Here is a 48,841-nt window from a genome sequence, read left to right on the forward strand (position 1 = left end):
CTGAACCGGCCACTGGCCGGATCGAGCTGGTACGCCTTCTCCGTCACCGTGAGCGTGACCATCCGGATCGCCGGATCGGGCTAGAAGCGGGGCATGCCGCCGAATTGGCGGTCGCCGGCGTCGCCTAGGCCGGGGACGATGAACTTGCGGTCGTCGAGTTGTTCGTCGATGGCGGCGGTGACCAGGCGCAGGGGCAGGCCGGAGCGTTCCAGGCGGGCGATGCCGTCGGGGGCGGCGAGGACGCAGACGACGGTGATGTCGGTGCAGCCGCGTTCGGCGAGCAGCCGGCAGCAGTGTTCGAGCGAGCCGCCGGTGGCGAGCATCGGGTCGAGCACCAGCACCGGGCGCCCGGCCAGGTCGCGAGGCAGCGACTCCATGTAGGCGCGCGGTTCGAAGGTGTGCTCGTCGCGGGCGAGCCCGACGAAGCCCATGGACGATTCGGGGAGCAGCGCGAGTGCCGCGTCGGCCATCCCGAGCCCGGCCCGGAGTACGGGTACCAGCAGCGGCGGGTTCGCCAGCCGGATGCCCTCGGTCTGCGCGACCGGGGTCTGGATCGGGTACCGCACGATCGGGAATGAGCGCGCGGCCTCGTACACCAGGGTGGTGGTCAGTTCGTGTAGGGCGGCGCGGAACGACGCCGCGTCGGTACGGGCATCGCGCATCGCGGTGAGCCGCGTCTGGGCGACAGGATGATCAACGACGAGTACGTCCACGATCGCTCAACCTACCGAATGCGCCGACCGGTTGGGGACGACCGGGTCTACCGGCCCATTCGGCCTGCCTTCGGGCGGCGTGCCGGTAGACGTCGCAGATGGCGGCGGCGTACCGCTCGGGGGTGTGTTCGGCGGCGCGGTCGGCGGCGAGTTCGCCGAGTCGCCGGGCGGCGGCCGGGTCGGTCAGGAGCCGGAGCAGCGCGGCGGCAAAGCCGGTGGCGGTCGGGTCGGCGCAGTCCGCGGCACCGGCGAGCGGTCCGTGGCGGTGCAGGACCGGGTCGACGAGTACGGCGGGCACCCCGGCCAGCGCCGCTTCCTGCAGAACCAGTGCCTGGGTGTCGGTGCCGGAGGGGAAGGCGAGCACCTCGGCTGCCCCGTACGCGGCGGCCACGGTCGAGGGCGGTTGCTGCCCGATCACGCTGATCCGGGCGGCGACCTCGGCTCCGACGCTGCGGAGCAGTTCGGCCAACCAGCGGGCTTCGTAGATCGCCCCGACCAGCACCAGCCGGGCGTGGGGGCAGCCGCCCAGCAGCGCGGCGAAGGCGTTGACGAGCAGGTCGACGCCCTTTTCCCGGTTGACCCGGCCGACGAAGAGGATCACCTTGTCGGCGTCGGCGATGCCGTGTGCGGCCCGGAACGCGGCGACCTCGGCCGGGGTGGTGCGGCGGGCGGCGACACCGGTCGGCACCAGGAAGACCCGGTCGGCGGGGACGGGCAGGCTGATCCGGTCGAGCACCGCCCTGGTCGGCACCACTACCGCGTCGGCACCGCCGAGCAGGAGCAGGTTGGTGGCGTCGAGGGCGGCCCGCCGACGCAGGGCGGCCGGGTCCTGCCCAGCCTGCTCGGCGCCCCCGGAGTCCGGCTCCGCGCCGACCGCAGGCCGGGGTACGCCGAGCCGGTGGGCGTACAGGCGGACGGCACCGCGCAGCGCCCCGGTCGGCACCCGGTACGCGTCGACGTACGCGTGCAGGTCGGTGTGGTACGTCTGGACCAGCGGCAGCCCGAGTCGCCGGGCGGTGAGTACGCCGAGCAGCCCGACCGGGCCCGGGGTGTGTACGTGCACGACCTCGGGTGCGGTGGCGGCGATCTCGGCGATGGTGCCGGTGGCGGTGGCGCCGTGCAGCAGCCAGGGCGAGAGCCGCAGGTCGGCGACGCCACAGGGCAGTGCCCGCAGTCGCATCAGATCGGGTTCGCCGGCCTGGCCGGGGTGCCGGGGCACGACGGTGAGGCCGGGGTGTCCCCGGTCGGCCAGCGCGCGCACCAGGGTGCGGATCGAGCTGACCACCCCGTCTCGACGGGGCAGGTACGTATCGGTGAAGTGCACTGCTCGCACGCCGAGGACGGTGAGGCTTCGGTGCCAACGGCGGATGTCGTTGGTTGGACCGGGCGGTGAAGTCTGGCGGTCCGGTCCGACCGGTGAGCAAGATCACATAGACGCGCGGGTGCGTAGACTTGCCGCCATGACGGCGACAACGACGTCGGCGCGGTCCGACCTCTCCGAGCTGGGGCGGTCCGAGGCCACGCTGCGTACCTTTCTGCATGGCCTGCCCGGGGTGGACCAGGTCGGCGCGGAGCAGCGGGCGGCCATGCTCGGCACCCGTTCGATCAAGACCACGGCCAAGGCCTGGGCGATCGACCTGGCGATCCGCATGGTCGACCTGACCACGCTGGAGGGTGCCGACACCCCCGGCAAGGTACGCGCGCTGAGCGCCAAGGCGCAGCGACCGGATCCGGCCGATCCGTCCTGCCCGGCGGTCGCCGCCGTCTGCGTCTACCCGGCGATGGTTCCGGTCGCGGCGGAGGCCCTGGCCGGCTCGGGTGTGCACCTGGCGAGCGTGGCGACCGCCTTCCCGTCCGGGCAGGCGCCGATCGAGGTGAAGCTCGCCGACACCGCGGCGGCGGTCGCGGCCGGTGCCGACGAGATCGACATGGTGATCAACCGGGGTGCCTTCCTATCCGGCCGCTACCGCGAGGTCTACGACGAAATCGTGGCCGTGAAGGCGGCCTGCGGTGACGCGCACCTGAAGGTCATCCTGGAGACCGGCGAGCTGGCCACGTACGACAACGTGCGGCGGGCCTCCTGGCTGGCCATGCTGGCCGGCGGGGACTTCATCAAGACCTCCACCGGCAAGGTCCCGGTCGCCGCCACCCTGCCCGTGACCCTGGTGATGCTGGAGGCGGTGCGCGACTTCCGCGACACCACCGGCCGCCAGGTCGGGGTCAAGCCGGCCGGCGGGATCCGTACCACCAAGGACGCGATCAAGTACCTGGTCACGGTCAACGAGACGGCCGGCGAGGACTGGCTGTCCCCGGACTGGTTCCGGTTCGGCGCCTCGACGCTCCTCAACGACCTGCTGATGCAGCGGACCAAACTGACGACCGGCACCTACTCCGGTCCCGACTACTTCACCCTGGACTGATCATGGCTGTCTTCGAGTACGCGCCGGCGCCGGAGTCGCGGTCCGTGGTGGACCTGCGGCCGTCGTACGGCCTCTTCATCGACGGGAAGTTCGTCGACCCGACCGACGGCAGCAGCTTCAAGTCGGTCAACCCCGCCACCGAGGAGGTGCTGGCCGAGGTCGCCGAGGCCGGCCCCGGTGACGTGGACCGGGCGGTACGCGCGGCACGCAAGGCGTACAAGAAGGTCTGGGGTCCGATGGCGGGCCGGGACCGGGCCAAGTACCTGTACCGGATCGCCCGGATCATCCAGGAGCGGGGCCGGGAGCTGGCGGTGCTGGAGTCGCTGGACAACGGCAAGCCGATCCGCGAGTCCCGCGACACCGACATCCCGCTGGTCGCCGCGCATTTCTTCTACTACGCCGGTTGGGCCGACAAGCTGACCCACGCCGGTTTCGGGCCGGACCCGCGCCCGGTCGGCGTCGCCGGCCAGGTCATCCCGTGGAACTTCCCGCTGCTGATGCTGGCCTGGAAGATCGCCCCCGCGCTGGCGGCCGGCAACACGGTGGTGCTGAAGCCGGCCGAGACCACCCCGCTGACCGCGCTGCTCTTCGCCGAGATCTGCCAGCAGGCGGACCTGCCGCCGGGTGTGGTCAACATCGTCACCGGTGCCGGGGAGACCGGCCGCACGCTGGTCGAGCACCCGGGTGTGGACAAGGTCGCGTTCACCGGCTCGACCGAGGTCGGGCGGGCCATCGCCCGTTCGGTCGCCGGCACTCGCAAGAAGCTCACCCTGGAACTCGGCGGCAAGGCCGCCAACATCGTCTTCGACGACGCCCCGATCGACCAGGCGGTCGAGGGGATCGTCAACGGCATCTTCTTCAACCAGGGGCACGTCTGCTGCGCCGGGTCGCGGCTGCTGGTCCAGGAATCGGTCTACGAGCCGGTGCTGGAGTCGCTCAAGCGGCGGATGGCGCAACTGCGGGTCGGCGACCCGCTGGACAAGAACACCGACATCGGCGCGATCAACTCGGCCGCGCAGCTCGACCGGATCCGGGAACTCTCCGAGGTCGGCAGCGCCGAGGGCGCGGAACGCTGGTCGCCGCCGTGCGACCTGCCGGACCGGGGTTTCTGGTTCGCCCCGACCATCTTCACCGGGGTCACCCAGGCGCACCGGATCGCCCGCGAGGAGATCTTCGGGCCGGTGCTGTCGATACTCACCTTCCGCACGCCGGCCGAGGCCGTCGAGAAGGCCAACAACACGCCGTACGGGCTGTCGGCCGGGATCTGGACCGACAAGGGTTCCCGGATCCTGTGGATGGCCGACCGGCTGCGCGCCGGTGTGGTCTGGGCGAACACGTTCAACAAGTTCGACCCGACCTCGCCGTTCGGCGGGTTCAAGGAGTCGGGCTACGGTCGCGAGGGCGGCCGGCACGGGCTGGAGGCGTACCTCGATGTCTGACGTGGTGGAGCAGTCGCAGCGGCTGGCGGTACGCAAGACGTACAAGCTGTTCGTGGGCGGGAAGTTCCCGCGCAGTGAGTCGGGACGGTCGTATCTCGTGCAGGACTCGAACGTGGCGCTCGCCTCCCGCAAGGACGTACGCGACGCCGTGGTGGCGGCCCGCGCCGCCGTCAAGGGCTGGGCGGGGGCGACCGCGTACAACAGGGGTCAGATCCTCTACCGGGTGGCCGAGATGTTGGAGGGCCGGCGGGATCAGTTCGTCGGCCTCGGCCTGAGCGCCGTCGAGGTGGACGAGGCGATCGACCGCTGGGTCTGGTACGCCGGCTGGGCCGACAAGATCACCCAGGTGTACGGCAGCGCCAACCCGGTCGCCGGCCCGTACTTCAACCTCTCCAGCCCGGAACAGACCGGCGTGGTGGGAGTGGTCGCACCGGCCGACTCGGCGCTGCTCGGGCTGGTCAGCGTCGTCGCTCCGGCGATCGTGACCGGCAACACGGTGGTGGTGCTGGCGGCCGAGCAGGCACCGCTGGCGGCGATCACCCTGGCCGAGGTGCTGGCCACCTCCGACCTGCCCGGCGGCGTGGTCAACCTGCTCACCGGTCGGCCCGCCGAGACCGCGCCGTGGCTCGCCTCGCACGCCGACGTCAACGCGATCGACCTGACCGGCGTCGACGACCCCGAGTTGGCCCGCTCCCTGGAGGAGGCCGCGGCCGGCAACCTGAAGCGGGTGCTCCGTCCCCCGGCGCAGCCCACCGACTGGACCGCCGACCCCGGCGTGCGCCGGATGACCGCGTTCCTGGAGACGAAGACCGTCTGGCATCCCAAGGGCGTCTGACCCCCTACCCGGTCCTGCCTGGTCGGCTTCGGCTCACCAGCGCCGCCGGGCGCCACCGCATCTGCGGGCCGGAGGGTCAGGCCCGCGACCTGGGCTGTTACGACGGCGAGTAGTAGGCTGGACGCGTGACACGACTGGGTGACCTCGAACGTGCGGTGATGGACGTGCTCTGGGACCGGACCGCCGGTTCGACCAGCGGCGCGGGGGTCACCGTACGGGAGGTCGCCGACGCCCTGAGCGAGCGCGAGTTGGCGTACACGACCGTGATGACCGTGCTGGACCGGCTGGCCGGCAAGGGCATGGTCGAGCGGGAGCGGGAAGGCCGGGCGTGGAGCTACCGTCCGGCGGCCACCCGTGAGGCGCACATCGCCCGACTGATGCTGGACGCGCTCGACCTCGCCGGCAGCCGGGACGCCGCCCTGGTGCGGTTCGCCCGGTCGGTCACCGGCACCGAGGCCGAGGTGCTGCGGGCCGCGCTGACCGACGAGGCAGCGGACCGGCAGGGTTGAGGCCATGACGTACGCCGCTCATCTCGCCGGTACGGCCGTGGCGTGCTACCTCACCGCCACGGTGCTGCTCCGCAGCAACTGGACCTCGCGCAGTCCACGGGTGGCGATCATCTGCTGGCAGGCGATCGGGCTCGCCCTGGGGCTCTGCGCGATCGGGCTGCCGATGTCGATCGGACTGGCCGCGTACGACGAGGGGATCGGCGGCGCGCTGCTGCACCTGGTCCGCGACCTGTGGCACGGGACCCTGCCGGCCGGGCTGGGCGTGACCCAACTCGCACTCGTCGGGGTCGGTTTCGGTATCGCCACCGCCCTGCTCGGCTCGACCGTACGGGGCCTGGTCAGTGCCGTACGCGTGCAGACCCGGCACCGGCAGTTGCTCGACCTGGTCGGTCGGGACGATCCGGCCGCGCCGGGCGCGCTGGTGCTCGACCACCCGAGTGCGGCGGCGTACTGCCTGCCGGGGATGCGGCCGACGGTGGTGGTCAGCGCCGGCACCCTGGATCTGCTGGACCGCAGCGAGCTGGCGGCGGTGCTCACGCACGAGCGGGCGCACGCCGACGAGCGGCACGACCTGGTGCTGCTGCCGTTCAGCGCGCTCTGCCGGGCGCTGCCCCTGGTGGGCTGGCTGCGGCGGGCGTCGGAGACGGTGGCGCTGCTGGTGGAGATGCGGGCCGACGACAAGGCCCGGCGGCTGCACGCGGAGGGGCCGCTGGCCAACGCGCTGCTCCGGTTCGCCACCGCCGGGTCGCGGGTGGCCCCGGCCGGGGCTCTCGGCCTCGCCGACGCACACCTGGACGCGCGGGTGCAACGCCTGCTGGTCACCGGTCCCCGCCCGTGGGTACGCGGCCTGACCAGTCTCGCCGTCGCGACGACCCTGGTCGCCCTGCCGATCACCCTCTTCTTCGCCTGACTGCCGGCTCGCCTGACTGCCGGTCGACACCTCGCCTGACCGACCTCATGCCTGGGTCAGATCGACGGGTCGGGGTGGCCGATGACGATCTCGGCGAGTCGCTGCGGGCGTTCCAGGAAGGCGAAGTGACCGGTTTCCGGCAGCACGATCGGCTCCACGTTCAGCGCCCGTGCCGTACGGGCCCGCTCTACCGGTCGGGACCAGTCCTGTTCGCCGTAGACCAGGGTCACCGGCGCGGTCACCCCGGCGTAGAGGTCCCGGGCGGCGCCCCAGGAGCGCCAGTTCTGGTAGACGTTCCGTTCGACGTAGTGGAAACCGGGGCGTTTGAGGGTGGCGTCGAACTCGTCGAGCAGTGGTCCCGGAATCCTCTTTCCGTCCGCCAGGCCACCCTGGAAGATCCGGCTGGTGACGAACTTGTTCTCGGCGGCGCCGAGGACCGGTCCCACGCCCGGTAGCGCCACCCCGCCGAGGACCAGGTCCGCGAAGCGGTTGCCGCGCCGGATGCCGTCGGCGAAGCGGGTGTCGTAGTCGTACGGGTTCGACGCGACCACCCGGACGACCGACTTCGGCACCTGGCTGGCGACGGTGAGCGCGAGCACGGCACCGATCGAGTCGCCGACCATGGTCACTTCGCGCAGGTCGAGCATCGCCATCGTGTCGACGACTCCTCGCCGGAGGTAGGGCTCGTCGTACTCGACGGTCGTGGGTTTCGAGGATCTGCCGTGGCCGGGCAGGTCCAGGACGTACACCGTGTAGTGCTCGGTCAGCATCGGTACGACGTCGGTGAAGTATTCGAGCTGGGTCCGGATGGTGTGCAGCAATACCAGCGGACGGCCGGAACCGGCCCGCAGGTAGTGCACCGTGCGCTGGTCGTCGAGCCGTAGCTCTGCCACGTCGCCGAGTTCGTCGAGGCGCATGAGCGATCCCATCCGTGAGCGTCCGACCTGGCCCGCGGTCGTCGTCCGCCATCACATCAGCGCGGTCGTGGGGTCATCAGCCACTTCGGCGTCGGTCCCCCTTCGCGGTGACAAAACGCGCACGCCTGTCTACTACGCCCCGTCGTATAGTTGACTTACGACGACACGTAGTAGATATAGGTAGTGAAGCTACGTGTAGGCTCGCTATGACAAGTGAGTCGACCGGTTTGGGGATGGCCATGGACGCACTGCTGATCGCCCGTCTCCAGTTCGCCACCACCACCTCCATCCACTTCCTCTTCGTGCTGGTCACCCTCGGCCTGGTCACGCTGCTGGTCTACCTGCAGACCGCCTGGGCCATCACCAGGAAGCCGGAGTACGAGCGCCTGACCCGCTTCTGGGGCACGCTCTACCTGATCAACTACGCGCTCGGCATCGCCACCGGGATCGTGATGGAGTTCCAGTTCGGGCTGAACTGGAGCGGCCTGTCGAGGTACGTCGGCAACGTCTTCGGTGCGCCGCTGGCCATGGAGACACTGGTCGCCTTCTTCCTCGAATCGACCTTCCTCGGCATGTGGATCTTCGGCTGGCACCGGCTGCGTCGGGGCGTACACCTGGCACTGATCTGGGGCGTGGCGATCACCGCGTACGCCTCGGCGTTCTGGGTGCTGGTCGCGAACTCCTGGCTGCAGAACCCGGTCGGCTACCGGATGGAGAACGGCGTCGCCCACCTGACCGACTTCACCGCACTGTTGACCAACCCCACCCTCGGCATGGCGTTCGGCCACGTGGTGAGCGCCGCCGTACTCACCGGTGGGCTGCTGATGGCCGGGATCAGCGCGTACCAGCTCATCCGACGTACCACCGACTACGCCCTGTTCCGGCGGTCACTGCGGATCGGGCTGATCACCTCGGCGCTGGCCAGTTCGATGGTGATGGGCTTCGGCTTCGCCCAGTTCGGGGCGATCGGCGGGGTCCAGCCGACCAAGTTCGGCGGCGACGCCGAGCGGTCCGCGATCGTGACCGAGTGGACCGCGCGGTTCGGACCCGGCGACTACACCCCGCCGGTCTGGAGCACCGCCGCGCTCGGCTTCATGATCCTGATCGGCTTCGCGCTGGCCTGGAGCTGGCTGCTGCTGCCGCTGCTGTTCCGGGACTGGATCATCCGGCTGAGGTTCCCGCTGTTCCTGATGCTGATCGCCGTACCGCTGCCGTTCGTCGCGGCCATCCTCGGCTGGCTGGCCCGCGAGGGCGGACGCCAACCCTGGGCGGTGTACGGGCTGCTTCCCGTCTCCGACGCGGTCACCCCGATCTCCGCCGGTGTGCTGCTCACCTCGCTGATCGGCTTCGCCGTACTGCTTATCGCGCTTGCCGTGACCAACTGGACCCTGCTCGCCCGCCGGGCCCACCGGGGCGCGCACGACCTCGCCCTCGGCCGTTCGCCACAGCCCGGCAACGGTCTCGACGACCACCAGCCCATGCACGTACTGGCCGGATAGGAGATCGACATGGAGATCCTCTGGTACGCCCTGCTCGGCCTCTTCCTCGCCGGCTACCTCGTCCTGGGCGGGTACGACTACGGCGTCGGTCTGCTGCTCGCCGCCAGCCCCGGCGAGAATCCCAGGCGGCGGGCGCTCACCGCGCTCGGTCCGTTCTTCCTCGGCAACGAGGTGTGGTTGGTCGCCGCCGTCGGCATCCTCTTCGGCGCCTTCCCGATGCTGGAGGGCGAACTCCTCTCCGGTCTCTACCCGGCGGTCGCCGCCGCCCTGGCCGGGGTGATCCTGGTCACCGCCGCCGTCCAGTTACGCAGCCGTCCGAGCGGGGCCGCCGCCCGCGCCCGCTGGGACGGCCTGATCATCACCGGCAGCGCGCTTGCCGCGCTCGGCTGGGGAGCCGTCCTCGCCGGGCTGCTCCAGGGAGTGCCACTGCACGCGAACGGGCACGTCGCCGGGATCGGCCACCTCTTCACCCCGTTCGTCGCCGCGGGCGCGCTCACCCTGGTCGGGCTGGTCGCCGTACACGGGGCGGTTTTCCTCACCCTGCGACTGCCCGGCGGGGCCGGCGAACATTACGCCCGAATGGGCCGGCGGCTCGTCCCGGTCGCGCTGGTCGCGCTCGCCTCGGCCACCGTCCTGGGCCTGCTCACCGACCGGGTACGCGAAACCGCGCAGCAACCCGTCGCCGCGCTGCTGCTGCCGGTGCTGCTCGCGGTGGCCCTGCTCGCCGCCGGTCGGGCGCTCGCCCGACGGCGCGCAGGTCTCGCCTTCGTCGCCAGTTCCGCCGCGCTCGCCCTGCCGGTGCTGCTGGTCGCCGCGACCACCTGGCCCTACGCCCTGGTCTCCAGCGTCGATCCGGCAGCCGGCCTGACCGTGTCCGAGGCGGCCGCGAGCACACCCACCCTGCGGCTGCTGAGCTGGCTGCTGATCCCGCTGATCCCGGCCCTATTAGGCTTTCAGGCGATGAGCTGGTGGGTGTTCCGCGGACGGATCGACAACCGAGCGCCGGTGTACTGGTGAGCCGACGCCCCCCGTTCGATCCGCGGCTGCTGCGCCGGGTCCCTTCGACCCGGCGCCAGGTGGCCGTGCTCGGCGGGCTCGGAGTGATCGCCGCCGCCCTGGTGCTCGCCCAGGCCACCACCCTCGCCGACCTGCTCGCCACCGCTGCCGGGGGGCGCCTCGACCGGGCCGCGCTGCTCGGCTTCGTCGCCGCCGTGGCCGGACGCGCGACCGTGCTCTGGGCCCAGGGCGCGGTGTCGGCCAGGATGGCGGCGACGGTCAAGGCGGCGCTGCGTACGAACCTGCTCGACGCGGTCGGGCAGCGCGGGCCGGGCTGGCTCGCCGGCCAGCAGGCGGGCAGGATCGCCACCCTCGCCGGACGCGGGCTGGACGCGCTGGACGCGTACTTCACCGGCTATCTGCCGCAGCTCGTGCTGAGCGTGACCGTGCCGGTCGCCGTACTCGCCCGGCTGACGTTCGCGGACTGGAGTTCCGCGCTGATCATCGCGGCCACGCTGCCGCTCATCCCGGTCTTCGGAGCCCTGCTCGGCTGGCAGGCACAGGCCGCCACCGAACGGCAGTGGCGCCGGCTCAGCCTGCTCGGCGGGCACTTCCTGGACATGGTCGCCGGGCTGCCGACCCTGCGTGTCTTCGGCCGGGCCCGCGCCCAGGTCGACGTGGTCCGGCGGATGGCCGACGGGCACCGCGCCGCCACCATGAAAACACTGCGGATCGCGTTCCTCTCCGGGCTGGTGCTGGAGCTGGTCGCCACCCTCTCGGTCGCCCTGGTGGCGGTCCCGATCGGGCTGCGCCTGCTCGACGGCGGGCTGGCGTTGCAGACCGCCCTGCTGGTGCTGCTGCTCGCGCCGGAGGCGTACCTGCCGTTGCGTACCGCCGGGAGCCGCTTCCACGCCAGCATGGAGGGCCTGACCGCGCTCGACGACGCGCTGACCGTGCTGGCAGGGGCCCCCGCCACGACGGCCTCCGCCGACAAGGTGCCCCTGCTCACCGCCGGGGAGATCCGGTTCGAGGGCGTGTCCGTCGAGTACGAGCGGACCACCGCGCTGCGGGACGTGACGCTGACCATCCGGCCCGGCGACCGGATCGCGGTGATCGGACCCAGCGGGGCCGGCAAGAGCACGCTGATCGGCCTGCTGCTCGGCAACGTCGTACCGACCGGCGGACGGATCACCGTCGACGGGGTGGACCTGGCCGCCGCCGACCTGGAGCAGTGGCGCCGGCAACTGGCCTGGGTGCCACAACGGGCGCACCTGTTCGCCGCGTCGCTGACCGACAACATCCGCCTCGGCCAACCCGAGGCCACGATCGAGTCCGTACGCGCCGCGGCCAGCGCCGCCGCGCTCGACGACGTACTGCGGGACCTGCCCGAGGGGCTGAACACCCTGCTCGGCGAACGCGGCCACGGACTGTCCAGCGGGCAACGGCAGCGGGTCGCCCTCGCCCGGGCGTTCCTCCGGGACGCGCCGATAGTGCTGCTCGACGAACCCACCGCCCGGCTCGACGGTGTCTCCGAGGCCGCCGTACTCGCCGCCACCCGCAAGCTCGTCGCCGGGCGTACGGCCGTGCTCGTCGCGCACCGGCCGGCGCTGCTCGCCGAGGCCGACCGGGTGCTGCGGATCGAGGACGGCCGGGTGACCGAACTCACCCCGGGCCGGGTGCCGGAACCGGTGGAGGTTCCCGACGGTGTCGAACGGCCCGACGCGGCCGGCGACCGGAGCGGCGCGGGGGCGGCGCGATGAACGAACAGGGCAGGCAACAACAGGACCGGCAGCAGGTCCTCGGGACCGAACGGGCGGTGCTCCGGCTGGCCCGGCCCTACCTGGCTCGGCTGCTCGGAGCGGGACTGCTCGCCGCCGGCACCGAACTCGCCGGGCTGGCCCTGATGGCGACCGCGACCTGGCTGCTGATCACCGCCGCCGGGCAGCCGCCGCTGGACGTACTCACCGTGGCGATCGTCGCGGTCCGGGCGCTGGCCATCGGCCGGGGCGTGCTGCGCTACACCGAGCGGCTGGCCGGGCACGACGCCACCCTGCGCTTCGTCACCGACGTACGGGCCCGGGTCTTCGCCACCCTGGCCGGGCGGCGCACCACCGCCGCCGAGCACACCGGGGACTCGCTCAGCCGGCTCGTCTCCGACGTGGAGGCGGTCCAGGACCTGCTGCTGCGGGTGCTGGTGCCGGCCGGGGCGGCAGCGGTGGTCAGCCTGCTGGCCATCGCCGGTACGGCGGTCATCGCCCCCGCCGCGACCGCCCCGCTGGTGGCCGGACTGCTGCTCGCCGGGATCGTGCTGCCGGTGGCCGCCACCGCGCTGACCCGGCGCACCGCCGACCGGGTCGCCCCGCTGCGCGGCGCGCTCGCGGTGGACGCGGTCGACCTCACCCACGGCGCCGCCGACCTGGCCGCGTTCGGCGCCACCCGGACCGCCCTGGAGCGGGCCGACGGGCGGGCCCGTGAGCTGGCCGGACTGGAACGGCGGCTGGCCGCCGCCGGCTGGGCCATCGACGGGCTCGGCGTACTGGTGTCCGGTGCGACCAGCGCCGCCGTGGCCGCCACCGCACTGTCCGCCGGAGTCGACGGGGTACTGGTCGGCGTACTGGCGGTGGGCACCCTGGCCGCGGTGGAGGTCACCCTGGCCCTGGTCGGCGCCGCCCGCCAGTGGACCCAGTTGCGTGCCGCCCTCCGCCGGGTCGCTCCCCTGCTCACCGACGAGGTCGGCGACGGGTCGGCGGCCGACCGGGAGACGCCCGTGCTCGACGTCGCGCACCACGACTGCACCGTCCACGAGGTCACCGTCCGGTACCGGGCCGGGGCACCGGCCGCACTCGACCGGGTGAGCCTCGACCTGCCGGCCGGGCGTCGGGTGGCGGTGGTGGGACCGAGCGGCGCCGGCAAGAGCACGCTGATCGGCGTACTGACCGGTGCGGTGGTGCCGGACGAGGGGCGGGTCACGCTCGGCGGGCGGGAGCTTTCCGCGTACCCCGCTGGGCAGTTGCCCCGGCTGGTCGGTGGGCTGCTCGCCGAGGCGTACGTGTTCCACGCATCGGTCCGGGAGAACCTGCTGCTCGGACGGGCCGACGCGAGCGACGACGAGCTGACCGCCGCGACCGGGGCCGCCGGCCTGCTCGACTGGGTACGGGAGCAGCCCGCCGGCTGGGACACCGTGGTCGGCGAGGACGGGGGCCAACTCTCCGGCGGCCAACGGCAGCGACTGGCTCTCGCCCGTGCGCTGCTCGCCCGCCCATCGGTGCTGGTGCTGGACGAGCCGACCGAGGGACTCGACCCAGCCGCCGCCGACCGGGTGCTCGCCGCGGCGACCGAGGCGATCCCGGCCGACCACTCCGTACTCCTGGTCACCCACCGGTTGCACGGCCTGGACCGGTACGACGAGATCCTGGTCCTGGACAGCGGCCGGGTGCTGCAACGCGGCCGGCACGCCGACCTGCTCGACCAGCCCGGCTGGTACCGGGAGCAGTGGCTGGCCCAGGAGGCGGCCGAGGGCGGCTACCTCGCCCTCACCGTCCACTGAACCGGCCACTCCTACCCGGTGAACCCTGAGTGGTCTCGGGGGCCGAACCGGGGATCCGCCGGACCCGCGGCGGCGGGTGGTCATGGCAGGCTGGACGGATGTCGACGTGCGAGGCCCCGATCGACCACTATCTGCGGCTGCTCGGCGAACGGTTGCGCGGACCGGCCCGGCGCAAGCGGGACCTGCTCACCGAGGCGCGCGACAGCCTGCATGACGCCACCGAGGCGTACCGGGAGTGCGGTCTGGACCCGATCGCGGCGCAGCACCGGGCGGTGGCCGAGTTCGGCACCCCGGACCAGCTCGCGCCGGCGTACCAGGCTGAGCTGACCGCCGGACAGGGACGCCGGCTCGCCCTGCTGGTGTCGCTCGTACCGGCCGCGATGCTGACCGCCGACCTGATGTGGTGGCAGCCGCCGGCAACGGCGCCCTCGGCGCCGTCGGGCTTCCTGCTCATGGTCCAGGCCCTGGACTGGGCGTCGTACGCCGTCGGCGCGATGGCCCTGGTCACGCTCTACCTACTCGGCCCGGCCAGCCGCCGCTGGGACCTCGCGCCGCGTACGGTCGTCCGCCCGCTGGCGGTGGCCGCGCTGGTCGTCGGCGGGCTGATCTGGGTCCTCGGCGCCTTCGCCGGGGTGAACGCGACGGTGGAGTCACCGGCCGCGCTGACCTGGCCACCGATGATCGCCGCCTGGATCATGCTGAACACCACCTTCGGCGTGCTCACCTGGATGACCGTACGGATCATCGCGGCCACCGGATCCCGGCTGGTTTCGGCATGATCGACGAGTACGTACACGCGCTGGACCGGGCGCTGCACGGCCCGGCCCGCCTCAAGTCCGACCTGCTCACCGAGGCCCGGCACAGTCTGACCGACAGCGCCGAGGGTTACCGGGACGCCGGGCTGCACCCGGTCGAGGCGGAACGACGGGCGGTCACCGAGTTCGGCCCCGTACGGCGGCTCGCCCACGAATACCAGTCGGAATTGCTCGCCGGCACCCTGCGCTCGCTGGCCGTCCGGGTGATCATCGTCGGTGTGGTGCTGATGGTGGCCGCCGACCTGATGTGGCAGGGGGCGCCGTGGACCGGCCCGCCACCACCGGCCGCGTACCGCCTGCTCTCCGGCTCGCTGGACCGGCTTTGGCTCGGCATCGACCTGTTCGCGCTCGGTGCCTACCTCTGGCTGGGCTGGCACGCCCGGCGGGGTCGGCCCGGTCCGCTACGGCTGGCCCGGGTGGCCGGTCTCGGCCTGTCGGCCTCGCTCTGTCTCGGCTGGATCGGCACCGTCGCGGTCTACGCCTGGTCGGTGACACTCTGGGACGCGGCCCTGACCTGGCCGCCGATGCTGGTGGGCGGGGTGGCGCTGATCGCCGTACACGGCTGGCTCGGGCGGTCGGCGTACGCCTGCGTGGCGACCGGGACCGGCGAGTTGGCCGGGTGACTCAGGCGGGGGCTTCGGTCGGGCCGTCCACGCCGAGGAAGCGGCCCACCGTCGAACTGAGTTCCTGCCAGCTCGTCCGCTCACCGGCCAGGGCCCGGTGTCCGGCACCGGTGAGCCGGTACGTGCGCCGCTCCCGGCCGTTCACGGTGCTCCAGGTGCTGTCCACGTAACCGGCCCGCTCCAGCCGGCGCAGGGCCGGGTAGATCGTCCCGGTGGGCAGGTTGAGCGTGCCGCCGCTGCGCTCCCTGAGCGCCTCGATGATGGCGTAGCCGTGCAGCGAGCCCTGCTCCAGCACCGAGAGCAGGAGCGCGTCGAGGTGGCCGTGCAGCGCCTGGGCCTTCATAGGTAGCAAGACTACTAATAGATGGTGGGTTCGCCAACGGGGTGCCGGCACCCGCCCCGTCGAGCCGCCCACTAGGGTATGTGCGCAGAGTCACCCACCCGACAGTTCCACCCCGATCGGGTGCCGCAAACCTTGAGTGCACACGGAGGTCAGCGTGGCCCGCCAGTCGCCCCACCGGCCCGACGCCGACGAACCCGACACCGAGTTCGACGAGAGCAGCCGGACCACCGACACCGCGACCGACAGCACAGCGGACGCGGCAGCCGACCCCGTCGAGGCCGACACCGACCTCGACGACAACGAGGTAACCGAGCCCGCGAACCGCGCACTGTGGGAAGACGTACGGATCGACCCGGTGGAGATCGCACTGCCCTCCGGCAGCGGCTTCACCCTGCGGGCCTACCGGCTGTCGAACACGGTGACCCCGACCGAGATCGGTGAGCGGGAGGTCGACCCCTTCGACGCCCGCGCCCGTCGGGTCGAGGACGAGGAGACGGTCGTCTTCCTCGACGAGGAGTTCGCCGAGGACTTCGAGGACGACGACAAGCCCGGACGGCCCCGCCGCACCCGCGACGGCGACGAGGTCGACGACGAGGAGCTGCTCGCCGACGACGAGTTCGACGAAGACGAAGCGGACGAAGCCGACGACGATGAGGAAGCCGAAGAAGTTGCGGTCTTTCTCACTCACCGGGGCAAACTGCTGCTCTTCAAGAGCCGCGAGGCACTGGTCAGCTTCGTCCTGTCCGGAGCACCGCACGACATGTCCCAGCTCGACACCTGGGACGACCTGGTAGCACGGCTCCAACCAGCGGATATCGTCGCGCTCGACGAGGACTCCTACGAGCTCGACCTGGTCGTGGAGAACCTGCGCGGCGGCCACGACACGTGGGATCCGCCGCTGCTGATCTCGGCCGGAGAGATCGCCCGCGACCTCTCGTACGCGCTGCGCCTGCCGTCCGTACTGGATATGCTCTCGACCGGCTCCAGCCTCGATGACCTGGACGAGGCGCTGCGCGCGACGGCCAACGGCGGCCTCGGCGCGTTCATGGGGCGGCGCCGACTGAAGAAAATCGGGGCACAAACCGCAAGTTTGGGTTGGCGCACGATTATCGGCAAGATCTCTGCAGCGGTGGACTGGCGCGACTGACCCCTCACCAGGGAGCATCAGTCTTTGGCACACACCACCTGTGTCTCGGGAGGAGGACGACGCCGTGGCGCTCGTGCGGGTGTACTGCGGTCTGGCCTCAGCGGATCCGTCCGCTGGACCGGCTTCGGCCGGATCCATGCTGACGTCTGCTGTGGTGGACGACGCAGGCCGGCTGCTCCACGTCGGCGAGATCGGTGACGACCCGGCTGGCTACGCCCAGCTCGGCGCGCTGCTCGTCGAACGTTCGAGCGGCATGAGCGGTGTGGCGATCGCCGCCGACAGCGACGACCACCTGGTCACCTCGCTGCTGAGCGCGGCCGGCCGACCCCTCGCGATCGCCGACGACGACTCGGTCGACGACTTCGCCGAGCGGTTCGCCGACGACGAGTCGGTGGAGGAGATGGAGGGCTCGCCGACGCAACGGCGGGCGGTCGGACTGGCTCGTGCGTTGCAGGCCGGTGCGCTCTCCGCGATGACCCTCCCCGCACCCCGGGACCTGGCCGGCTACAAGCCCGTACTGGCGGCGCACGCGGCGCTCGCCAGTGGGCGCCACTCGGCCGCTGCGACGTTGCGTGAGGTGCTCCGCGAGCTGTACCCGGCCGCGCTGCGGGCGTACCCGGATCCGGCTGATCCGGTGCCGCTGGCGGTGCTCGACGCGTTACCCGAGCCGGGCATGCTCGCCGGCACCGGTGGGCGCGGCCGGGACACCTCGGTCGCCGACGCCGTCACCGCGCATCTCGCCGGTGACGGGATAGCCGACCCGGAGGAGATCGCCGAGGCGATCACCGCGCTCCAGGTGGCGATCGTCGAGACGCCCCGCCGGGCCACGGTCAGCAACAAGGCACTCACCTCGGCCGTCGCCGAGGCGGTCCGGCAGGCCGTCGCCGCGGTGCGGGCCTGCGATGCGGGCTGTGACGCGCTGGTGGCGACGCTGGCGGCACGGGTCACCACGCCCCCGCCGCTCGCCGGCCGCCGCACCGTCCGCCGCGCCGCGGCGGATGCCGCCACCACCGGCGCCCACGGGACCGGGACCGGCAGCCACGGGGTCGTCGGCAGCCACGGCGCCGGCAACCAGGGGTCGGGCAACCACGGCATACGGCCGGCGAACCACGAGCCGGTGCCGGCGGTCGGTCGACGTAGCCGGCCCCAACCGGCACCCAGCAACCGGCCCCAACCGGCACCCAGCAACGGGATGCCGGTCACCCCGCAGCCGATGTCGCCGCCTCCGACCGCACCCGCGCCGCTGACCCCGCCGCCGACCGCTCCGCAGCCGCTCGCCCCCGCGGCCAGCCTGCCCGGTCGCCAGCTCCCGCCGCCGGTGGCGCAGCCGCAACGCGACCTGCCGGCCCCGATACCCGCGACCCCGGCGGCTGCGGCGCAGTGGCGAGACTCGCCGGCCAACCGGCCGGTGTCCGCGCCTCCCCCGCCGCCGCCGGGCATCACGCCGATCGTGCCGGTGCAGCGCAGCAGCAGCGTGCCGCCCGTCGACGCGGGCGAGCCGTTCCGCGCCACCCTCACCACGGCCGCGATCAACAGCGCCCGGAGCGAGCGTCAGCGTCCGACGCCGATCGTGCCGCGACCGAAGACCAAGGGCGAGCCGGGTCTCTCCTCGACCGGTTTCGGCGCCACCGACCTCAACGTGCCGGTACCCACCCCCCGGCCGGACGCCGTCAGCGCGCCGCCCGGCTCCCGGGCCAACTGGCCCCTGGTCGGCCCCGGCGACGACCGTGACCAGCTCGACCTGGGGCAGCTCGACCGTGACCGGGCCGACCGGGAACGGAACGAGCGCGCCGAACGTGACCGGGCCGACCGCGAACGCAGCGAGCGCGCCGAACGTGACCGCGCTGACCGCGAGCGGAACGAGCGTGCCGAGCGTGGCCGGGCCGACCGCGAACGCGGTGAACGCGACCGGGCCGGGCGGGACCTGGCGCCCAGTGCCGAGCCCGCGTACCAGTTCGACAAGCGCACGGCGGCCGGCCTCGACCTGCCCGCGGCGGCCGGGCCGGGCGACGGGCGGGTGACGCCCCCGTGGCTCGCGGACGACCTGCCGCAGGAACCACCGATGCTGCGACTCGTCGAGCCACCGCCGCTGGCCGACCGCGCGCTGCGCGACCCGGCCGGACCGACCGCCGACCCGCGCCTGGACGGCCCGCCACTGCGCCTGGTGGAGCCCGAGGACCCTGACCGCAACACCCGGCTCACCCGGTCGGCCCGCCGTGCCGCCGAGCCCAGCGCTCCGCCGGTTGCCGACGAGGGCGACGGTGACCTGCTGATCTTCGCGGCCGCGCGCTCGGCCTGGTTCACCGGACATCCGGAGGACGACGCCCAGGTGGAGTGGGCCTCGACCGCCGACACCGGTTGGCGGGCAGCGGAACAGGCCGCCCGCCCGCAGGTCGGCGACGAGACGCGGGCCGGCCTGCCCAAGCGGGTCCCCCAGGCGAACCTGGTCCCCGGCTCACCGCTGCGAGACGAGCGCCCGCTGCGTATCGTGCGCGACGCGGCGCGGATCGCCGAACACACCACCGGCTACTTCCGTGGCTGGCGCAGGGGCCAGGAGATCGGCGGCTTCGCGGTCGGCGGTCGTCCTGGACGCGAGGCCGCAGGCGGCTGGGACTTCACCCGCGACCACAACGAGCGCGACGACGATCGGGAGTACGAGTACCGGTCCGCCGGCTACCGTTCCTGACCGACCGTCGATTCCGTGACCGAGCCCACGTCCCACCGAGTGGTACTGGCCACACCATAAATATTTGACGGCAGGACTATCCGCTCGGCAACATACCGGCGGGACTGTAGGCCGCCGGTGAAACATGGCGGCGTGAGAGGCGGCATCTGATGGCGACACCGGCGATCGGTTCATCCGCCCTGACCCGTCGCGGTCTGCTCGTGGCCAGCGCCTCCACCCTGTTCGTCGCGGCCTGCGGGCGTGGCGACGAAGACGACAACCAGAGCGGTCCCAGTAGCAAAGGACCCCAGGACCTGGCCATCGGCGCCAGCCTGGAACTGACCGGCGCCGGTGCGGCACTGGGCGTTCTGCAGGAACGGGCCCTGCGGATCACGCTCGATACCCTGAACGAAGAAGGCGTACCGGTCGGGAACCTCCGCCGCAAGCTCCGGCTGGTGGTGCAGGACAACGGCAGCAACCCGAAGACCGCGGCGGAGCAGGCGACCGACATGGTCAACCGCGAGGGCGTACACGCCCTGGTGGGCGGCACTCTCGCCGAGACCTCGCTGTCGATGATCGCGGTCGCTCAGGAGGCGCAGGTCCCGTTCATCTCCCTCGCCGCCGCGGACGAGATCGTGGTGCCCCTGCCCCAGCGGACCTTCGTCTACAAGCTCACCCCCGACGCCACCGACGTCGCCCGCCAGCTAGCCCGTCTGATCAGCTCGCAGCGGCTCAAGAAGGTCGCCCTGCTGGCCGCACCAGGGCTGCACGGAAACTCCGGCGTACGGGTCATGCCAGGGGCGCTGGACACGGTCGACGTGAACCTGAACAAGACCGTACGCCTGCCCGCCACCGGAGCCGACTTCAGCAGTGCCGCCGAACGGATCGTGAGCAGCAAGCCGGACGGCGTGACGGTCTGGGCCACCGCGCCGAGTTCCGGTGCCGCCGCTCGGGCGCTGCGCAACGCCGGCTTCGAGGGCCCGATCTTCTTCGACGCCGGTGCGGTAGCCGAGGAGACCCTTTCCGCCGAGAACGCCAAGGCGGTCGAGGGATCCTTCGTCGTCCATCCGATGGCGCTGAGCGGCTCGTCGCTGACCAACACCACCAGCGCCGGCCTGGCCCGACGGGATTTCGTCTTCCGCTACATCCAGGAGCACGGCTCGTTCAGCGGTTTCGCCCCGTACGCCTCGGACGCGGTGCACCTGATCACGGCCGCCGCGCGGCTCGCGAACAGCGTCGACCGCGGTCGCCTCCGGGTCTACCTGGCTCGCCAGGTGACCGAGGGAATCGCCGGCTCGTACGCGTTCGCCCCGATCCGCCACGGCGGGATGGAGCCGGACTCGCTCGGTGTCTTCACGGTCAGCCGCGGCGAGTGGACCCGGATCTCCTGATCCCTGCCGGACGGGCCCTTGCTCGACCCCGCCTCCGGTGCCGCCCACCATCGGCCCGGCACCGCCAGCCTCCCGTCGCCGCAGCCGGCGCTTCCCGCACGCCCAGCCGGCGCCCTCGCGCGCCTGCCCCGGCTGCGGCCTGGGACCCGCAGGTCGGTCGGAGGTGGCACCCGTGCCCGTCACCAGGCCGCGTACGCACGCCAACCGCCCGGCCGGGAGCGAAGTCCCAGCCGGGCGGTTGATCCGCTAACTTGCGTCAGGCGGGCGCGACAGCGCGTGACCTGCGCATGGTGAGTACGTACTCCACCAGCGAGATCAGCACGTGCTTGGTCGACTCGCGGTTACGCGCGTCGCAAGCCACCACCGGGACATCGCTCGAGATGGCGAGCGCGTCCCGCACGTCCTGCGGGTCGTGGTACTGCATTCCGTCGAAGCAGTTGATGGCCACCAGGTACGGCAGCCGCCGATGCTCGAAGAAGTCGATCGCCGCGAAGCAGTCGGCCAATCGACGGGTGTCCACCAGCACCACCGCCCCGATCGCGCCCCGTACCAGTTCGTCCCACATGAACCAGAAACGTGTCTGGCCCGGGGTACCGAACAGGTAGAGGATCAGGTCTCGGTCGATCGAGATACGACCGAAGTCCATGGCGACCGTGGTGGTCGTCTTTCCCGGCACCTGTCGCGTGTCATCGACGCCGACGCCGGCGGACGTCATGATCGCCTCGGTGGTCAACGGCGTGATCTCCGAGACCGAGCCGACCAGCGTCGTCTTGCCGACGCCAAACCCACCGGCGATGACGATCTTCGCCGATGTCACGCGCCCGGGCATCGGGCGGTGCGACATGTCAGAGCCTGCGAAGTCCACTCAGCACCCTCTCCAGCAGTTCAGTGCCCACCGCGTCGTTAGAGTCGTCCAGGATTGTCGGTTCATGCACCGCGACCAGGCCTTCGGCGGCCATGTCAGCGATGAGGACCCGGGCCACTCCGAGCGGTAGCTGCATCCGCGCCGCGATTTCCGCGAGCGACTGCAGCTGACCGTCACACAGCGCGGCGATGTATTGGTGCTCCCGACCCTGGCCGCCGTTGCCGTTACCGGCGGACCGGCCGCGCACCGTCGTTTCGACCAGTGCCTCCAGGGCGATGTTGAGCCTCGGCCGGGTCCGTCCACGGGTGACGGCGTATGGCCTGACGAGCGCGCCAGTCGGCTCGTCGCGTTCAGCCATCATCGCCGTTCACCCCCTTCTTGTCCTGTCCGTGACCCGAGCCCGTGGAGCTCGTCGTTCTATCGTTGCCGTCGCACCCGTTGACCGGGTGGCCGACCGGCGGCACTCCTAGCCCAGCATCCCCGCCGCGGCGCGCGGCGCGGGCGTGAGCGCGTCTCCCACCCGGTCGACGAGCAGTGCCATTTCGTACCCGACCTGTCCCACGTCGCTGTTGCGAGCGGCGAGCACCGCGAACGAGGAACCGTCCGAGATGGACATGAGGAACAGGAAGCCATTGTCCATCTCGACCACGGTTTGCAAAACCGCGCCACCCTCGAAACAGCGTGCCGCACCCTGGGTGAGGCTGACCAGTCCGGACGCGATGGCGGCGAGCTGGTCGGCCCGGTCACGCGGAAGGTCCCGTGACGACGCGAGGAGCAGACCGTCCGCGGAGACGGCGATCGCGTGCGCGACGCCCGGCACCCGGTCGGCGAAGTTGGCAAGCAGCCAACCGAGATCCTGCGTAGATGTCATGCTTCATGCTCCTTCTGACCGCTCCCGGCCGCGGGGCCTAAGCCGGCCTGCGGGGATTGCTGACCTCCCGGAGTCCCTTCCGGGTTGGTCGACGGGTCTTCCGAGGTACGACCGCGCTGCACACCCCGGTGGTACGCGGACAGCAGGCCACGTACCGCCTCCGGTGTCCGGCGCTGCACCGAGACGCTCGGCTTTTCTACCCCGCCGGGTACCAACTGTGCCATCGGCACCCGCTTGGGCAGACCCTTCTGGGTGGTTTCGGCGACCGGCACGTCGGTAGCCGCTGACGCGGCACGCCAGCCGTCGTCGGCGGCCGTCTGCCAGCCACCCACCGGCGAGCCTCCCGGCCGGCCGGCGCCGTTGCCGTAACCGACCGATCCCGCTGTCGTCTCCGTCGCCGCACCCGTGGCGCGGCTCGCCGCGGCGGAAACCGCGGGAGCTGCCATCGCCGGGCTGGCCGGAGCATTGACGGAACCGTTCTGGGCCGTGCTCCGGGCGGCGTCGGCCGTGACGTACTGGCCGTTGCCCGCCGGGGCGGCGCTGTCGCCGGAACTGGTCTCGTCGTTGACCGTGCGCCGGGTACGGAACCAGGCGGACTCCAACTCACGGAAGATCGGCAGTTCCATGGTCTCGTCGGCGAACCTCGGCCGGGCTTCGACCGCCGCCGCCGAGGGCACCGTGATCGGTGGCTCGACCGGGGGACGTACGACCCGGGGCAGTTCGGCCGTCATGTCCAGTGCTGCCGCCAGCCGCTCCGGCACCGAGGGCGCGGGCACCTCCCGGTCGGCGGCACTGACCGGCGGCCAGGCCGGCGGGGCGCCCGCGGCGGGTACGGCGGGCTGTGCCGGCTGCGGGGGCGCGGACACCGGCGGGGCGGAGACCGGAGGAGCGGAAATCGGCGGGGCCGACACCGGCGGCAGGGCGGGTGGTGCCAGTCCGGCGCTGGCCGGTCGGGCTTCCGGGTTGGCCGGGAGCTGTCGGGGGATGTTCGGTGCCGGCGTACCGGTCGGTTCCCCTTCGCTGCCCGGCTCGGTCACCCGGCGCTGCGGCAGCGGGTCGACGCCGTGCCCGTTGGACGGACGCGGGTTGAACCCGTCGCTGCCACTGCCGGCCTTCGCGCCGGTGAGGTCGGACCAGGCCGGCATTCCGCGCCCGGCACCGTTGCCGCGGGCGGCTCCGTTACCGAACCCGCCACCGTTGCTGCCCACACCGGAACCGTTGCCGAGGCCGGATCCGCTGGTGCCGAGCCCGCCACCGTTGAACGCGGCCGGCTCGAAGGGGCGGCCCGCCGAACCGAAGTCGCGCTCCGGCGTCCGCTGTGCCGGCGGGATCGCGCTGCTCTCCAGGGCCAGCGGGGGGCCGAAGTTCGGCCGCTGGGTCGGCGGCTGCTGGGCCGGGGTGGTGTAACCACCGGACTGCTGAGCCCGACCGGACAGTGCCCGCGGGACCAGCACCGAGGTCGGCATGGTGACGTCGGCGACGGTGCCCCGGTCGGAGCCGGGTCGCAGTTCGACCTTGACTCCGTGCCGGGCGGCCAGTCGGGCGACCACGACCAGACCCATCATCCGGGAGACCGCGACGTCCACCTGGGGTGGCGTGGCGAGTCGCTCGTTGAGCTCGTAGAGCTGGTCGGCGGTGATGCCGATGCCGCGGTCCTCGACGTAGAGCGACGCGCGGTCGCCGACCCGCCGGGCCTCGACCATGACCTGCGAGTCGGGCGGCGAGAAGGCGGTGGCGTTGTCGAAGAGCTCGGCGACCAGGTGGACCAGGTCGTTGACGGCGTGCGCGGCGACCTCGATGTCGCGGTCGACCACCCCGAACTCGATCCGGGTGTAGTGCTCGACCTCGGACTGCGCGGCCCGCAGCACGTCGATCAGGGCTGCCGGCTCCCGCTGTACACGGGTGGAGTCCGCACCGGCGAGCACCAGCAGGTTCTCGTCGTTACGACGCATCCGGGTGGCGAGGTGGTCGAGCTGGAACAGCTCGGCCAACCGGTCCGGGTCCTCTTCACCGCGCTCCAGCCGGTCCAGGTGACCGATCAGCCGGTCGACCAGGATCTGCGAACGACGGGCCAGGTTGACGAACATCGTCGCGACCGAGGAACGGAGCGCGGCCTGTTCCGCCGCGGTCCGGACGGCTTCGAGGTGGACCGCGTTGAAGGCCTCGGTCACCTGTCCGAACTCGTCCTTGCCGCGTACCGGCAGGGGTTCGGCGATCTGGTTGGCGAGCTGCACCGGCGACATCTGGGCCGACAGCGCCGGGTCACGCAGCCGGGCGACCGCCTGCGGCAGGCCGTACTGGGCGATCGAGAGCGCGCCGTGGCGCAGTTCGCGCAGCGACCGGGCCATCGAGCGGGCCACGATCCAGGCGAACAGGATGGCCAACAGCAGCGTGGCGAGCAGCAGCGTGGTTTCGACGAAGACCTGCTGGCGTACGTCGTCGCGGATCTCCGTCGCGCGGTTGACCGCGTCGGTGTCGAGGCGTGCCTCGACCGTACGGATCAGCTTCGCGTTGCCGACCATCGCCGCGTCCCACTTGTCCGCGTCGAAGGGGGCGTCCGACATGTCGTCGTTGGTCTTGCCCCGGATGTAACCGCTGTAGTTGTCCGCCTCGCGCTGGTCGGAACCGGCCACCGTCTGCTCGTAGAACTCCGCCTCGGACCGGGTGGCGACCGACTGGAAGGACTGCAGCGCCTGCTGCTGTCCGGTCTCGGTGGCGATGTAGTCGGTGCGCAGTACCGGGGTCAGCTCGTTCTGGATCAGGGCCCGGTGCACCACGACCCGGCGCACGGAGAGGAACTCCTTGGCCCGGGAGGTCGCGGTGGCGGCCCGCATCCGCTCGCTCAGCGCGCTGTCGCCGGCAAGCTGGGAGGCCGAGTCGCGGATGTCGAGCAGGTCGCTGATCAGGCCCTCGTACGACTGCGAGGCGTCGGTGAGCTTCAGCTTGGCGTTGACCACCTGGCTGCGGGTGCCCGGCAGGTCGGCCAGGCTCCGGTCGATCCGGTTGAGCAGGCCGTTGAAGTTGGCCGGCAGGTCGTCGAGCTCGCCGCGCTGCTCGGAGTAGGGGCCCTTGGCGTCGTCGACCCGGGGGTGCACCTTGGTGAAGGCGTCCTGGTACTTCGTCTTCGCGTCCTGGTTCGGCGCGCCGAGCAGCAGTACGGCGGCGGCCCGCTCGTCCTGCAGGCCGTCGACCAGTGCACCGGAGGTCTGGGCCAGGTTGGCTAGGGTGCGTGCCCGTTCCGCGTTGTTGTAGGTCTGCAGGTGGTCGATGAGCCCGGTCGTGCCGACCACGATGGTGGCGAGCGTCGGCACGATCATGATGATGCCGAGCTTGGACCAGATCGGCATGTCACGGAGCCGGCCCATTGGCCGGCGGAGACGCGACAGGAAAGAGTTCGCCGTGTTCGGCCGCTTGCTCACGTCACCGCCCTCCCTTTTCGGCGCCCGCGCGTTGCAGCGGGCACCGCCCATCGACCGACCCGGGCGGGTCGGACCTCCGAGATTCCATCACGACACAAGTCAAAGAGAAAGCCCAGGTTGTCCGTCGCGGACCGTGTGATGGGATGTTCATGCAATTTGCTAGCAATCCGTCTGCTGGGAGTAACTCAAAGTAATGAGATCCTCTGTCGGAGTGGTGCTGCTCGCTGGACCTTCGGGCTCCGGAAAGTCGTACATCGCCCGTCGCACCGGGCTTCCCGTGCTCTCCCTCGACGATTTCTACAAGGACGGTGACGACCCTACGCTGCCGCGTCGGACCGGTCTTGTGGACTGGGAGTCACCACAGGCCTGGGACTCCTCCGGGGCCGTGGCGGCGATTGCCGCGCTGGTCCGGAACGGCAGTGCCGAAGTGCCGGTTTACGCGATCGGCGCGGACCGGCGGGTGGACAGTCGGACATTCGATCTAGCCGGATCGCCACTCTTTATCGCCGAAGGGATTTTTGCTGCCGAGATAGTACCCGAATGCCGTCGACTCGGGTTGCTCGCCGGAGCGTACACGTTGCGGCGCCCGCGCGGCGCGACGTTCTTTCGTCGGCTGGTGCGTGACCTCAGCGAACGGCGTAAGGCACCGGGGCTGCTGGTTCGTCGGGGAATCGCGCTCGCCCGTACCGAGCCCGCGGTGCTGCGCCGGCAGACCGGTCTCGGCTGTCAGCCGGCGCGCGGCGGTCAGGTCGTCCGACGGGTGGCTGCCCTGCACCACGCCGCGACCGGCAACAGCACGGCCACCAGCGACAGCACTGCCACCGACGGCGGGAGCGCGGTCGGCAGCGGCGCCGCGGTCGGCAACACCGGCCGTACGGGGTGACGCCGTAGCGGATCAGGCAAGCAGCTTGGCGTACGCCGGTTTGATCACCTCGTTGATGATCGCCAATCGCTCGTCGAACGGGATGAACGCGCTCTTCATCGCATTGATCGTGAACCACTGCAGCTCGGCCCAGCCATATCCGAACGCCTCCGCCAGCAGCAGCATCTCCCGCGACATCGAGGTGCCGCTCATCAACCGGTTGTCGGTGTTGACGGTGGCCCGGAAGCGCAGATCCCGCAGCAGCCCGATAGGGTGCTCCGCGATGGACCGCACCGCACCGGTCTGTACGTTCGACGACGGGCAGAGTTCCAGCGGGATGCGCTTGTCCCGCACGTACGCGGCGAGCCGGCCGAGCACCGGTTCGGTGCCCGCGGTGATGTCGTCGACGATCCGTACGCCGTGCCCGAGCCGGTCGGCGCCGCACCACTGGATCGCCTGCCAGATCGACGGCAGCCCGAACGCCTCACCCGCGTGGATGGTGAAGTGGAAGTTCTCCCGCTGGAGGTACTCGAAGGCGTCCAGGTGCCGGGTGGGCGGGAAGCCCGCCTCGGCGCCGGCGATGTCGAAGCCCACCACGCCACTGTCCCGGAAGCGGACCGCCAGCTCGGCGATCTCCTGCGACCGGGCGGCGTGCCGCATGGCGGTGAGCAGGGTGCCGATCCGGATGCTGTGGCCGGCCGCCGCCGCGGCCTCGGTGCCCTCGGCGAAGCCGGCAACCGTCGCCTCGACCACCTCGTCCAGGCTCAGGCCCTGCTCCAGGTGCTGCTCCGGGGCGAACCGGATCTCGGCGTAGACGACGCCGTCGGCGGCCAGGTCCAGCGCGCACTCGGCGGCGACCCGGCGCAGCGCGTCGGCGGTCTGCATCACGGCGACGGTGTGCGCGAACGTCTCCAGGTACCGCTCCAGCGACCCGGAGTCGGCGGCGGTGACGAACCACAAGCCCAGCTCGGTCGGATCGGTGCTGGGCAGCGGGTGCCCGATCGTGTCGGCCAGCTCGATGATGGTCGCCGGCCGCAGCCCGCCGTCCAGGTGGTCGTGCAGGAGCGCCTTGGGTGCCTTGACGATGTCTTCGTATGCGATTGCCACCATGACAAGACCCTAGTGCTCCGCCGGCCGGCGGTGCCGGGGACCGGGGGTCGGCGCGTCACGGGGGTCGGCGACCGCCGATCGGGCACCGCCTAGGCTGGCGGGAGTGAGTCCCGATCCGTTGCGGTTCCTGCGCTGCCCGCTCTGCGGTCGGCCGCTCACCGCGGTCGACACGGGGACCGCGCGGGCGCTGCGCTGTCCGCGTGGGCACAGCTTCGACCTGGCCCGCCAGGGGTACGTGAACCTGCTGGCCGGCCGCGCACCGCACACCGGGGACAGCCCGGAGATGGTCGACGCGCGGGTGGAGTTCCTCGGCGCGGGCCACTACGACATGATCTCCGCTGCCCTGGCCGAGGCGGCCGCCACCACCATGGGCTCGACCACCCGCACCGGGGCTCCGACCGGGAGCACCGATGGCGCGTACCCGGGTCTGGTCGTCGACGCCGGGGCCGGGACCGGGTGGCACCTGGCCGCGGTGCTCGACGCGGTCCCGGACACGGTCGGGCTGGCCCTGGACGTCTCCAAGCCGGCGCTGCGCCGGGCCGCCCGCGCCCATCCCCGCGCGGCGGCCGCGCTCTGTGACACCTGGGCCGGCCTACCCCTGGCCGACGCGTCGACCGCGCTGCTGCTCAACGTCTTCGCCCCGCGCAACGGGCCGGAGTTCCGCCGGGTGCTCCGGCCCGATGGTGCCCTGCTCGTGGTCACCCCGGCGAACGACCACCTCGCCGAGCTGGTCGACCGGCTCGACCTGCTGCGGGTCGACCCGACCAAGTCCGACCGGGTCGCGGGCAGCCTGGCCGGCGAGTTCGACCTGGTGCACCGGAGCCGGCACACCCACCCGATGCGGCTGCACCGGCGTGAGGTGGCCACCCTGGTGGGCATGGGGCCGAGCGCCTGGCACGTCGACGGGGCCCGGCTCGCCGCCCGGATCGAGGCGCTGCCGGAGCCGGTGACGGTCACCGCCAGCGTCGAACTCGGCCACTACCGGCCGCGCTGAGGCCGGGCGCGGTCAGGTCGACAGGTCGACTTCCTCCCAGCCGGCCGGCGGGTCGTGGTACGGCCCGCGCAGGATGACCGCCCACTCCAGCGCCCACCGGCGCTGACCGATCGCGTTCGCGTCGATCAGGCTCGGATGTGTGCCGCCGAGCCGCTCCAGTTCCAGGTGCCCCCAGTCGAGGCAGTAGTAGAAGTCGAGCAGGGCGGCGACCTCGACCGCGTCCCTGGGCGCGACCAGGGTGCGCGAGCGCCACTGGGTGAAGGTCTCCCCCGCCACCAGGTTCGGCAGCATGTCCATCAGCCGCTCGTCGGTCGGCTCCGACGGGTCGAGGTGCTTGGTCAGCCCGAGCACCCAGGCGAGGGCGAAGACCGCGTCGTGGTGCAGTACGAACGAGCGGTGGTCGCCCCGGCCGCCCATCACGAACTGCCACTCCGGCGGGGTGACGGTCTCGACCAGACGCGAGCCGAGCAGCCAGCTCATCCCGGCCTCCGCCGGCATGCCGAAGCAGCGGGCCATGACGACCTGCAGGACCGCCAGCCGGGCCTCGATCTCGGCCGTCGGGCGCAGTTCCACCTCGTCGCCCGGTTCCCAGACGAGCGGGAACTGGGCGGGCGGCAGCGGCAGCCCGAGGCGGCTCATCTCGTCGAGGTTGGCCGTTCGCACGGCCCGGGGGTCGGGAGCGGGTACGGTCACAGCTTCGTCCCTGCAAGTCTTCAGCGGCTCAGCGCCGGATGGTCCCCCTGGCCAGCGAGAATAGCGGCTCGGGGGCGCCTACACCATGCCGCCCCGCCGGTCGTACCGGGCGGGCTGGCCGAACGGCTCACCGGTCAGCCGATCCGCTCGATGACCAGTGGCGGCCGTACCGGTGCGGCGTCGGTGACGGTGACCGCGGCAGCGGCCGTGGCGAGTGCCGCGGGGATCCGGGAAGCCGTGTCGGCGCGCAGTTCGTAGAGCACGTCACCGGCGCGTACCCGGTCGCCGGGACGCTTGTGCAGCAGTACGCCCGCGCCTGCGCTGACCGGGTCTTCCTTGCGGGCCCGGCCGGCGCCGAGCTGCCAGGCGGCCACCCCGACGGTGTACGCGTCCACTGTCGACACGTACCCGTCCTGGTCGGCGCGGACCAGCTCGGTCTCGTTCGCCACCGGCAGGGGCGCGTCCGGGTCGCCGCCCTGCGCCCGGATCATGGCCCGCCAGGAGTCCATCGCCCGACCGTCGCGCAGCGCCGGCTCGGGGTCGACGTCGGTCAGCCCGGCCGCGTCGAGCATCTCCCGGGCGAGCGCGAGGGTCAGCTCCACCACGTCGGCGGGTCCGCCACCGGCCAGCACCTCGACCGATTCGGTCACCTCGACGGCGTTGCCGACCGCCAGGCCCAGCGGGGTGGACATCTCGGTGAGCAGGGCGACGGTGCGTACGCCGTGCGCGGTGCCGAGTTCGACCATGGTGCGGGCGAGTTCACGGGCGTCGTCGACGGACTTCATGAACGCGCCGCTGCCGACCTTCACGTCGAGCACCAGGGCACCGGTCCCCTCGGCGATCTTCTTGCTCATGATCGAGCTGGCGATCAGCGGGATCGCCTCGACCGTGCCGGTGACGTCGCGCAGCGCGTACAGCTTGCGGTCGGCCGGGGCCAGGTGGTCGCCGGCCGCGCAGATGACCGCACCGGTGGAGGCGAGCTGGTCGATGAACTCGTCGTTGCTCAGCGCGGCCCGCCAGCCGGGGATCGACTCCAGCTTGTCCAGGGTGCCGCCGGTGTGGCCGAGGCCCCGACCGGAAAGCTGCGGTACGGCTGCGCCGCAGGCGGCGACGAGCGGCGTCAACGGCAGCGTGATCTTGTCACCGACGCCGCCGGTCGAGTGCTTGTCCACGGTCGGGCGGCGTACGCCGGACAGGTCGAGCCGCTCCCCGCTCGCGATCATCGCGGCGGTCCACCGGGCGATCTCCGCGGGTGTCATGCCGCGCAGCAGGATGGCCATGGCGAGCGCCGACATCTGCTCGTCCGCGACCAGCCCCCGGGTGTACGCGTCGACCACCCAGTCGATCTGCCCGTCGCTGAGCACCCCGCCGTCCCGCTTGGTCCGGATCACCTCGACCGCACTGAACGTGCTCATGAGCCTTCCACCCTGCCTTGTGAGAGAGATCGGATCTGGCCACGCCGGGTTCGGTCCGGCGCGCACCACTTGAGTTGCCGGGTCAGTCGGTGTCGGAGCCGGGCCAGCGGACGGGGATCTCCATCGGCGGTTCGCCCTCGCCGGCCCAGTAGAGGGTGCCGGCCGCGTCGACCACCACCACCCGGGGCGTACGGGCGTGACCCCAGGCGACCGCGTCGTCCGGGTCGTCCCAGCTCGGTGCCTCCTCCAGCACCCCGGTGGGTTCGTCACCGTCGTCACCCGCGGACCGCTCCCAGTAGCCGGTCCAGACCTGCTGGCCGCCGGAGACGTCCGGGTGGACGAAGACGGTGCCCCGACCCCGCCAGGCGGCGAGGCGTTCCGGCACGGTCGGCAGCACCGGCGGCGCGACGACCGCTTCGAGGTCCGCCACGTCGAACGCGTGCGGCAGCAGTTCGTCCATCCGCAGCGGCCGGGGGTACGCCTCGACAAGGCATTCCGGTCCGCCGTGTTCCCAGAGCAGTTGCCGGCACCGGCCGCAGGGCATCAGTGGCTCGCCGGTGGCGTCGACGCAGGAGAGGGCGACCAGCCGGCCGCCACCGGTGACGTGCAGCGCGGAGATCACCCCGCACTCGGCGCAGAGCGTCACGCCGTACGCGGCGTTCTCCACGTTGCAGCCGACCACCACCCGGCCGTCGTCGACCAGCCCGGCCGCGCCGACCGGGAAGTTCGAATACCGGGCGTACGCGTGCCGCATGGCCTCGGTCGCGGCGGCCCGTAGCTGCACCCAGTCGATCTCCATAGTCACGTCCCCATCCTGCCCCGCCGCTGGTCAGACCCGCCAACCGGCCGGCGCTGCGCGCTTGCGCGTGTCCGCTCAGCCCTTGATGTAGGGCTTGCCGTCCGCGGCCGGTGCACGGACCCGGCCGACCAGCCCGGCGACGGCCAGGATGGTGGCGAGGTACGGCAGCATCGCCAGGAAGTCGCTGGGGATGACGCTGTTGATCGCGCTCAGGTACGTGCCGAGCTGGTCTGCGAAGCCGAAGAAGAGCGCGGCGAGCAGAGCCCCGGTCGGGCTCCACCGGCCGAAGATCAGCGCGGCCAGGGCGATGAAGCCCTTACCGCCGATCATGTTCTTGCTGAAGGTGTAGAGCGCCAGCGTGTACGAGGCGCCCCCGATCCCGGCTACCGCACCGGCGAGCAGCACGTTGCGGTAGCGCAGCCGGAGCACCCGTACGCCGAGGGTGTCGGCGGCGGTCGGGTGTTCGCCCACCGAGCGGGTACGCAGCCCCCAGCGGGTCCGGAACAGGCCGAAGTGGATCACCAGTACCAGGACCAGCGCCAGGTACAGGAAGATGTTGCTCTCGAAGATCGCCGGCCCGATCACCGGGATCTCCGACAACAGCGGGATCGACCAGTTGCCGAAGTGCGGCGGCTGGTTGTACGTGGCCGCGTCGGTCTGCATCAGCCGCTCGTAGAGGAACCCGGTCAGGCCGACCGCGAGCAGGTTCAACACGATCCCCATGACCACCTGGTCGACCAGGTAGCGGATGGCGAAGACGGCGAGCAGCAGCGAGATGAACGCGCCGCCGATGGCCGCCGCGACCAGCCCGACCCAGACGCTGCCGGTGAGCGACCCGAAGAGGGCACCGGCGAAGGCGCCCATCAGCAACTGGCCCTCGATCGCCACGTTCACCACGCCGGAGCGTTCGCAGAGCACCCCGGCCAGCGCGCCGAAGATCAGCGGCAGGGCCAGCAGGAAGGTGTTCCGGACGATGTTGACCAGGGGCATGAAGTTCTGCCCCGCGGGTGCGGCCGAGACCTGCCAGCAGAGGAAGGAGAGGACGAAGCCGACCACGCCGATGCCGAGCAGCAGCGTGAACCAGCGCTTCGGCACGCCGAAGAGCAGTCCGCCGCCGGCCGCCGCGGCGATCAGCCCGAACAGGATGGCGCCGGCCGTACCGTTGATCTCCAGTGCGGCACCAGCCGCGTCCTCGCTGAGGGTGAACCGGGCCAGCTCGCCGGTGGCGAGCGCCCCGAAGGCGATCGCCGCGGCCAGGCCGAAGGCGAGCAGCCCGAGGCCGATTCGCCGGTTACGGGTCCAGAACCCCTGGTGTACGGGGGCCAGAGCGACATCCCCCACTGCCATCGTGGACATCGACTACCAGCCCTTCGCCAGGCTCGTCTGCAATCTGGCGGCTCGCGCGGCGCGGAGCTGGAAGATCGCCTTAATCAGGGCGGGTGCGGCGATGAAGATGACGATCAGTGCCTGCAGCACGGTCACCAGCTCCAGCGAGATCCCGGCGTACGACTGCATCCGGTTACCGCCGGCCTGCAACGCGCCGAACAGCAGCGCGGCGAGCAGCACGCCCCAGGGCTTCACCCGCCCGAGCAGCGCCACCAGGATGCCGTCGAAGCCGATCTGTGCCACCACCAGTGGGGTGAGCGCGCTGGCCGTGGAGCCGACCACCATGTTCGCCCCACCGAGCCCGGCCAGCGCCCCGGAGATCACCATGAGCAGCACGTACGTCTTGGTGACGCTGATGCCGGCGGTCCGGGCGGCGTCCGGGTTGGCCCCGACCGCGCGCAACTCGAAGCCGAACGTGGACCGGTTGAGCAGCCAGGCGACAACCCCGGTGGCGACCACCGCGAGCAGGATGCCGGCGTGCACCCGCAGGTCGCTGCCGAGCAGCCGGGGCAGTTGGGCCGACGAGTCGACCGGGCGGCTGATCGCGTCGGTCCGGTTCGGGTCGTGTACGACCTTCTGCAGGATCACCCAGGAGAGCAGGTAGACGGCGACGTAGTTGAGCATGATCGTGTTGATCACCTCGTGTGCGCCGGTACGTGCCTTCAGGAAGCCCGGGATGAAGCCCCAGATCGCCCCGCCGAGCGCACCCGCGACCAGCGCCACGATCAGGTGGATCACCGGCGGCAGCGGAATCAGGAAGCCGGCCAGCGCGGCCACGATCACGCCCAGTGTGGCCTGGCCCTGTGCGCCGATGTTGAACAGCCCGCCGCGGAACGCCAGCGCCACCGCCAGCCCGGTGAAGACCAGCGGCGCGGTGTACGTGAGCGTCTCGGAGATCGGCGCGAAGACCAGTTCCCAGCCGTTCGTGCCGTTGATCCAGCCCTGTACGGCCGCCGGGTCGAACACCGCTCCCTTGAACAGATTGGCGTACGCCTCGCTGACCACGGACCAGCTGGAGTTCAGCGCGTCCTGCGGCCGGGCGGTGATGTAGCTGTAGGTGTGCAGCACGTCCGGGTCGGAAATGATGATCAGGATCGCGCCGATCACCGTCGCCAGCACGATGGCCAGCAGTGTCACGGTGACGGTGTTGGCCGCCCAGAGGTTCTGCAGGAAGCTGCGCAGCAGGACCGGACCGCGGCCGGGCGGGGTGGCGGGCTCTTCGCCCGTACCCGGCTTCGGCGGGTCGGCGTTCGCGGCCGCGGACCGCGCGGCCCGTGCCTGGTCCGCCGGATCCTTGTCCGGCGACGCCCCACCAGCCAACTCGCTCATGCCGACGCCTCGCTTCGCTCGCCGCCGTCACGAGGCCCCATTGCGCTGAGCCCCATGATTCGCTCGCTCCGCTCGCTCATGCCGACGCCTCGCTTCGCTCGCCGCCGTCACGAGGCCCCATTGCGCTGAGCCCCATGATTCGCTCGCTCCGCTCGCTCATGCCGTTTCCTCGTCCGCAGGGGTGCTGCCGGGAGTCGGGGTGGCCGACTCGTCGGTGATCCCGGCCATCAGCAGCCCGATCTCCTCGCGGGGGGTGTCCGGGCCGACGATGCCGAGAATCCGGCCGCGGTACATCACCGCGATCCGGTCGGCCAGGCCGATCACCTCGTCCAACTCGCTGGAGATCAACAATACGGCGGTGCCGATGTCCCGCTCGCGCACTATTCGCTGGTGGATGAACTCGATCGAGCCGACGTCGACGCCGCGGGTCGGTTGCGCGGCGACGAAGAGCTTCAGTGGGCGGGACAGTTCCCGGGCCACGATGACCTTCTGCTGGTTGCCGCCGGAGAGCGTGCCGACGGCCGCGTCCGCGCTGGGCGTACGGACGTCGAACTGCTCGATCCGCTCGGCCGCCGACCGGGCGATCTCGTCCGGCCGTAGCCGCAGCCCGGCCCCGAACGGCGGCTGGTCGTAGATGTCCAGCACCAGGTTCTCGGCGACGCTGAACTCCTTGACCAACCCGTCGACGCTACGGTCCTCGGGCACGTAGCCGACCCCGGCGCGGAGCACCTTCTTGGTGGTCCAGCCGTCGATCCGCTGGCCGACCAGGCTCACCGAGCCGGCCAGCACCGGCCGCAGGCCCATGATCGCCTCGACCAGTTCGGTCTGCCCGTTGCCCTGCACCCCGGCGATGCCGAGCACCTCACCGGCGCGCACGGTCAGGTCGACGCCGTCCACCGCCCGGTAGGCGCGCTCGTCGTCGACGACCAGCCCTTCGATCTCCAGCACCGGTTCGCCCGGATCGGCCGGACCCTTGTCGACCAGCAGGTTGACCGTACGGCCGACCATCTGGGCGGCCAGTTCGTCCTCGCTGGCCTGCGGGCTCGCCGTACCGACGGTCCGGCCGCGCCGGATCACCGTGATCCGGTCGGCGATCGCCTTGACTTCCTTCAGTTTGTGCGTGATGAACACGATCGACTTGCCGGACTCCTTGAGCGCCCGCATCACCGCGAGCAACTCGTCGGTCTCCTGCGGGGTGAGCACCGCGGTCGGCTCGTCCAGGATCAACAGGTCGACGTCACGGGTCAGCGCCTTGACGATCTCGACCCGCTGCTGCACGCCGACCGGCAGGTCCTCGATCACCGCGTCCGGGTCCACCCGCAGGTTGTAGCGGGCGGAGACCTCGGCGACCAGCTTGCGGGCACGCCGCTTGTCGAGGAAGCCGGCGATGCCGCCGCGTACCTGCTCGGCGCCGAGCATGACGTTCTCGGTGACGGTGAAGACCGGCACCAACATGAAGTGCTGGTGCACCATGCCGATCCCGGCGCCGATGGCGTCCGCCGGCCCCTTGATCCGCAGTGGGGCGCCGTCGACCAGGATCTCGCCCTCGTCGGGCTGGATCAGGCCGTACAGCACGTTCATCAGAGTGGACTTGCCCGCGCCGTTCTCTCCGAGAAGCGCGTGGATCTCTCCGGGCTCAACCGTCAGATCGATGTGGTCGTTGGCGACCAGGTCACCGAACCGCTTGGTGATGCCGCGCAGTTCGAGTCTCAGCGCAACCTCCTGGAGTGCGGGCGATGGTGCAGCCTAGCCGCCACCGGGGCGGGGCGGGAGGGGGAACGGGTCAGCGGTGTCGACCCGTTCGGCCGACGGCTGAGGATGGTACGGCGCCTGCCTGAACGTACGCTCAGGGGCTGTCCCGGCCGGGTGCGGCCGGGCGTGGCGCGACACGGCCGCTCCGGCGTCCGGGGTGCTACCCCGAATGCCGGAGCGGCCGGCTGTTGCTGCTGGGGTGAACCGGCCACCGGAGGCGATGTTCTCACCCTCGGCGGCCGGTTCGACGTCACTTCGGCTGGGCCGGGGAGGTGACGGTGATGGTGCCGGCGGCGATGTCCGCCTTCAGCTTGTCGACCTCGGCCTTCAGCTCGGCCGGAACCTTGCTGTCGAAGTCGTGGTACGGGGCCAGCTCGACGCCGTTGTTGGCGAGCGTGCCGGTGAAGCCCGGGTCGTGCGCGAGCTTCTCGCCCTTGGCCGCCTTGGTCACGGCGTCCCGGACCACGTCCGGGATGTTCTTGACCACGGTGGTGACCAGGGCCGGGCAGTTCGGCGTGCTCTCGCAGCCGTCGACGTCGACCCAGATCGCGTTGAACTTGCCACCGGACGCCTGCGCGGCGGCGGTGGTGCCCTGACCGGCGCCACCGGCGACCGGCATGACGATGTCCGCGCCCTGGGCGACCAGGGTGTCGCTGACCTTCTTGCCCTCGTCCTGCTTGACGAAGTCGTTGGTGAACGACCCGTCCTGGGTGGCCTTGTTCCAGCCGAGGACCTGGACCGTCTTGCCCTTGACCTTGTTGTACTGGGCCACACCGTCGGCGAAGCCGTCCATGAAGATGGTCACCGGCGGGATCTTCATGCCGCCGTAGGTGCCCACCTTGCCGGTCTTGCTCATGCCCGCGGCGACGTAGCCGGCGAGGAACGCGGCCTGCGCGGTGTCGAACTGCATCGGGTAGACGTTGCTCTCCGGGAGCTTCGCGTCGACGATGCCGAACTGCTGGTCCGGGTTCGCCTTCGCGATCTTGGAGGTGGCGTCACCCATCAAACCGCCGACCGCGAGGATGAAGTCGCAGTCCTGGTTGACGTACTGGGTCAGGTTGGGCTCGTAGTCGGCCTCGGCCTTCGAGGCGACGTACTTGATGTCGATGTTGCTGTCCGCCGCCTTGGCCTCCTGCAGGCCCTTCCAGGCGGAGGTGTTGAACGACTTGTCGTCGATGCCACCAACGTCGGTCACCATGCACGCGTTGTACTTCTTGGCGGCGGCGTCAGTGCCACCGCTCTCGCTCGGCGCCTCGCCGCAGGCGGCGACGCCCAACGCGAGCCCACCAACCGCGAATACCGAAACGATCCGCATCCCACGCACTGAGCGCAAGACGGTCTCCTTCCCCATGCACACCGACTCGCGGTGGCAGCCCAAAAGCCGGCCTGCACCTTGCACCCGGCGTCCCACGTTAGGACGGGAGCGTACGCCCGCGCCCACCCACCGGCCGACAATCGTGCCCGACTGTTGAGTTGCTGTTACCCTCACGTAACTCTCTCGTGGTCGAAATCACTCTCAGTGCTGGTACGTGAACGACCACAACTACCTAAACGGACACTAAGGGGAGTTTTCCCTGCTCAGAGCCGTATCCCTGGGTGACTAAGCGGGAACGTTTGGCCAAGTTCCGCGTTAATAACAATTCCTCAGGCTACCGAATTCGACAGTATTCGGTTCTTCTCCGTGTCGGCGGGGGCGCTTTCGGTGATCGCGATCGCCGCCCGCCCGATCACCGCCAGTAACAGCCCGAGTACGGCGTAACCGGCAAGGATCGACAGCGGTGCACCGGCACCGGCACCGTCGAAGAAGGCGGCCGAGCGAAGCAGGTTGGCGCCGGCACCGACCGGGAGCCACTGACCGAGGTCTCCCCACGGCTGGGGCAGCAGTTCGGGTGCGGCGGCCACCGCGCCGAGCGAGTTGCCGACCAGGAAGAGCAGGAACGCGCCGAGCCCGATCCCGGCCCGGCCGAGCAGTGCGCCGAGCCCGGTCACCATGGCAGCGGTCGCCAGCGCGAACAGCCCGATGGTCGCGGCATCGGACAGGTAGTCGCCGGGCAGCACGCCGAGCCAGCCCTGGAGCACGGCGGCACCGGCCAGGCCGGCCAGCACCCCGTACGCCACCAGGCCGGCGAGCCGGGCAGGCCGATTGGCGGCGAGCAGGGCGAGCAGCGCCCCGGCCAGCACGCTGACCAGCGCGAGCGGCAGGAAGCCGGCCGCGAAGCCGGTGCCGCGTGGGTCGTCCGGGTCGGCCGGCACCACCTCGACCACCTTTACCGGTGCGCCGCCAGCGCGGGCGACCTCGGTGAGCAGGGTGGCCACCGTGGGACTCGCACCGGGGGCGGTGTGCAGGGTCAACCCGTCCGGGCTGGGGACGAAGACGCCGTACACCTCGCGGTCGCGCAGCGCGCGGTCGCCCGCCGCCGGGTCGGGCAGCGTACGCAGGTCGAAAGCGCCGGGCTGGGCGGCGGCGAGCCGGGCGGCGAACGCCTCGGCGGCGGGCGCCGGCCCGGCGACGGCGATCGGCAGGTCGCGCGGCGCCAGGTTCGCCGCCGGTGCCGCGAACAGGGGTACGAGCAGCGCCTGCAGGACCACCGCCACGGCGGCGAGCAGGACTGCGACGACGATCGGTGACCTGGTCCGCCGGTCTGGCTGAGCCATCTCCCTCTCCTTAAAACGAGCGCTCGTTCTCTTTAACCTCAGCGTGCCATCGACTCGAATCAGTCGTCAAGAACGAACCCTCGTTTTATTATTTGTGGCATGCCTCGCGTCTCCGACGAACACCTCGCCGCCCGCCGCCAGCAGATCCTCGACGCAGCCCGGCGCTGCTTCCTGCGCAACGGCTTCCACAACACGTCCATGCAGGACGTGATCAGCGAGGCCGGACTCTCGGTCGGTGCGGTGTACCGCTACTTCAAGAGCAAGAACGAGCTCATCACCTCGATCGCGGAGACCGTGATCAACAGTGCCGACCAGCTCTTCGTCGAGATCACCAAGCACGACCCGCCACTGCCCCTGGTCGCCGCGATGGACCGCGCACTGATCTTCGTCGACGGGCAGACCGGGCCGGACGGCATGCTCCGCATCGCCATCCAGGTCTGGGCCGAGTCACTGCGCGACCCCGCGCTGGCCGAGTTCGTGGACGAGAAGTACACCGGGTTCCGCAACCACTTCGTGGCCCTCGCCGAGCGGGCCCGCGACGCCGGTGAACTGCCGTCCGACACCGACTCCGAGGCCATGGGCGCGGCCCTGTTCGGCCTGATCCCCGGCTACTTCCTCCAGCGCATCCTGGCCGACGGCCCGGACCGGGAGACCTACCTCGCGGGCGTACGGGCGCTGCTGGCGGCGACACCGGCACGTGGCTGACCCGCCCGGGGTTCGAACCGCCGCCGGTCGGGTATGCCGGCGCTAACCTGGTCGTCCGTTGTGCCCCGCGCCGACGGGCGACTGGGGTTATGCCGTCAGCCGCTCAGGTTGCCCAGTTTGTCGGCGATCCGGGCCATGCCCGCCCGCAGTTCCTCCGGACTCGGCGCCGGTCGCGCCTCCGCGTGCTGCTGCACCGTCTCCGGGCCGGGCTCGTCGTCGAGCAGGTCCTCGTAGTCGCCGTAGATGTCGGCGTCCTCGGTCTGCACCGCGTCGTCCTCGGCCGCGATCCGCGAGGCCGCGATCTCGCCGCGGATCTCGTCCGCGCTCAGTCGCGGCAGCAGCGGTTCGACCACCGCCATCAGGTCCTCGTCGGCCACCACCGATTCGGCCAGGGCGAGCGCGTGCGGTCGTTCGTACGGGCCGCAGACCACCGGCTCCCACTCGTCGTCGTCGCCCAACGGGCCGAACGTGATGATCCACGGCAGATCGTGGATCGGCGAGTCGTCCGGCAGTTCCAGCGTCACTAGTGCGCCCACGCGAATCATCATCGCGGCCGATTGACCGTCTCGTGGGTATTTGCCCGAATTGCCCTAACTCGGGGTAGTGATCGTTCTCGCGGACCGACACCCCACCCCGGGCGAAACCGACGGGAGATCAGCCCGGCGGTCGCCTCAGCTCAAGCAGCGACAACCGCCGGGGGCCCATCGGGTGCGCGCACCCGCGAACCGGTCGACGGCAGGCATCGGCCCAGCTCACGAGATGATCGCGAACACCGGGACAGCATGCCACCAAGTGGATCTTCGCTACAAGAGGCTGCGACAATCTCACTCAGCGTATAGGCGTGCGGCGATAGGACGGCCCGCGCGGAGGAACCGCCGACGGCTCAGCGGGGCGGACCGGGCGGCAACGGGTCGTCGGCCGCGAGGTCGATCACCCGCCCCCGGCGACTGGTCGCCGCCAGCGCCGCGCCGAAGAGCAGCAACTGGTTCAACAGGTACAGGTAGACCAGCAGGCCGACCGTACCGGCGACCGCGGTGTACGCCAGGTTCCGCTCGAACCGGATCACGTAGTAGCGGCCGACCGAGTTCAGCAGGGTCACTCCCAGCGCGACCAGCAGCACCGGCGAGAACAGCCGGCGCGGGGTGATCCGCAGCCGCGGCACCGCCAACATCAGCGCCGTGGCCAGCACCATGTTGATCACTACGGCCAGCAGCCAACTGGTGATCGAGACCAGGACCGAGTGCGAACCGAACACCATCCGGAACAGCGACTGCAGGGTGTCCACCGCGCCGACCGAGATGCCCAGCAGCAGGAACACACCGAGCACCACCACCAGGTCGATCAGTTGCCGGATCACCACGTAACCGGGCTGCTGGTTGAGCCGGTAGATCAGGCGCTGCGACGAGCGGATCGCCTCCACCCAGCCGACCCCGGTGATCACCAACAGGACCAGGCCGATGATGCCGACCCGACGGGCACCCTGCTGGATCTGTTCCGGGTCGAGGAACGGCAGGTTCTGCCGGAAGAAGTGCTCCGCTCCGGAACTGACCTGGGCGCTCTCACCCAGGATGGTGCCGAAGATCCAGTACGCCACCAGGCCGAGCGCGAACACGGCGAAGAAACCGTAGTACGCGATCCCCGCGGCGAGCCGTCCGCCGAGCACCTCGACGTACCGGCCGACCGCACGGCAGAAGTGGTCGAACACCGGCGAGCGGTCACGCCACGCCTGCACCCGCCGCTCGGCGCGCGATACCACCCGATCCAGGACGTTCACGCCGTCATCCTCGCCGATCCGGCGGCTTTCGGCGCGTCGGGCGCGCAACGAGATCGGACCGTACGCCCAGCGCGGGTCCGCACGGGGCCTCAGCCGCCCAGCAGGTAGTCCCGACGCGGCTGCCAGCGCGCCGCACCACTGTGCGAGAAGAGGGTGAACTTGCGTACCTCGAACCGGGCGGAGAAGCCGGCCAGGTCCTCGTACACCCGGTCCAACGCCTCGGCGGCGACGTCGTGCGCCACCGTGACGTGCGGGTGGTACGGGAAACGGGTGTCCCGGACCAGCCCCGGCGCCCCGTTGATCGCCTCGGCCAGCAGTTCGCACTCGCTGATCCCGGCCGCCACCGCGACGAAGACGACCTCGGTGATCGGCCGGAACGTGCCGGTTCCCCGCAGATGCAGGGTGTACGGCTGATGGTCGGCGGCCACCTTGTCCAGGTGCGCCTCCACCGCCGGCAGGTAGTCCAACGGGATCTCGGTCGGCCCGAGCAGGGTCAGGTGCGCCGGCACGTACGCCGCCTGCGGGTCACCCGCCTCGGCCCGGCGTCGGGTGAGCAAGGCACCCCACGGTTGCGGGATGTCCACCGCGACCCCGATCCGGGTCGAGGCGACCCCGGTCTGCTGCGACCCGTCCGTCCGAATCACGCTCCGCTCTGCCCACCGGCCGGCGAGACACGCCGGCCGACCCTCAACGTCGCCGGGTCGCCCCGGTCCGGATCCTGCCCGTGCGACCCCGCCGGTCAGTCATGCCGTGCCGCCGGCAGGAACCCGACCCGGTCGTACGCGGCGGCCAGCGTGGTCGAGGCGACCGCACGGGCCTTCTCCGCACCGATCGCCAGCAGCTTGTCCAACTGGGCGGGATCGTCCAGGTAGGCCCGGGTACGTTCCTGGATCGGGGTGACGAACTCGGTCACCACCGCGGCCAGGTCCTTCTTCAGGTCCCCGTACCCCTTGCCCTCGTACGCCGAGACCAGGTCCTCGATGCCGCGGCCGGTGAGAGCCGCGTAGATGGTGAGCAGGTTCGACACACCCGGCTTCTGTTCCTGGTCGAAGAGGACCTCGCGGCCGGTGTCGGTCACCGCCGACCTGATCTTCTTGGCCGACCGGGCCGGGTCGTCCAACAGCTCGATCAGACCGGCCGGCGAGGACGCCGACTTCGACATCTTCGCGGTCGGGTCCTGCAGGTCGACGATCTTCGCGGTGTCCCGGACGATGTACGCGGCCGGCACGGTGAAGGTCTGCCCGAACAGGGTGTTGAACCGCTGCGCCAGGTCCCGGGTCAGCTCCAGGTGCTGGCGCTGGTCCTCGCCCACCGGGACCGCGTCCGCCTGGTAGAGCAGGATGTCCGCCGCCTGCAGGATCGGGTACGTGAACAGCCCGACGCTGGAGCGGTCCGCGCCCTGCTTGGCGGACTTGTCCTTGAACTGGGTCATCCGGCTGGCCTCACCGAACCCGGTGATGCAGCTCAGCACCCAGGCGAGTTGGGCGTGCTCCGGCACCTGGGACTGGACGAACAGGGTGCACCGCTCCGGGTCCAACCCCACCGCCAGCAACTGTGCCGCCGCGACCCGGGTGCGCTGGCGCAGCACCACCGGGTCGTGCCCGGCGGTGATCGCGTGCAGGTCGACCACGCAGTAGAAGGTGTCGTGCGTCTCCTGCATCGCCACCCAGTTGCGGACCGCACCGAGGTAGTTGCCCAGGTGGAACGAGTCGGCGGTCGGCTGGATGCCGGAAAGCACTCTGGGGCGGGCAGGAACGTCGGGCATGCCGGCAATTCTGACAGCAAGCCCCGACCGGCGTCATGACGGGCCCATGCCAAGTCGGGACGACCTCCGCCCGCTCGGGAACCGGGACCGCTCGCGAGGACTCGTACGCTGAGGACCGGAAGGGCGGCGATCGGGTGCGCGACCAGGACGGCCGTGGGTCGACCGCGGCGGACGAGGCGATCGGTGAGCTGTACCACGCCTGCTACCGGCGGCTGGTCGCGCAGGTCTACGCGTTCACCGCCGACCTCGCCGAGGCGCAGGACGTGGTCCAGGAGGCGTTCGCCCGGGCCCTGTCCCGACCGCGCCGGCTGACCGACGTCGACAACCCGGAGGCGTGGCTGCGCACCGTGGCGATCAACGTCGTACGCCGCCGCTGGCGCCGCCGGCAACTGCTCGACACCATCCTGCGCCGCGACCGCCCGGTCCTGCGGCTGGTCGAGGCGGCACCCGGACCGGAGCGGGCCGACCTGCGCGACGCGCTGGCCGGACTGCCGGTCGGCTACCGGGAGGTCCTGGTGCTGCACTACTTCGCCGACCTGCCGGTCGACGAGATCGCCGTACTGCTCGGGGTGGCGGTGGGCACGGTCAAGTCGCGCCTGCACCGGGGGCGGGCCGCGCTCGCCGCCCGACTCGGCGACTACGGCGACTCCCCCGGCGAGCCCACCGAAGCGACCCCCGCCCAGCCGTCCCCCGCCCAGCCGCCCCGCGCCGGCACCACCGAGGTGACCCATGCCTGAGCCCGAAGCCCGCACCCCGCTCGACGCCCACCTGGCGCGCGGGCGGAACGACCTGCTGGACCGGATCGAACAGCCGCCGCTGGCCCGGATCCGGCACCGGGCGGCTCGACGCCGTCGCCGTGGACGCGGCGCGGCCGGCGGGGCGCTGGCGGCCCTGGCGGTCACCGGCACCCTGCTGCTGCACCCGTGGGCCCCTGCGGCCGACCAGCCGCCACCGGTGGCCGAGGCGCCGCCCGGCGGGCCGGTCTACACCGGCGACGGGATCACCATCAACGGCCTGAACGGGCCGGTGACCAGCGTGCCCGGCACGATCGTGGACATCGAGTTCACCGATCCCGACCACGGCTACCTGCTCTCCGTGTGCGTCGACGTCGAGCCGTGCCCGGCCAGCGTGGCCCGGACCGAGGATGGCGGCGGGACCTGGCAGGTGACCGAGCTGCCCGGTACCACCCGTGGCCGCACCGGGATGGACCTGCTCGCCTTCCCGGACGGGCGGCTGGCGGTCACCGGGGACACCGCGTACACCTCGGTCGACGGTGGCCGTACCTGGCGGGTCGGCGCACCGGCCGGCACCGGGTCGGCGGCGGGCGGCTTCCAACCCGGCGACCGGCTACGCGGCCAGCCGCCGGGTGGTTCCCCGGACGGCGGCTGCGGTGAGACCGTACGGGTCTGGCGGGCCGGTCAGCTCGCCGACGGCGGCAGCCTCCCCGTCGACGGGATCAGCGTCTGCTGGGTGGCGCCGGACGCCACCGCCGACGGGGGCTGGTGGATCGGCGGGACCCGGGACGGGCACCCCGTCGCGGCGGTGACCCACGACGGGGGCGCGAACTGGACCGAGACGCCCCTCGACACCCCCGACGGCGGACCCGCCACGGTACGGGTCGCCGTACTCGGCGCCCGGGTGTACGCGGTGGTGCTCGGCCCCGGCGGCGAACTGCGCGGCGTGTTCCGGTCGGCGGACGGGGGGCGGAACTTCACCCGTACCTCGTCCGGGGTGCCGGTGGGTGGGCCGCAGCGGATGACCGGCGACCCGGTGCCGCTGCTCGACGGCCGGTTGCTGCTGTCCGGTGCCGACTACGGCTGGTACGTCAGCGCCGACGACGGCCACAGCTTCGCCCGCGCGACCGGGAGCCTGCCCGAGGTGGGCCGGTTGGCGCGTACCGACGCCGGATACGTCGCGTACGACCTGTTCGACACCGACTGGGTGGCGTACTCGGCGGACGGCTCGACCTGGCGCAAGCTCCAGATCCGCTGATCCGGACCCCCGTCTCGCGAACGGTACGTTCTCAGCCGGTGCGGACCGACGACTCGCCCGGCGGGGTCGACCGGGGTGCCTTGCGCTGCTCCAGCAGGCGGGCCGGGGAGATGCCGATCCGGGCCACCCGTCGCCCGTCCAGGGCGAGCACCCGCAGTACCCAGCCGTGGCCCGGGACGACCGGGTCCGGTCCACCGTCACCGCCTGCTGCCACCGGACCGGTGTCGAGGTTGCGGAGCGCTACGCCGGTCGCGTCCACCGGTACCGGGACCTCGTCACCGGGTTCCGGCAGCCGCCCGAGTGCGGCCATCACGAACCCACCGACCGTCTCGTACGGGCCGTCAGGCAGGGCGAACCCGGCCCGCTCGGCGAAGTCGGCCAGGTTGAGTCGCCCGTCGACCACCGGCGGTGCCCCGGCGAGCACCGGCTCGGGTGCGGCGTCGTACTCGTCGTGGATCTCGCCGACCAGTTCCTCGATCAGGTCTTCGAGGGTGACGATGCCGGCGGTGCCGCCGTACTCGTCGACCACCACGGCCAGGTGCTGACCCTCCCGGCGCATCTCGGTGAGCGCGGCGAGTACCCGTTTACTGCCAGGGAGTTGCTTGACCTCCCGGGTCAGCTCGCGGATCGTGGCCCGCCCGTCCTCCTCCGGGTGGAGCAGCACGTCGCGCAGGTGCACAAAGCCGATCACGTCGTCGTGCGGCAGGTCGACCACCGGATACCGGGTGTGGGTCTCCGCCCGGACCAGCCTGGCCGCCTCTTCGAGGGTCAGCCGCGCATTGAGGAAGACCACCTCCGTACGTGGCATCATCACCTCGCGGACCAGGCTCGCCCCGGCCACCAGCACCTCGTCGATGATCCGGCGTTCGACCGGGTCGAGCAGCGTGTTCGCGGCGACCAGGTCGCGCAGTTCGGCCTCGCTGATCCGTTCCCGGCCGGAGATCGGGCTGGCCCCGAGCATCCCGGTGACCAGGCGGGTCGCCGCGTCGGCGGCGCGCACCACCACCCTGGCCAGGCCCCGGGCGACCGGGCCGGGTTGTCGAACAGGACGCCCCGGCGGCCTGCGCCGGGGCCCGGTACTGCCGGATACCCGCATGTCAGAGATGGTAGACACCGGACGCGTACGAGGTGGGGACACGCCAGCCCGGACCCCGGTGTTCGAGTCTGTTGGATAATGGTGGAACCTGATAAGGGTGGACAGGCCCCGGACCGCGGTGGGACAGCGTCGGCTTCGGTGACGTCCGGCAGCGCCCGTAATCTGTCCCGCACACCCCCCGGGGTCCTCGCGTGCGCGGGCGCACACACCCCGGCGGGCCAGGCAGGGAGGGCACCACGTGAAACTGCTCGTCACCGGCGGCGCGGGCTACATCGGCAGCATCGTCACCCGGCTCCTGATCGATGCCGGGCACCAGGTGGTCGTCCTGGACGACCTGCGTACCGGCCATGTCGAGGCGCTCGCCCCGGAGGCGACCTTCGTCCAGGCCCGGATCCACGACGCGGCCCAGGTACTCACCCCGGACGCTGGTTTCGACGGGGTGCTGCACTTCGCCGCCCTGATCGCCGCCGGTGAGTCGATGGTCCGGCCGGAGATCTACTGGGAGAACAACACCGTCGGCTCGCTCGCGCTGATCGACGCCGTACGCGCCGCAGGGGTGCCCCGGTTCGTCTTCTCCTCCACCGCGGCGGTCTACGGCAACCCGACCGAGCTACCCATCACCGAGCAGGCCACCAAGGCACCGACCAACACGTACGGCGCGACCAAGCTCGCCGTCGACATGGCGCTCACCTCCGAGGCGATCGCACACCAGCTCGGTGCGGTGTCGCTGCGCTACTTCAACGTGGCCGGCGCGTACATCCGGCCCGACCGGGCGCTCGGCGAGCGGCACGACCCGGAGAGCCACCTGATCCCGATCGCGCTGGACGTCGTGGCGGGCCGCCGGGAGAAGCTGCAGCTCTTCGGCGACGACTACCCGACCGTCGACGGCACCTGCGTACGCGACTACATCCACGTCGAGGACCTGGCCCGCGCCCACCTGCTCGCGCTGGACGCGGCGACGCCGGGCGAGCACCGGGTCTACAACCTCGGCAACGGCAACGGCTTCTCGAACCGTCAGGTGGTCGAGGTGGTCCGCGAGGTCACCGGCCACCCGCTGCCGGTCGAGATGGCACCGCGCCGGGAGGGCGACCCGGCCGCGCTGGTCGCCTCGTCCGAGCGGGCCCGCACCGAACTCGGCTGGGTGCCGGCGAAACCGACCCTGGCCGACATGGTCACCGACGCGTGGAGCTTCTACCGCGCGCACATCCTCGCCGAGCCGGTCGAATGAGCCGGACAGACCAACGCAGCGTCGCGGCCGGGGTCGCCGCCCGCGCCACCGAGGGCTTCACCTCCGGGTACGGCGAACAGCCCGCCGGCTCATGGGCCGCTCCCGGTCGGGTGAACCTGATCGGTGAGCACACCGACTACAACGACGGCTTCGTGCTGCCGTTCGCCCTGCCGCAGCAGACGGTCGTGGCGGTCACGCCCCGACCGGAGCCGAATTGGACGGTCTGGTCGGAGCAATCCGGCGAGCGGATCGACTTCGACCTCGCCGACGTGACCGAACCCGGCCGGGTCACCGGCTGGGGCGCGTACGTCGCCGGGGTGGTCTGGGCGCTGCGCGACGCCGGTTTCGACGTACCGGGCGCCCGGCTGGCGATCGCCTCCGACGTACCCCTGGGGGCGGGGCTCTCCTCGTCGGCCGCACTGGAGTCGGCGGTGTTGACCGCCCTGGCCGAACTCGGCGGGTTGGACCTGCCGGTGGACGACCGGCCGGCGCTGGCCCAGCGGGCGGAGAACGTCTACGCCGGCATGCCCTGCGGGATCATGGACCAGTCCGCGTCGATCCGGTGCCGGGACGGGCACGCGCTCTTCCTGGACTGCCGCTCGCTCGAGGTGGAGCAGATCCCGTTCGACCTCGACGCGGCCGAGCTGGCCGTACTGGTGGTGGACAGCCGGGCCCCGCACCGGCACGTCACCGGCGAGTACGCGGCCCGCCGGGCGGCCTGCGAGGCGGCGGCCACCGCGCTCGGTGTGCCGGCCCTGCGGGACGTGACGGTCGACGGGCTGGACGAGACGCTCGCCCGGCTCGACGACCCGGTGGTCCGGCGTCGGGTCCGGCACGTGGTCACCGAAAACCAGCGGGTGCTGGAGACGGTGGCCCTGCTGCGCGCCGGTCGCGTACGCGAGATCGGGCCGCTGCTGACCGCCTCGCACGCGTCGATGCGGGACGACTTCGAGATCACCGTGCCGGAGATCGACACCGCCGTCGAAGCCGCGCTGACCGCGGGTGCGTACGGCGCCCGGATGACCGGCGGCGGTTTCGGCGGCTGCGTACTGGCCCTGGTCGACGCCAACCGCCTCGACCCGGTAACCACCGCCATCACGAAGGCGTACGCCGCCCAGGGTTTCACCGCCCCCCGCACCTTCCCCGCCGTCCCCGCCCCCGGCGCCCACCGCCTCACCTGATCCCCGTCGATCTTGCAGTTGTGGTCCGCGCATATCGCCTCAGACAGGGCGAACAGCACGACCACAACTGCAAGATCGGCGCGGGTGTCAGGCGGTGTCGACGATCATGCCGGCGGCGATGGTGCGGTTGGTGGTTTCGTCGATGAGGATGAAGCCGCCGGTGGTGCGGTTGCGGCGGTAT

Annotated in this window: 42 protein-coding genes and 1 pseudogene; 21 read left to right on the forward strand and 22 right to left on the reverse strand. The window is 71.6% G+C overall.

The window, feature by feature from the left end:
• Window positions 1–80 precede the first annotated feature (80 nt).
• On the reverse strand, window positions 81–713 hold the full coding sequence (gene upp, locus AB0J90_RS33725; RefSeq protein ID WP_363603039.1) for a uracil phosphoribosyltransferase: 633 nt from the start codon (window positions 711–713) through the stop codon (window positions 81–83).
• Entirely contained in the window at window positions 694–2,046 is a 1,353-nt protein-coding gene (locus tag AB0J90_RS33730; RefSeq protein ID WP_363603041.1) for a glycosyltransferase, read from the reverse strand. Before AB0J90_RS33730 ends, upp begins: the two co-directional genes overlap by 20 nt.
• A gap of 127 nt (window positions 2,047–2,173) precedes the next feature.
• Here AB0J90_RS33730 and deoC point away from each other — a divergent pair, with 127 nt between their 5' ends.
• The 5 genes and pseudogenes from deoC (at window position 2,174) to AB0J90_RS33755 (ending at window position 6,826) form a co-directional block, all read left to right on the forward strand.
• The gene (deoC, locus tag AB0J90_RS33735) at window positions 2,174–3,133 is read left to right on the forward strand and encodes a deoxyribose-phosphate aldolase (protein WP_363603043.1); all 960 of its coding nucleotides are present in this window, start codon (window positions 2,174–2,176) and stop codon (window positions 3,131–3,133) included.
• A 2-nt stretch (window positions 3,134–3,135) separates the two neighbouring features.
• The gene (locus AB0J90_RS33740; protein ID WP_363603045.1) at window positions 3,136–4,572 is read left to right on the forward strand and encodes an aldehyde dehydrogenase family protein; all 1,437 of its coding nucleotides are present in this window, start codon (window positions 3,136–3,138) and stop codon (window positions 4,570–4,572) included.
• Complete coding sequence (locus AB0J90_RS33745; RefSeq protein WP_363603047.1) at window positions 4,565–5,407, forward strand: aldehyde dehydrogenase family protein; 843 nt, start codon at window positions 4,565–4,567, stop codon at window positions 5,405–5,407. The genes AB0J90_RS33740 and AB0J90_RS33745 overlap by 8 nt, the downstream gene beginning before the upstream one ends.
• A gap of 125 nt (window positions 5,408–5,532) precedes the next feature.
• Window positions 5,533–5,886 (forward strand): annotated as a pseudogene (locus tag AB0J90_RS33750) (BlaI/MecI/CopY family transcriptional regulator); the annotation flags it as partial.
• A 34-nt stretch (window positions 5,887–5,920) separates the two neighbouring features.
• The gene (locus tag AB0J90_RS33755) at window positions 5,921–6,826 is read left to right on the forward strand and encodes a M56 family metallopeptidase (RefSeq protein ID WP_363603049.1); all 906 of its coding nucleotides are present in this window, start codon (window positions 5,921–5,923) and stop codon (window positions 6,824–6,826) included.
• Between the two features lie 56 nt (window positions 6,827–6,882).
• Here the strand turns inward: AB0J90_RS33755 and AB0J90_RS33760 are convergent, their stop codons facing one another.
• The gene (locus AB0J90_RS33760; RefSeq protein WP_363603051.1) at window positions 6,883–7,743 is read right to left on the reverse strand and encodes an alpha/beta hydrolase; all 861 of its coding nucleotides are present in this window, start codon (window positions 7,741–7,743) and stop codon (window positions 6,883–6,885) included.
• A 239-nt stretch (window positions 7,744–7,982) separates the two neighbouring features.
• Between AB0J90_RS33760 and AB0J90_RS33765 the strand changes: the two genes are divergently transcribed.
• The 6 genes from AB0J90_RS33765 (at window position 7,983) to AB0J90_RS33790 (ending at window position 15,223) form a co-directional block, all read left to right on the forward strand.
• Window positions 7,983–9,242, forward strand: a complete 1,260-nt coding sequence (locus tag AB0J90_RS33765; protein WP_363603053.1) for a cytochrome ubiquinol oxidase subunit I — start codon at window positions 7,983–7,985, stop codon at window positions 9,240–9,242.
• A 9-nt stretch (window positions 9,243–9,251) separates the two neighbouring features.
• Window positions 9,252–10,259 carry a cytochrome d ubiquinol oxidase subunit II gene (locus AB0J90_RS33770; RefSeq protein WP_363603055.1) on the forward strand — a complete coding sequence of 336 codons (1,008 nt, stop codon included), beginning with the start codon at window positions 9,252–9,254 and terminating at the stop codon, window positions 10,257–10,259.
• Window positions 10,256–11,998: a thiol reductant ABC exporter subunit CydD gene (gene cydD / locus AB0J90_RS33775; protein ID WP_363603057.1), complete on the forward strand. Its 1,743-nt coding sequence runs from the start codon at window positions 10,256–10,258 to the stop codon at window positions 11,996–11,998. The genes AB0J90_RS33770 and cydD overlap by 4 nt, the downstream gene beginning before the upstream one ends.
• Complete coding sequence (gene cydC, locus AB0J90_RS33780) at window positions 11,995–13,785, forward strand: thiol reductant ABC exporter subunit CydC (RefSeq protein ID WP_363603060.1); 1,791 nt, start codon at window positions 11,995–11,997, stop codon at window positions 13,783–13,785. Before cydD ends, cydC begins: the two co-directional genes overlap by 4 nt.
• A gap of 98 nt (window positions 13,786–13,883) precedes the next feature.
• Window positions 13,884–14,564 carry a permease prefix domain 1-containing protein gene (locus AB0J90_RS33785; protein WP_363603062.1) on the forward strand — a complete coding sequence of 227 codons (681 nt, stop codon included), beginning with the start codon at window positions 13,884–13,886 and terminating at the stop codon, window positions 14,562–14,564.
• The gene (locus AB0J90_RS33790) at window positions 14,561–15,223 is read left to right on the forward strand and encodes a permease prefix domain 1-containing protein (RefSeq protein WP_363603065.1); all 663 of its coding nucleotides are present in this window, start codon (window positions 14,561–14,563) and stop codon (window positions 15,221–15,223) included. Before AB0J90_RS33785 ends, AB0J90_RS33790 begins: the two co-directional genes overlap by 4 nt.
• Window position 15,224: 1 nt before the next feature.
• Here the strand turns inward: AB0J90_RS33790 and AB0J90_RS33795 are convergent, their stop codons facing one another.
• A complete protein-coding gene (locus tag AB0J90_RS33795) occupies window positions 15,225–15,566 on the reverse strand; it encodes a helix-turn-helix transcriptional regulator (RefSeq protein WP_363603068.1) in 342 nt (113 codons plus the stop codon).
• Between the two features lie 154 nt (window positions 15,567–15,720).
• On the opposite strand from AB0J90_RS33795, the gene AB0J90_RS33800 reads away from it, so the two are divergent.
• From AB0J90_RS33800 to AB0J90_RS33810, 3 genes are all read left to right on the forward strand, one after another.
• A complete protein-coding gene (locus AB0J90_RS33800) occupies window positions 15,721–16,713 on the forward strand; it encodes a DNA primase (RefSeq protein ID WP_363603070.1) in 993 nt (330 codons plus the stop codon).
• 40 nt (window positions 16,714–16,753) lie between these two features.
• Entirely contained in the window at window positions 16,754–19,399 is a 2,646-nt protein-coding gene (locus AB0J90_RS33805; protein WP_363603072.1) for a transposase, read from the forward strand.
• 149 nt (window positions 19,400–19,548) lie between these two features.
• On the forward strand, window positions 19,549–20,769 hold the full coding sequence (locus AB0J90_RS33810; protein ID WP_363603074.1) for an ABC transporter substrate-binding protein: 1,221 nt from the start codon (window positions 19,549–19,551) through the stop codon (window positions 20,767–20,769).
• Window positions 20,770–21,025: 256 nt separating this feature from the next.
• Here the strand turns inward: AB0J90_RS33810 and AB0J90_RS33815 are convergent, their stop codons facing one another.
• The 4 genes from AB0J90_RS33815 to AB0J90_RS33830 form a co-directional block, all read right to left on the reverse strand.
• Complete coding sequence (locus AB0J90_RS33815; protein WP_326563144.1) at window positions 21,026–21,613, reverse strand: ATP/GTP-binding protein; 588 nt, start codon at window positions 21,611–21,613, stop codon at window positions 21,026–21,028.
• Between the two features lies 1 nt (window position 21,614).
• Window positions 21,615–21,992, reverse strand: coding sequence for a DUF742 domain-containing protein (locus AB0J90_RS33820; RefSeq protein WP_326563143.1), 378 nt, complete (start codon window positions 21,990–21,992; stop codon window positions 21,615–21,617).
• 108 nt (window positions 21,993–22,100) lie between these two features.
• Window positions 22,101–22,505 carry a roadblock/LC7 domain-containing protein gene (locus tag AB0J90_RS33825; RefSeq protein WP_121157211.1) on the reverse strand — a complete coding sequence of 135 codons (405 nt, stop codon included), beginning with the start codon at window positions 22,503–22,505 and terminating at the stop codon, window positions 22,101–22,103.
• Window positions 22,502–25,924, reverse strand: coding sequence for a nitrate- and nitrite sensing domain-containing protein (locus AB0J90_RS33830; RefSeq protein WP_363603076.1), 3,423 nt, complete (start codon window positions 25,922–25,924; stop codon window positions 22,502–22,504). Before AB0J90_RS33830 ends, AB0J90_RS33825 begins: the two co-directional genes overlap by 4 nt.
• Window positions 25,925–26,540: 616 nt before the next feature.
• Here AB0J90_RS33830 and AB0J90_RS33835 point away from each other — a divergent pair.
• Entirely contained in the window at window positions 26,541–26,807 is a 267-nt protein-coding gene (locus AB0J90_RS33835; RefSeq protein ID WP_363603078.1) for a hypothetical protein, read from the forward strand.
• Window positions 26,808–26,819: 12 nt separating this feature from the next.
• Here the strand turns inward: AB0J90_RS33835 and AB0J90_RS33840 are convergent, their stop codons facing one another.
• The gene (locus tag AB0J90_RS33840) at window positions 26,820–27,896 is read right to left on the reverse strand and encodes an adenosine deaminase (RefSeq protein WP_363603080.1); all 1,077 of its coding nucleotides are present in this window, start codon (window positions 27,894–27,896) and stop codon (window positions 26,820–26,822) included.
• A gap of 118 nt (window positions 27,897–28,014) precedes the next feature.
• Here AB0J90_RS33840 and AB0J90_RS33845 point away from each other — a divergent pair, with 118 nt between their 5' ends.
• Window positions 28,015–28,890 (forward strand): putative RNA methyltransferase, encoded by an 876-nt coding sequence (locus AB0J90_RS33845; protein ID WP_363603105.1) that lies wholly within the window; start codon window positions 28,015–28,017, stop codon window positions 28,888–28,890.
• Between the two features lie 12 nt (window positions 28,891–28,902).
• Here the strand turns inward: AB0J90_RS33845 and AB0J90_RS33850 are convergent, their stop codons facing one another.
• The 8 genes from AB0J90_RS33850 to AB0J90_RS33885 form a co-directional block, all read right to left on the reverse strand.
• Window positions 28,903–29,529, reverse strand: coding sequence for a DUF4272 domain-containing protein (locus AB0J90_RS33850; RefSeq protein WP_363603107.1), 627 nt, complete (start codon window positions 29,527–29,529; stop codon window positions 28,903–28,905).
• Window positions 29,530–29,717: 188 nt separating this feature from the next.
• Entirely contained in the window at window positions 29,718–30,998 is a 1,281-nt protein-coding gene (locus tag AB0J90_RS33855) for a thymidine phosphorylase (protein ID WP_363603082.1), read from the reverse strand.
• An 82-nt stretch (window positions 30,999–31,080) separates the two neighbouring features.
• The gene (locus AB0J90_RS33860; RefSeq protein ID WP_363603109.1) at window positions 31,081–31,797 is read right to left on the reverse strand and encodes a cytidine deaminase; all 717 of its coding nucleotides are present in this window, start codon (window positions 31,795–31,797) and stop codon (window positions 31,081–31,083) included.
• Between the two features lie 75 nt (window positions 31,798–31,872).
• The gene (locus AB0J90_RS33865; protein WP_363603083.1) at window positions 31,873–33,153 is read right to left on the reverse strand and encodes an ABC transporter permease; all 1,281 of its coding nucleotides are present in this window, start codon (window positions 33,151–33,153) and stop codon (window positions 31,873–31,875) included.
• A 3-nt stretch (window positions 33,154–33,156) separates the two neighbouring features.
• Complete coding sequence (locus tag AB0J90_RS33870) at window positions 33,157–34,512, reverse strand: ABC transporter permease (protein ID WP_363603085.1); 1,356 nt, start codon at window positions 34,510–34,512, stop codon at window positions 33,157–33,159.
• 156 nt (window positions 34,513–34,668) lie between these two features.
• Entirely contained in the window at window positions 34,669–36,225 is a 1,557-nt protein-coding gene (locus AB0J90_RS33875) for an ABC transporter ATP-binding protein (RefSeq protein ID WP_363603111.1), read from the reverse strand.
• A 289-nt stretch (window positions 36,226–36,514) separates the two neighbouring features.
• Window positions 36,515–37,579, reverse strand: a complete 1,065-nt coding sequence (locus AB0J90_RS33880) for a BMP family ABC transporter substrate-binding protein (RefSeq protein ID WP_326563139.1) — start codon at window positions 37,577–37,579, stop codon at window positions 36,515–36,517.
• 329 nt (window positions 37,580–37,908) lie between these two features.
• Entirely contained in the window at window positions 37,909–38,919 is a 1,011-nt protein-coding gene (locus AB0J90_RS33885; RefSeq protein ID WP_363603087.1) for a hypothetical protein, read from the reverse strand.
• Window positions 38,920–39,018: 99 nt separating this feature from the next.
• On the opposite strand from AB0J90_RS33885, the gene AB0J90_RS33890 reads away from it, so the two are divergent.
• Entirely contained in the window at window positions 39,019–39,624 is a 606-nt protein-coding gene (locus AB0J90_RS33890) for a TetR/AcrR family transcriptional regulator (protein ID WP_363603089.1), read from the forward strand.
• A gap of 95 nt (window positions 39,625–39,719) precedes the next feature.
• On the opposite strand, the gene AB0J90_RS33895 is transcribed toward AB0J90_RS33890, so the two are convergent.
• The 4 genes from AB0J90_RS33895 to trpS all read right to left on the reverse strand — a co-directional run bounded on the left by AB0J90_RS33895 (window position 39,720) and on the right by trpS (window position 43,163).
• Window positions 39,720–40,160: a hypothetical protein gene (locus tag AB0J90_RS33895; protein WP_363603091.1), complete on the reverse strand. Its 441-nt coding sequence runs from the start codon at window positions 40,158–40,160 to the stop codon at window positions 39,720–39,722.
• 347 nt (window positions 40,161–40,507) lie between these two features.
• Entirely contained in the window at window positions 40,508–41,398 is an 891-nt protein-coding gene (locus AB0J90_RS33900; RefSeq protein WP_363603093.1) for a YihY/virulence factor BrkB family protein, read from the reverse strand.
• A gap of 89 nt (window positions 41,399–41,487) precedes the next feature.
• Window positions 41,488–42,042, reverse strand: a complete 555-nt coding sequence (locus tag AB0J90_RS33905) for a 2'-5' RNA ligase family protein (protein WP_363603095.1) — start codon at window positions 42,040–42,042, stop codon at window positions 41,488–41,490.
• Window positions 42,043–42,137: 95 nt separating this feature from the next.
• Window positions 42,138–43,163, reverse strand: coding sequence for a tryptophan--tRNA ligase (gene trpS / locus AB0J90_RS33910; protein ID WP_363603097.1), 1,026 nt, complete (start codon window positions 43,161–43,163; stop codon window positions 42,138–42,140).
• 179 nt (window positions 43,164–43,342) lie between these two features.
• Between trpS and AB0J90_RS33915 the strand changes: the two genes are divergently transcribed.
• Both AB0J90_RS33915 and AB0J90_RS33920 read left to right on the forward strand, forming a co-directional pair.
• Window positions 43,343–43,900 carry a sigma-70 family RNA polymerase sigma factor gene (locus tag AB0J90_RS33915; RefSeq protein WP_363603113.1) on the forward strand — a complete coding sequence of 186 codons (558 nt, stop codon included), beginning with the start codon at window positions 43,343–43,345 and terminating at the stop codon, window positions 43,898–43,900.
• Window positions 43,893–45,155 carry a hypothetical protein gene (locus AB0J90_RS33920; protein ID WP_363603099.1) on the forward strand — a complete coding sequence of 421 codons (1,263 nt, stop codon included), beginning with the start codon at window positions 43,893–43,895 and terminating at the stop codon, window positions 45,153–45,155. Before AB0J90_RS33915 ends, AB0J90_RS33920 begins: the two co-directional genes overlap by 8 nt.
• Window positions 45,156–45,186: 31 nt before the next feature.
• On the opposite strand, the gene AB0J90_RS33925 is transcribed toward AB0J90_RS33920, so the two are convergent.
• Window positions 45,187–46,251 carry a hemolysin family protein gene (locus AB0J90_RS33925; protein WP_363603101.1) on the reverse strand — a complete coding sequence of 355 codons (1,065 nt, stop codon included), beginning with the start codon at window positions 46,249–46,251 and terminating at the stop codon, window positions 45,187–45,189.
• 238 nt (window positions 46,252–46,489) lie between these two features.
• Between AB0J90_RS33925 and galE the strand changes: the two genes are divergently transcribed.
• Together galE and galK are read left to right on the forward strand one after the other, a co-directional pair.
• A complete protein-coding gene (galE, locus tag AB0J90_RS33930) occupies window positions 46,490–47,479 on the forward strand; it encodes a UDP-glucose 4-epimerase GalE (protein WP_326562503.1) in 990 nt (329 codons plus the stop codon).
• Window positions 47,476–48,660: a galactokinase gene (galK, locus tag AB0J90_RS33935; RefSeq protein ID WP_363603103.1), complete on the forward strand. Its 1,185-nt coding sequence runs from the start codon at window positions 47,476–47,478 to the stop codon at window positions 48,658–48,660. Before galE ends, galK begins: the two co-directional genes overlap by 4 nt.
• Window positions 48,661–48,841 lie beyond the last annotated feature (181 nt).

It is taken from the genome of Micromonospora sp. NPDC049523 (assembly GCF_040676775.1).
GTDB lineage: Bacteria > Actinomycetota > Actinomycetes > Mycobacteriales > Micromonosporaceae > Micromonospora_G.

Coding starts and splice junctions, on each gene's coding strand:
- AB0J90_RS33825 (WP_121157211.1), bottom strand. CDS start 22,505: ATGACATCTACGCAGGATCTCGGTTGGCTGCTTGCCAACTTCGCCGAC.
- AB0J90_RS33925 (WP_363603101.1), bottom strand. CDS start 46,251: ATGCGGGTATCCGGCAGTACCGGGCCCCGGCGCAGGCCGCCGGGGCGT.
- AB0J90_RS33870 (WP_363603085.1), bottom strand. CDS start 34,512: ATGAGCGAGTTGGCTGGTGGGGCGTCGCCGGACAAGGATCCGGCGGAC.
- AB0J90_RS33880 (WP_326563139.1), bottom strand. CDS start 37,579: ATGCGGATCGTTTCGGTATTCGCGGTTGGTGGGCTCGCGTTGGGCGTC.
- AB0J90_RS33755 (WP_363603049.1), top strand. CDS start 5,921: ATGACGTACGCCGCTCATCTCGCCGGTACGGCCGTGGCGTGCTACCTC.
- AB0J90_RS33785 (WP_363603062.1), top strand. CDS start 13,884: ATGTCGACGTGCGAGGCCCCGATCGACCACTATCTGCGGCTGCTCGGC.
- AB0J90_RS33855 (WP_363603082.1), bottom strand. CDS start 30,998: ATGAGCACGTTCAGTGCGGTCGAGGTGATCCGGACCAAGCGGGACGGC.
- AB0J90_RS33790 (WP_363603065.1), top strand. CDS start 14,561: ATGATCGACGAGTACGTACACGCGCTGGACCGGGCGCTGCACGGCCCG.
- AB0J90_RS33820 (WP_326563143.1), bottom strand. CDS start 21,992: ATGGCTGAACGCGACGAGCCGACTGGCGCGCTCGTCAGGCCATACGCC.
- AB0J90_RS33865 (WP_363603083.1), bottom strand. CDS start 33,153: ATGTCCACGATGGCAGTGGGGGATGTCGCTCTGGCCCCCGTACACCAG.
- AB0J90_RS33840 (WP_363603080.1), bottom strand. CDS start 27,896: ATGGTGGCAATCGCATACGAAGACATCGTCAAGGCACCCAAGGCGCTC.
- AB0J90_RS33860 (WP_363603109.1), bottom strand. CDS start 31,797: ATGGAGATCGACTGGGTGCAGCTACGGGCCGCCGCGACCGAGGCCATG.
- AB0J90_RS33815 (WP_326563144.1), bottom strand. CDS start 21,613: ATGTCGCACCGCCCGATGCCCGGGCGCGTGACATCGGCGAAGATCGTC.
- AB0J90_RS33890 (WP_363603089.1), top strand. CDS start 39,019: ATGCCTCGCGTCTCCGACGAACACCTCGCCGCCCGCCGCCAGCAGATC.
- cydC (WP_363603060.1), top strand. CDS start 11,995: ATGAACGAACAGGGCAGGCAACAACAGGACCGGCAGCAGGTCCTCGGG.
- AB0J90_RS33920 (WP_363603099.1), top strand. CDS start 43,893: ATGCCTGAGCCCGAAGCCCGCACCCCGCTCGACGCCCACCTGGCGCGC.
- AB0J90_RS33760 (WP_363603051.1), bottom strand. CDS start 7,743: ATGCGCCTCGACGAACTCGGCGACGTGGCAGAGCTACGGCTCGACGAC.
- AB0J90_RS33745 (WP_363603047.1), top strand. CDS start 4,565: ATGTCTGACGTGGTGGAGCAGTCGCAGCGGCTGGCGGTACGCAAGACG.
- deoC (WP_363603043.1), top strand. CDS start 2,174: ATGACGGCGACAACGACGTCGGCGCGGTCCGACCTCTCCGAGCTGGGG.
- AB0J90_RS33795 (WP_363603068.1), bottom strand. CDS start 15,566: ATGAAGGCCCAGGCGCTGCACGGCCACCTCGACGCGCTCCTGCTCTCG.
- galK (WP_363603103.1), top strand. CDS start 47,476: ATGAGCCGGACAGACCAACGCAGCGTCGCGGCCGGGGTCGCCGCCCGC.
- AB0J90_RS33765 (WP_363603053.1), top strand. CDS start 7,983: ATGGACGCACTGCTGATCGCCCGTCTCCAGTTCGCCACCACCACCTCC.
- AB0J90_RS33770 (WP_363603055.1), top strand. CDS start 9,252: ATGGAGATCCTCTGGTACGCCCTGCTCGGCCTCTTCCTCGCCGGCTAC.
- AB0J90_RS33740 (WP_363603045.1), top strand. CDS start 3,136: ATGGCTGTCTTCGAGTACGCGCCGGCGCCGGAGTCGCGGTCCGTGGTG.
- AB0J90_RS33885 (WP_363603087.1), bottom strand. CDS start 38,919: ATGGCTCAGCCAGACCGGCGGACCAGGTCACCGATCGTCGTCGCAGTC.
- AB0J90_RS33850 (WP_363603107.1), bottom strand. CDS start 29,529: ATGAGCCGCCTCGGGCTGCCGCTGCCGCCCGCCCAGTTCCCGCTCGTC.
- trpS (WP_363603097.1), bottom strand. CDS start 43,163: ATGCCCGACGTTCCTGCCCGCCCCAGAGTGCTTTCCGGCATCCAGCCG.
- AB0J90_RS33810 (WP_363603074.1), top strand. CDS start 19,549: ATGGCGACACCGGCGATCGGTTCATCCGCCCTGACCCGTCGCGGTCTG.